At 73.1% G+C, this 56,637-nt stretch carries 50 protein-coding genes (1 of these 50 cut by a window edge); 24 read left to right on the top strand and 26 right to left on the bottom strand.

The window, feature by feature from the left end; genetic code table 11:
• The 3 genes from ACH4VO_RS01825 to ACH4VO_RS01815 form a co-directional block, all read right to left on the bottom strand.
• Positions 1-114 carry the start of a MaoC/PaaZ C-terminal domain-containing protein gene (locus ACH4VO_RS01825; protein ID WP_360983725.1) on the bottom strand. It extends 741 nt beyond the left edge of the window, so only the first 114 of its 855 coding nucleotides appear in the window; it begins with the start codon at positions 112-114; its stop codon lies beyond the left edge, outside the window.
• Positions 111-1,376: a beta-ketoacyl-[acyl-carrier-protein] synthase family protein gene (locus tag ACH4VO_RS01820; protein WP_360983722.1), complete on the bottom strand. Its 1,266-nt coding sequence runs from the start codon at positions 1,374-1,376 to the stop codon at positions 111-113. Before ACH4VO_RS01820 ends, ACH4VO_RS01825 begins: the two co-directional genes overlap by 4 nt.
• A gap of 168 nt (positions 1,377-1,544) precedes the next feature.
• Positions 1,545-2,759 (bottom strand): aminotransferase class I/II-fold pyridoxal phosphate-dependent enzyme, encoded by a 1,215-nt coding sequence (locus ACH4VO_RS01815; protein ID WP_360983719.1) that lies wholly within the window; start codon positions 2,757-2,759, stop codon positions 1,545-1,547.
• A 417-nt stretch (positions 2,760-3,176) separates the two neighbouring features.
• Between ACH4VO_RS01815 and ACH4VO_RS01810 the strand changes: the two genes are divergently transcribed.
• The gene (locus ACH4VO_RS01810) at positions 3,177-3,989 is read left to right on the top strand and encodes a bacterial transcriptional activator domain-containing protein (RefSeq protein WP_360983716.1); all 813 of its coding nucleotides are present in this window, start codon (positions 3,177-3,179) and stop codon (positions 3,987-3,989) included.
• Between the two features lie 272 nt (positions 3,990-4,261).
• Here the strand turns inward: ACH4VO_RS01810 and ACH4VO_RS01805 are convergent, their stop codons facing one another.
• The 3 genes from ACH4VO_RS01805 to ACH4VO_RS01795 are packed head-to-tail and all read right to left on the bottom strand — an operon-like array spanning position 4,262 to position 6,266.
• Complete coding sequence (locus tag ACH4VO_RS01805; RefSeq protein ID WP_360983713.1) at positions 4,262-5,014, bottom strand: SDR family NAD(P)-dependent oxidoreductase; 753 nt, start codon at positions 5,012-5,014, stop codon at positions 4,262-4,264.
• Positions 5,011-5,994 (bottom strand): ketoacyl-ACP synthase III, encoded by a 984-nt coding sequence (locus ACH4VO_RS01800; RefSeq protein WP_360983711.1) that lies wholly within the window; start codon positions 5,992-5,994, stop codon positions 5,011-5,013. Before ACH4VO_RS01800 ends, ACH4VO_RS01805 begins: the two co-directional genes overlap by 4 nt.
• A gap of 11 nt (positions 5,995-6,005) precedes the next feature.
• A complete protein-coding gene (locus ACH4VO_RS01795; RefSeq protein ID WP_360983708.1) occupies positions 6,006-6,266 on the bottom strand; it encodes a hypothetical protein in 261 nt (86 codons plus the stop codon).
• Positions 6,267-6,473: 207 nt separating this feature from the next.
• Here ACH4VO_RS01795 and ACH4VO_RS01790 point away from each other — a divergent pair, with 207 nt between their 5' ends.
• From ACH4VO_RS01790 to ACH4VO_RS01765, 6 genes are all read left to right on the top strand, one after another.
• On the top strand, positions 6,474-7,358 hold the full coding sequence (locus ACH4VO_RS01790; protein WP_360983704.1) for a class I SAM-dependent methyltransferase: 885 nt from the start codon (positions 6,474-6,476) through the stop codon (positions 7,356-7,358).
• A gap of 5 nt (positions 7,359-7,363) precedes the next feature.
• Positions 7,364-8,875 carry an NAD(P)/FAD-dependent oxidoreductase gene (locus ACH4VO_RS01785; protein WP_360983701.1) on the top strand — a complete coding sequence of 504 codons (1,512 nt, stop codon included), beginning with the start codon at positions 7,364-7,366 and terminating at the stop codon, positions 8,873-8,875.
• A 42-nt stretch (positions 8,876-8,917) separates the two neighbouring features.
• The gene (locus tag ACH4VO_RS01780; RefSeq protein WP_360983698.1) at positions 8,918-10,426 is read left to right on the top strand and encodes an FAD-binding protein; all 1,509 of its coding nucleotides are present in this window, start codon (positions 8,918-8,920) and stop codon (positions 10,424-10,426) included.
• A 71-nt stretch (positions 10,427-10,497) separates the two neighbouring features.
• Positions 10,498-11,010, top strand: coding sequence for an SRPBCC family protein (locus ACH4VO_RS01775; RefSeq protein WP_360983695.1), 513 nt, complete (start codon positions 10,498-10,500; stop codon positions 11,008-11,010).
• On the top strand, positions 11,007-11,900 hold the full coding sequence (locus tag ACH4VO_RS01770; protein WP_360983692.1) for an alpha/beta hydrolase: 894 nt from the start codon (positions 11,007-11,009) through the stop codon (positions 11,898-11,900). The genes ACH4VO_RS01775 and ACH4VO_RS01770 overlap by 4 nt, the downstream gene beginning before the upstream one ends.
• Before the next feature lie 172 nt (positions 11,901-12,072).
• Entirely contained in the window at positions 12,073-12,861 is a 789-nt protein-coding gene (locus tag ACH4VO_RS01765; RefSeq protein ID WP_360983689.1) for a 4'-phosphopantetheinyl transferase superfamily protein, read from the top strand.
• On the opposite strand, the gene ACH4VO_RS01760 is transcribed toward ACH4VO_RS01765, so the two are convergent.
• From ACH4VO_RS01760 to ACH4VO_RS01740, 5 genes are all read right to left on the bottom strand, one after another.
• Positions 12,851-13,846 (bottom strand): AraC family transcriptional regulator, encoded by a 996-nt coding sequence (locus ACH4VO_RS01760; protein WP_360983686.1) that lies wholly within the window; start codon positions 13,844-13,846, stop codon positions 12,851-12,853. The two genes, ACH4VO_RS01765 and ACH4VO_RS01760, sit on opposite strands and share 11 nt — an antisense overlap.
• 220 nt (positions 13,847-14,066) lie before the next feature.
• Positions 14,067-14,594, bottom strand: coding sequence for an anthrone oxygenase family protein (locus ACH4VO_RS01755; protein ID WP_360983684.1), 528 nt, complete (start codon positions 14,592-14,594; stop codon positions 14,067-14,069).
• A gap of 88 nt (positions 14,595-14,682) precedes the next feature.
• Positions 14,683-15,318, bottom strand: coding sequence for a hemerythrin domain-containing protein (locus tag ACH4VO_RS01750; protein WP_360983681.1), 636 nt, complete (start codon positions 15,316-15,318; stop codon positions 14,683-14,685).
• A 144-nt stretch (positions 15,319-15,462) separates the two neighbouring features.
• The gene (locus ACH4VO_RS01745) at positions 15,463-16,290 is read right to left on the bottom strand and encodes an NmrA family NAD(P)-binding protein (protein ID WP_360983678.1); all 828 of its coding nucleotides are present in this window, start codon (positions 16,288-16,290) and stop codon (positions 15,463-15,465) included.
• A 136-nt stretch (positions 16,291-16,426) separates the two neighbouring features.
• The gene (locus ACH4VO_RS01740) at positions 16,427-16,891 is read right to left on the bottom strand and encodes a DUF1772 domain-containing protein (protein ID WP_360983675.1); all 465 of its coding nucleotides are present in this window, start codon (positions 16,889-16,891) and stop codon (positions 16,427-16,429) included.
• 265 nt (positions 16,892-17,156) lie between these two features.
• Here ACH4VO_RS01740 and ACH4VO_RS01735 point away from each other — a divergent pair, with 265 nt between their 5' ends.
• Positions 17,157-18,539: a ricin-type beta-trefoil lectin domain protein gene (locus ACH4VO_RS01735; RefSeq protein WP_360983672.1), complete on the top strand. Its 1,383-nt coding sequence runs from the start codon at positions 17,157-17,159 to the stop codon at positions 18,537-18,539.
• A 106-nt stretch (positions 18,540-18,645) separates the two neighbouring features.
• Here ACH4VO_RS01735 and ACH4VO_RS01730 read toward each other — a convergent pair whose 3' ends face one another.
• Positions 18,646-19,302, bottom strand: a complete 657-nt coding sequence (locus tag ACH4VO_RS01730) for a hypothetical protein (RefSeq protein ID WP_360983668.1) — start codon at positions 19,300-19,302, stop codon at positions 18,646-18,648.
• Between the two features lie 204 nt (positions 19,303-19,506).
• Positions 19,507-21,318, bottom strand: a complete 1,812-nt coding sequence (locus ACH4VO_RS01725; protein WP_360983665.1) for a phosphatidylglycerol lysyltransferase domain-containing protein — start codon at positions 21,316-21,318, stop codon at positions 19,507-19,509.
• A gap of 75 nt (positions 21,319-21,393) precedes the next feature.
• Between ACH4VO_RS01725 and ACH4VO_RS01720 the strand changes: the two genes are divergently transcribed.
• Positions 21,394-22,269: a hypothetical protein gene (locus tag ACH4VO_RS01720; protein WP_360983662.1), complete on the top strand. Its 876-nt coding sequence runs from the start codon at positions 21,394-21,396 to the stop codon at positions 22,267-22,269.
• 90 nt (positions 22,270-22,359) lie between these two features.
• Here the strand turns inward: ACH4VO_RS01720 and ACH4VO_RS01715 are convergent, their stop codons facing one another.
• The 4 genes from ACH4VO_RS01715 to ACH4VO_RS01700 form a co-directional block, all read right to left on the bottom strand.
• Positions 22,360-23,034 (bottom strand): formylglycine-generating enzyme family protein, encoded by a 675-nt coding sequence (locus ACH4VO_RS01715; protein ID WP_360983659.1) that lies wholly within the window; start codon positions 23,032-23,034, stop codon positions 22,360-22,362.
• A 189-nt stretch (positions 23,035-23,223) separates the two neighbouring features.
• The gene (locus ACH4VO_RS01710; protein WP_360983656.1) at positions 23,224-24,183 is read right to left on the bottom strand and encodes a D-2-hydroxyacid dehydrogenase family protein; all 960 of its coding nucleotides are present in this window, start codon (positions 24,181-24,183) and stop codon (positions 23,224-23,226) included.
• A 49-nt stretch (positions 24,184-24,232) separates the two neighbouring features.
• Complete coding sequence (locus ACH4VO_RS01705) at positions 24,233-24,901, bottom strand: nuclease-related domain-containing protein (protein WP_360983653.1); 669 nt, start codon at positions 24,899-24,901, stop codon at positions 24,233-24,235.
• Positions 24,902-26,325: 1,424 nt separating this feature from the next.
• Positions 26,326-27,528 carry a Ku protein gene (locus ACH4VO_RS01700; protein ID WP_360983650.1) on the bottom strand — a complete coding sequence of 401 codons (1,203 nt, stop codon included), beginning with the start codon at positions 27,526-27,528 and terminating at the stop codon, positions 26,326-26,328.
• 59 nt (positions 27,529-27,587) lie between these two features.
• Here ACH4VO_RS01700 and ligD point away from each other — a divergent pair, with 59 nt between their 5' ends.
• The 6 genes from ligD (at position 27,588) to ACH4VO_RS01670 (ending at position 35,090) form a co-directional block, all read left to right on the top strand.
• Entirely contained in the window at positions 27,588-28,481 is an 894-nt protein-coding gene (gene ligD / locus ACH4VO_RS01695; protein ID WP_360983647.1) for a non-homologous end-joining DNA ligase, read from the top strand.
• A 172-nt stretch (positions 28,482-28,653) separates the two neighbouring features.
• The gene (locus ACH4VO_RS01690; RefSeq protein WP_360983644.1) at positions 28,654-30,756 is read left to right on the top strand and encodes a PBS lyase; all 2,103 of its coding nucleotides are present in this window, start codon (positions 28,654-28,656) and stop codon (positions 30,754-30,756) included.
• Positions 30,753-31,070, top strand: a complete 318-nt coding sequence (locus tag ACH4VO_RS01685) for a zinc-ribbon domain-containing protein (protein WP_360983641.1) — start codon at positions 30,753-30,755, stop codon at positions 31,068-31,070. Before ACH4VO_RS01690 ends, ACH4VO_RS01685 begins: the two co-directional genes overlap by 4 nt.
• Positions 31,071-31,139: 69 nt before the next feature.
• The gene (locus tag ACH4VO_RS01680; RefSeq protein WP_360983638.1) at positions 31,140-32,552 is read left to right on the top strand and encodes an FtsW/RodA/SpoVE family cell cycle protein; all 1,413 of its coding nucleotides are present in this window, start codon (positions 31,140-31,142) and stop codon (positions 32,550-32,552) included.
• Positions 32,549-34,006 carry a penicillin-binding transpeptidase domain-containing protein gene (locus ACH4VO_RS01675; protein ID WP_360983635.1) on the top strand — a complete coding sequence of 486 codons (1,458 nt, stop codon included), beginning with the start codon at positions 32,549-32,551 and terminating at the stop codon, positions 34,004-34,006. Before ACH4VO_RS01680 ends, ACH4VO_RS01675 begins: the two co-directional genes overlap by 4 nt.
• Positions 33,999-35,090 carry an amidase gene (locus tag ACH4VO_RS01670; protein WP_360983632.1) on the top strand — a complete coding sequence of 364 codons (1,092 nt, stop codon included), beginning with the start codon at positions 33,999-34,001 and terminating at the stop codon, positions 35,088-35,090. The genes ACH4VO_RS01675 and ACH4VO_RS01670 overlap by 8 nt, the downstream gene beginning before the upstream one ends.
• On the opposite strand, the gene ACH4VO_RS01665 is transcribed toward ACH4VO_RS01670, so the two are convergent.
• Positions 35,083-35,916, bottom strand: a complete 834-nt coding sequence (locus ACH4VO_RS01665; protein WP_360983629.1) for a hypothetical protein — start codon at positions 35,914-35,916, stop codon at positions 35,083-35,085. The two genes, ACH4VO_RS01670 and ACH4VO_RS01665, sit on opposite strands and share 8 nt — an antisense overlap.
• A 180-nt stretch (positions 35,917-36,096) precedes the next feature.
• Here ACH4VO_RS01665 and ACH4VO_RS01660 point away from each other — a divergent pair, with 180 nt between their 5' ends.
• Positions 36,097-36,435 (top strand): SCO0607 family lipoprotein, encoded by a 339-nt coding sequence (locus ACH4VO_RS01660; protein ID WP_360983626.1) that lies wholly within the window; start codon positions 36,097-36,099, stop codon positions 36,433-36,435.
• Between the two features lie 7 nt (positions 36,436-36,442).
• On the opposite strand, the gene ACH4VO_RS01655 is transcribed toward ACH4VO_RS01660, so the two are convergent.
• A complete protein-coding gene (locus ACH4VO_RS01655) occupies positions 36,443-37,555 on the bottom strand; it encodes a ferritin-like domain-containing protein (RefSeq protein ID WP_360983623.1) in 1,113 nt (370 codons plus the stop codon).
• A 177-nt stretch (positions 37,556-37,732) separates the two neighbouring features.
• Here ACH4VO_RS01655 and ACH4VO_RS01650 point away from each other — a divergent pair, with 177 nt between their 5' ends.
• The 6 genes from ACH4VO_RS01650 (at position 37,733) to ACH4VO_RS01625 (ending at position 44,905) form a co-directional block, all read left to right on the top strand.
• Positions 37,733-38,668: a diiron oxygenase gene (locus ACH4VO_RS01650; protein WP_360983620.1), complete on the top strand. Its 936-nt coding sequence runs from the start codon at positions 37,733-37,735 to the stop codon at positions 38,666-38,668.
• 115 nt (positions 38,669-38,783) lie between these two features.
• Complete coding sequence (locus ACH4VO_RS01645; RefSeq protein WP_360983617.1) at positions 38,784-39,524, top strand: translation initiation factor IF-2; 741 nt, start codon at positions 38,784-38,786, stop codon at positions 39,522-39,524.
• 124 nt (positions 39,525-39,648) lie between these two features.
• On the top strand, positions 39,649-40,410 hold the full coding sequence (locus ACH4VO_RS01640; RefSeq protein ID WP_360983614.1) for a TetR/AcrR family transcriptional regulator: 762 nt from the start codon (positions 39,649-39,651) through the stop codon (positions 40,408-40,410).
• 35 nt (positions 40,411-40,445) lie between these two features.
• Positions 40,446-40,721 (top strand): hypothetical protein, encoded by a 276-nt coding sequence (locus ACH4VO_RS01635; RefSeq protein WP_360983611.1) that lies wholly within the window; start codon positions 40,446-40,448, stop codon positions 40,719-40,721.
• 80 nt (positions 40,722-40,801) lie between these two features.
• Entirely contained in the window at positions 40,802-43,570 is a 2,769-nt protein-coding gene (locus ACH4VO_RS01630) for a PQQ-binding-like beta-propeller repeat protein (RefSeq protein WP_360983608.1), read from the top strand.
• Between the two features lie 150 nt (positions 43,571-43,720).
• Positions 43,721-44,905, top strand: a complete 1,185-nt coding sequence (locus ACH4VO_RS01625; RefSeq protein WP_360983605.1) for an NlpC/P60 family protein — start codon at positions 43,721-43,723, stop codon at positions 44,903-44,905.
• Positions 44,906-44,989: 84 nt separating this feature from the next.
• Here the strand turns inward: ACH4VO_RS01625 and ACH4VO_RS01620 are convergent, their stop codons facing one another.
• Genes ACH4VO_RS01620 through ACH4VO_RS01600 form a run of 5 tightly spaced genes read right to left on the bottom strand, consistent with a single transcriptional unit; the run spans position 44,990 to position 50,808 of the window.
• Positions 44,990-46,234: a styrene monooxygenase/indole monooxygenase family protein gene (locus ACH4VO_RS01620; RefSeq protein ID WP_360983602.1), complete on the bottom strand. Its 1,245-nt coding sequence runs from the start codon at positions 46,232-46,234 to the stop codon at positions 44,990-44,992.
• Between the two features lie 36 nt (positions 46,235-46,270).
• A complete protein-coding gene (locus tag ACH4VO_RS01615; RefSeq protein WP_360983599.1) occupies positions 46,271-46,924 on the bottom strand; it encodes an ATP/GTP-binding protein in 654 nt (217 codons plus the stop codon).
• Positions 46,905-47,318, bottom strand: coding sequence for a DUF742 domain-containing protein (locus ACH4VO_RS01610; protein WP_360983597.1), 414 nt, complete (start codon positions 47,316-47,318; stop codon positions 46,905-46,907). Before ACH4VO_RS01610 ends, ACH4VO_RS01615 begins: the two co-directional genes overlap by 20 nt.
• Positions 47,315-47,794: a roadblock/LC7 domain-containing protein gene (locus ACH4VO_RS01605; protein ID WP_360983594.1), complete on the bottom strand. Its 480-nt coding sequence runs from the start codon at positions 47,792-47,794 to the stop codon at positions 47,315-47,317. The genes ACH4VO_RS01610 and ACH4VO_RS01605 overlap by 4 nt, the downstream gene beginning before the upstream one ends.
• Positions 47,791-50,808, bottom strand: coding sequence for a nitrate- and nitrite sensing domain-containing protein (locus tag ACH4VO_RS01600; RefSeq protein WP_360983591.1), 3,018 nt, complete (start codon positions 50,806-50,808; stop codon positions 47,791-47,793). The genes ACH4VO_RS01605 and ACH4VO_RS01600 overlap by 4 nt, the downstream gene beginning before the upstream one ends.
• 364 nt (positions 50,809-51,172) lie before the next feature.
• Here ACH4VO_RS01600 and ACH4VO_RS01595 point away from each other — a divergent pair, with 364 nt between their 5' ends.
• A complete protein-coding gene (locus tag ACH4VO_RS01595; RefSeq protein WP_360983588.1) occupies positions 51,173-51,958 on the top strand; it encodes a hypothetical protein in 786 nt (261 codons plus the stop codon).
• A gap of 57 nt (positions 51,959-52,015) precedes the next feature.
• Here ACH4VO_RS01595 and ACH4VO_RS01590 read toward each other — a convergent pair whose 3' ends face one another.
• The gene (locus ACH4VO_RS01590; protein ID WP_398440845.1) at positions 52,016-52,498 is read right to left on the bottom strand and encodes a MarR family winged helix-turn-helix transcriptional regulator; all 483 of its coding nucleotides are present in this window, start codon (positions 52,496-52,498) and stop codon (positions 52,016-52,018) included.
• A 252-nt stretch (positions 52,499-52,750) separates the two neighbouring features.
• Between ACH4VO_RS01590 and ACH4VO_RS01585 the strand changes: the two genes are divergently transcribed.
• Positions 52,751-53,593 (top strand): lysozyme, encoded by an 843-nt coding sequence (locus tag ACH4VO_RS01585; protein WP_360983582.1) that lies wholly within the window; start codon positions 52,751-52,753, stop codon positions 53,591-53,593.
• Positions 53,594-53,748: 155 nt separating this feature from the next.
• On the opposite strand, the gene lon is transcribed toward ACH4VO_RS01585, so the two are convergent.
• Positions 53,749-56,187, bottom strand: coding sequence for an endopeptidase La (lon, locus tag ACH4VO_RS01580; RefSeq protein ID WP_360983579.1), 2,439 nt, complete (start codon positions 56,185-56,187; stop codon positions 53,749-53,751).
• Positions 56,188-56,637 lie beyond the last annotated feature (450 nt).

Below are 56,637 nucleotides of genomic sequence, written 5' to 3'. Positions count from 1 at the left end.
GGGCCGGGCGGGCTCCGCCCGGCCGAGGGCCTGGCGCGTCACGGCCCGGTAGTGGTGGGCCGCCGCGTCGGACAGCGGGACGGCCGGGTCGAGGAGGGGGCCGGGGGACGTCATGCGGGGGTCACCACCAGGCTGCTGTTGTGACCGCCGAAGCCGAAGGAGTTGGACAGCGCGGGGCCGGGTGCGACGGGCCGGGGGCTGCCGTGCACCACGTCGATCTCCATCTCGGGTTCCGTTCGTGTGTGGTTGGCGGTGGGGGGCACCGCGCCCGCGTTCATCGACAGGACGGCGACGACGAGCTCGACGGCTCCGGCCGCTCCGATGAGGTGGCCGAGGACACCCTTGCTGGCGGTCACCGGAGGCCCGTACGACCCGAACACCTGGGCCAGCGCGGCCGCTTCGGCCCGGTCGTTGTGCACGGTGGCGGTGCCGTGGGCGTTGACGTGGGCGATGTCGGCGGGGACCAGTCCCGCGTCGGCGAGGGCGCCGGACATGGCGTCGGCGGCGAAGGCGCCGGCCGGGTGCGGGGCGGACAGGTGGTACGCGTCCGAGGTGGCGGCGTACCCGGCGACGTGCCCGTGGACGCGTGCGCCCCGGGCCCGGGCGTCCTGCGCCCGCTCCAGGACCACGAACGCGGCTCCCTCCCCCATGACGAAGCCGTCCCTGCTCTCGTCGAAGGGGCGGCAGGCGGTCGCGGCGTCCGTGCGGGTGGAGGCGGCGTTGAGGTTGCCGAAGCCGGCGAGGGTGATCGGGGTGAGGGTCGCCTCGCACCCCCCCGCGATCACCAGGTCGGCACGGTGGTCCCGGAGCATCGCGGCGCCCAGGCCGATGGCGTCCGCACCGCTGGCGCAGGTGGTGCTGACGGTGAGGGCCGGACCGTGCCAGCCCAGCTGGAGGGCGATCTGCGCGGCGGCGGCGTTGGGCATCGTCATCAGGGGCATCATCGGACGGACGCCCTGGGGGCCCCGCTCGGCGAAGCTGACCGACTCGGCGTCGCTGGTGGTCCGCCCGCCGACGGCGTTGCCGACGACGATGGCGCAGCGGGCGGCGGGAGCCTCGGGGAGCCCGGCGTCGGCGTGCGCGGCGAGGGCGGCGGCGAGCCCGTACCGGGCGAAGGGGTCGAGCCGCTGGGCGGCCTTGCTCGCCAGGGCCCGCTGCCAGGGCCGGTCCGGACCGCCGTCGGTGAGGCCCCGTACCCGGCAGCCGATGCGGATGCGGTGGTGCGCGGTGTCGAAGTGGGTGAGGCCGACGGCGAGGGAGCGGCCGGCCGCGACGGCGGTCCACAGCTCCCCGGTCGTGCAGCCGGCCGGGGTGACGGCGCCCATTCCGCTGATGGCGACCGCCGTTCGGGCGGGACGTTCCGCCGGAGTACGCATGGTCTGTTCTCTCCTTCCCGTTCCGGCGGCCTGGGGCCGGCCGGGCACGCGGCCTGCTGCTCGTCACTCCGGGGCGGCCGCCGGCAGGCTGGACGCGGTGGCGAAACCCTCGCGGCTCGCGGAGGCGAGGGCTCGGGTCCCGCGCTCCGGGCCGGCGGGCGCCCGCGGTCAGGCGGCCGGCAGACCGCACTCCCCCGCCGCCTTGAGGAACGCCTCGGCCGCGAACTCCACGTCGGCGTCCGTGTGCCGGGCCGTGACCGCGATGCGCAGCCTGGCCAGGTCACGGGGAACGGCGGGGGTCACCACCGGCAGGCCGACGACGCCGAGCCGGCGGGCGGCGGTCGCCAGGTCGTAGGCGGCCTCGTCGGTGCCGGCGATGAGGGGCACGACGGCCGTCTCGCTGTCGCCCGTGCGCATCCCGCCCGCCCCCACCAGTTCCCGGAAGCGTGCTCCGTGGCGCTGGACACGGGCGACGAGTCCGGGTTCGGCGCGCAGCACCCGGAGGGCCTCCAGGGCGGCGGCGGCCGACGCGGGGGCGAGCGCGGCGGAGAAGAGGAACGGCCGGGCGGCGTAGCGGAGATGGCCGATCAGTTCGGCGGAGCCGGCGACCCAGCCGCCCATGGAGGGGATGGCCTTGGAGAGCGTGCCGAGTTTGACGTCGACCCGCACCCGGCGGTCGAAGTGCTCCTCTATCCCCATGCCGGTGCGGCCGATCACGCCCAGCGCGTGGGCCTCGTCGGTCATCAGCAGCGCCTCGTGGGAGTCGCAGACCTCGCGCAGCCGTGGAAGCGGCGCGATGTCGCCGTCCATGGAGTAGACGCTGTCGACGATCACCAGGCGGACCCCGCCGGGGGCGGCGGCCTCCAGACGACGGGAGAGGTGCTCGGTGTCGTTGTGCCGGAAGCGGACCACGGTGGCGCCGCTGAGCTTGCACCCGTCCACGATGCTGGCGTGGGCGTACTTGTCGACGAAGACGGTGTCGCCCGGGCCCACCAGGGCACCGATCGTCCCGACGTTGGCGGCGTAGCCCGAACCGAAGACGATGGCCCGTTCGCGGTCCGCGACCGTGGCGACCTCCGCCTCCAGCTCCTCGTGGAGCGGGATGGAACCCGCCAGCGCGCGCACTCCGTGGTTCCCGGTGCCGTACCGGGCGGCGGCCTCCTGGGCGGCAGCGACGACGCGCTCGTCCCCGGAGAGGCCGAGGTAGCTGTACCCCGACATCATCAGCAGGCGCCGGCCGTCGAGGTCGACGTAGGCCGAGTCGCGCTCGGCGGTGTAGGGGACGAAGCTGTTGCGGCGTTCGGCGTCCCACTCCAGCGAGGCCACGCGGCGCGCCGTTGCTTCGAGCTTGTGCGTGATTCTCGCCCACCCTGCGGATGCCATCGGCCGTCCTCTCATTCGTGGCGTCCGTCGCACCCGGGTGCGACGGTCTGGCGTGCCCCGAATTCAACGCGCGTCACGCAATCGGGGCGCAACACGGAAGCAAGATCAAGTATTCGCCGGGAGAAGTGGCATAGGACGGTTCACCTGATTCACCAATACTTAACGTCTGCAACTTTGGAGGGCAGTTGACACACCCTCCTTTTTGCAGAGAATGCTGTTTACTCTGTTGTGGAGAAGTTTTGACCAAGCTCCCTCGTTACCGCCTCACCTCTGGCACGGAATCCCCAGTTCCGCCATATGGTCCACGAGACCAGCCGCAGACCGTACGCACGAAACCGCACGCCGCACGCCAGCAAGTCGGCTTCCGTCGGGCACACCGGCAAGGGAGCCGCCTCAACCTCTCGGGGGGGATCAGCCGTGCTCATCAGGCTTGTCGGCCTTGTGTCCATCGAACACGACAGAGAGGCCCCCAGGGTTCTCTCCAGTCACCAGGCTCAGATCGCTCTCGCCCGGCTCTGCGTCGAGCGCCCCACCGGCACCTGCCGTGAGCAACTCGCCGACACGATCTGGCCGAACGGGCTGCCGAGCACCTGGGCCTCCGCCCTCCGCAGTGTGGTCAGCCGCCTGCGGGCTCTGCTGGCCGAGGGTTCCGTACCGCCCTGCGAACCGCCTCTGATCGCCCGCGGAGGGCGCTATCTGCTCCGCCTTCCGCAGGACGCCCAGGTGGATGTGGACCGCGCGGAGAGCGCGGCGGTCAGCGCGGCCGCGGCGTACCGCGCAGGTGACCACAGCGGCGCGCAACGGCTGGCCACCACAGCCGTCTCCCTGCTGCGCGGGCCTTTTCTCGCCTCCCACGAGGGTGAGTGGGTCGACTCCGTCCGGGCCCGCCTGAAAGAGGTGCGCGTCTCCGCGCTGGAGACCGCGAGCAGTTCCTCCTCCGCACTGGGCGACACGCACCACGCCCTGCGGTACGCGGAGGAGGCGGTGCGCCAGGCACCGTTCAGGGAGAGCGCCTACCGGTGCCAGATGACGGCGCACCGGCTGGCCGGCAACAGGGCGGAGGCCCTGCGCATATACCAGCAGTTACGCGTCGTGCTCACCGAGGAGCTGGGCATCGACCCGAGCCCGGAGAGCGAGGCCGCGTATCTGGGGCTGCTGGACAGCCCCCGGCTGGTCCCCGCGTCCGTCCGGATCTCCCGGGGGGCGGTGCCCTCGCAGCCGCGGAGCTGACGGTCCGGGTGCGGCCTGGGCCCTGTGCTCCGGTCCCCCGGTGTCCTCGCCGTACGGCCCGAGGACACCTCCCGAACGGCGCGAGCCGGGGCCCGGGGCCCCGGCTCGCGTGCTTTTCACGTCCTCGTCCCCGGCCCGCCGTCTGCCGTCCGGCCGCGGATCGGTACGGCCCCGGCCGGCTCCGGCTGAGCGTGCAGCCCGGGAGGGCACGACGTCCGTGAAGGACGCGCGCTCGCGTCCGTCACGGATGCCGTGCCCTCCCGGGCCCTTCCTCACATGATGGAGACACCGCTGTCGATGCTGACCACCTGACCGGTCATGCAGTCCTGGTCGAGGAAGAGCGAGACGCTGCGGGCGACTTCCTCCACCGTGACGAACCGCGGCACCGGCGCCCTGCGGGCCATGTCCTCCATGATCCGCTCCGGCAGCTTCTCCGTCATGCCGGTGATCATGAACCCCGGTGACAGCGCGTTCACCGTGACCCCGCGCCGGCCGCACTCGGCTGCCAGCGTCCGGGTCATCCCCACCACCCCCGCCTTGGAGGCGGAGTACGCCGTCTGGCCCGCGGTGGCGATCAGGCCCGAGGGCGAGACGATGTTGAGGACGCGGCCCCAGCGCTGCCGCAGCATGTGCGGGAGCGCCACCCTGCTGGTGTGGAACGCCCCGAGCAGGTTGGTGCGGATGACCTCGTGCCAGTCGTCCGGGGACTGCATCGCCATCAGGCCGTCCCGGCGGATCGCGCCGTTGTTGACGACGACGTCGATCGGTCCGAGGGACTCCTCCACGCGCCGGTACAGCTCCTGGGTCTCCTCCCACGACCCCACGTCGGCGCCGACGACGACGGAGTCGTGCGTCAGCTTCTCCCGTACGGCCTCGGCCTGGCCGGCCGCGCTGCGGTAGTGCACGGCCACCCGGCAGCCCAGCGAGTCGAGTTCGACCGCCAGGGCCTGGCCGAGTCCGCCCGAGGCGCCGGTCACCAGAGCGACCGGAGCGTCGGGACGCCGGCCCGCCCCCTGCCCGCTCACGTCGCACCTCCCCAGCGCAGCAGCACCGAGCCCCAGGTCATCCCCGCGCCGAAGCCGGCCAGCAGCACCAGCTGCCCCGGCCGGATCCGCCCGGCCTCCAGCGCCTCGGTGAGCGCCAGCGGGATGGAGGCCGAGGCGGTGTTCCCGTACCGCTCCAGGTTGGTGACCAGGGACTCCGGCCTCAGGCCGGTGTGGTGCAGCACGGAGTCGATGATGCGGATGTTCGCCTGGTGCGGGACGACGTGGTCCACCTCGGCCGGGGCGACCTTGGCGCTCTCCAGGGTCTCCCGCACCGTGCGGACCGTGTAGCGGACCGCGTTGAGGTAGATCTCGTTTCCCTTGATCTGGGCGTAGTGGAGCCCCTGGGCGACCGTCTCCGCCGTGGTGGGCATCCGGCTGCCGCCCGCGGGCACCTTCAGCGCGTCCGCGCAGGAGCCGTCCGCGCCGAGGTTCCAGGCCAGCACCGGGTCCTCCGGGCCCGGTACGAGGACCACCGCGGCCGCTCCGTCACCCACCAGGATGGACAGGTCGCGGTCGGCCGGGTTGGCGGTCAGGGTGTGCGTGTCGGAGCCGATCAGCAGGATCGGCCGGCGGTCCATGCGCAGGAAGCCCATGGCCGTGACCAGGCCGTACACGAAGCCCGCACACTCGGAGTTGACGTCCATCGCCCCGCCGCCGATGCCCAGTGCGTGGTGGACGAAGGCGGAGGTGGCGGGCGAGGGCTGTTCGGGGGTGGCCGTGGCCACGATCAGATGTGCTATGTCCGCACCGGTCAGCCCCGCCTTGTCCAGCGCCGCGCGACCCGCCTCGACGGCCAGCGAGGCGGTGGTCTGGCCGGGGTCGACCGCACGCCGCTCACGGATGCCGCAGCGGCTGACGACCCAGTGCTCGTCGACCCCGAAGCGGTCCGCCAGTTCGGCGCTGGTGACGACGCGTTCGGGCAGGGCCTTCCCCCAGCCCGCGATGTCGAATCCACTCATGTGACGCGCCCTCAGCGCTCGGCCGGCTGAGGGGTCAGGTCCAGCAGCCTGGTGTGCACGTCACGCATGGTCGTGGTGTCGTCCAGGTCCGCGAACAGGGACTCGTCGGCGGGGATGTCGGGGTGCTGGTTCTGGAAGTTGTACAGCCACTCCATCAGGTCCAGCGAGTCCACATCCGCGATGTGCTGGATCGGCGCGTCGGGGGTCACCTCGGTGGCCCCCGAGACGGCGGCGAGCTGCTGCGCGAGTTCCTCGACGGTCGGCAGTGCCATGATTGTTCCTCTCTGAACGCGACGGACGGTCCTCTGTCCGCATGGAAGCCGTTCCTCGCAATCCCGCCGCAACAAGGCGGTCACACGCTGCTGTTGCGGTCGGATTGCGCCGATCCGGTTGGCTCACTCCCCAGCACGGTTCAGACGGCCGGACAGCCGGGCGGCCCGAGGGCACCCGGCGGCCGAAGCTGCGAGGAGAGGGCGAGGATGGCGACGATTGCCTCCCACACCGCGGAGCCGGAGGTGGACGCAGTCCGCCACCACTACGAGGTGGGAAACGAGTTCTACCGCCTGCTGCTGGGGCCCAGCATGATGTACAGCGGGGGCTACTGGGAGCGTGGCGAGGGCCTGGTCGAGGCCCTGGACGTCGCGCAGGTACGAAAGCTCGACGTGTTCGCCGGCCTGGCCCACGCGGCCGGGAAGGATCGCGTACTGGACATCGGATGCGGCTGGGGCACCCTCGTCGACCGCCTGACGACCGAGCACGGCGTACGGGAAGCGGTCGGCCTGACCCTGAGCCGTACCCAGGCCGCGTACGTCGCGGGCCTCGGCAACCCGGCCGTGACCACCCGGGTCGAGAGCTGGTCGGAGCACCGCGCCCCGGGCGCGTACGACGCCGCGTTCTGCGTCAACGCCCTGGAGCACTTCGTCCCCTCCAGCCTCCCCCCGAAGGAGCGGACCAAGCGCTACCGCTTCTTCTTCCAGCAGGTGCACGAGGCGCTCGTGCCCGACGGCCGGTTCGTGCTGCACACGATGACCGCCGAGGCCCAGCCGATCGGCCGGAGGATCCTGGCGGACCTGAAGTTCCTCCAGCGTTCCGAGTTCGCCGGGATGCACATCCCGCACCTGCACGAGCTGGCGGCCGCCGCCGAGGGGCTGTTCGAGGTCGTGGAACTGGTCAACGAGCGCGAGGCGTTCGCCCAGGCCTGCCGCGCCTGGCTGGCCCGGCTCGCCGAGCGGCGCGCGGAGGCGGTCGCCCTGGAGAGCGAGGAGGTGGTGGCCCGCTTCGAGCGCTACCTGGACATCTTCGCGTACACCCTGGAGGACCGCTTCTTCAACAACTTCCGGCTCACGCTGGCCCGCAAGGGGTGACGGGCATGACTCAGGCACCTCCGGACCCCGCGCGCGACCTGCGGGTGGCGGTGATCGGCAGCGGCTTCTCGGGGCTGGGGACCGCGATCCGGCTCATGCAGCGGGGCATCGACGACTTCCTCGTCTTCGAGCGGGCCGACGAGGTCGGTGGCACCTGGCGGGACAACACCTACCCGGGCTGCGCGTGCGACGTCATGTCGCACCTGTACTCCTTCTCCTTCGCGCCGAACCCCCGCTGGAAGAGCACCTTCGGCAAGCAGCAGGAGCTCTTCGACTACCTGCGCGACTGCGCCGACCAGTTCGGCGTGCGCTCCCGCATCCGCTTCCGGCACGAGCTCACCGAGGCGCGGTGGGACGACCTGTACAAGCGGTGGCGGATCTCGACCACGGGCGGCGACTACACCGCCCGGGTGCTCGTCACGGGCACCGGGTACCTCAGCGAGCCGGCCATTCCCGACATCCCGGGTCTCGCCGACTTCCAGGGGGAGGTCTTCCACTCGGCCCGCTGGCGTCACGACCTCGACCTGACCGGCCGGCGGACGGCCGTGATCGGCACCGGCGCCTCGGCCATCCAGTTCGTCCCGGCCATCCAGCCGAAGGTCGGCCACCTCGACCTCTACCAGCGCACCCCGCCCTGGATCGGGCCGAAGAAGGACAAGGCCACCAGCGCCCTGCAGACCAGGCTGCTGACCTCCGTACCCGGATACCAGCGTTTCCGGCGGAACTTCAACATGTGGGGCCGGGAGATCCTCGCCTTCGTGATGGCGCGCCCCGCCGTCGCCGCGAAGATGCAGAAGATGGCCTCCGACCACCTCCGCAAGAGCGTGCCGGACGAACGGCTGCGCACGGCGCTCACGCCCGACTACGTGATGGCCTGCAAGCGCCTGCTCTTCTCCGACACGTACTACCCGGCGATCCAGCAGCCCAACGTGGAGCTGGTCACCGACGGCATCGCCAAGGTCACGGCCGACGCGGTGGTCACGGCCGACGGCCGGGAGCGCCCGGTGGACACGATCATCCTCGGGACGGGCTTCGAGGCCGTCCGGCGGCCGGTCGCGGAGCGGCTGTTCGGGCGGGACGGGGTCAGCCTCAAGGACACGTGGAGCGAGGGCATGAGCGCCCTGCGCGGGACCGGCGTCTCCGGCTTCCCCAACCTCTTCATGCTGCTCGGTCCCAACACCACGCTCGGCCACTCCTCGCAGGTGATCATGATCGAGGCGCAGATCGCCTACCTCCTCGACGCCCTGAAGACGATGGACGAGCGCGGGCTGGCCGGCGTGGAGGTACTGCCCCAGGCCCAGCGGGCCTACAACGAGCGGCTCGCCGAGCGGCTGGAAGGCACCGTGTGGAACGCGGGCAACTGCCGCAGCTGGTACCTCGACGAGCACGGCCGCAACCCGTCCATCTGGCCGACGTACACGTGGCGCTTCCGGCGGGCCACCAGCCGCTTCGATCCCGCCGAGCACCTGCTGACCACCAGCGAGGACCTTCGCGCCTCGGTGCCTGCCGCTTCCTGACCACCGCGTACCCGCGACCGACGAGACACGGAGTACTTCCCGATGAACCTGCACTCCCCCTCCAGAAGAGCGGTCCTCGGCACGGTGGGCGCCGCCGCCACGGTGATCGGCTGGAACGCCACCACCGGAAGCTGGGCCTCGGCCGCCGACGCCTCCAGCCGTCCCGGTGACCGCGTCGTGTCCGTACCGGCCCTCGACGGCACCCTCACCACCGACACCTCCCAGTTCGGCTCGTACGCCCACGACTTCGGCCGCCTGGTCACCGGAACGGTTCCCCGGGCGGTGCTCACCCCTGGGTCGGTCCAGGACATCGGCAAGATGATCTGCTACGCCCGTGCCAACGGGCTGAAGATCGCCGTCAACGGCCGCAGCGGCACCGGCGGGGACCTGGAGTCCCACTCCTGCTACGGCCAGGCCGCCGTCACCGGAGGCATCGCGGTGAACGCCCGGGGCATGGCGCGCATCCTGTCCACGGGCTCCGACTCCGTCACCGTCGAGGCCGGCGCGACCTGGGCGGAGATCGTCGACCACCTTCTGTCCCGGGGCCGTACGCTGCCCGCGCTGCCCGACTACCTGCCGCTCTCCGTCGGCGGCACCCTGAGCGTCGGCGGCATCGGCCTGACCATGGGCACCGAGGGCCTGATCGCCGACACCGTCACGTCGATGGTCGTGGTGACCGGCACGGGCGAGGTCGTCACCACGTCGCGGACCCGGCGTCCCGAGCTCTTCCGCACCGCCCTGGCGGGCGGCGGGCAGGTCGGCGTCATCGTGCGGGTGACACTGCGGACGGTGCCGGCCGCCGAACGCGCCACCGTATTCAGCCTGTTCTACGCCGACGTCGCCTCCTTCATGCGGGACTCGGAGACCCTGCTGGCGGACCACCGCTTCCAGATGCAGGGCGGCGAGATGGTCCGGCGCCCGGACGACTCCGGCTGGCGCTACAAGATCGAGGCGGTCGCCACCTACTCGGGCGGACGGGCCCCCGACCACGCGCGGCTCCTGTCGGGCCTGAACGACCTGCGCGCCGAAGCGCACACCGAGGACTACACGCTGCGTGAGTACCTGTTCCGCCTCGACGGCTTCGAGGCCTACCTGAAGGACGCCGGGCACTGGGACCAGCCCAAGCCGTGGCTGAGCCTGTTCCTGCCGCGCTCCTCCGCCGCGAGCTTCCTGAGGCTGGTGGAGAGCCAGTTGACCCAGGACAGCCTGGGCGGGGGCGTGCTCCTCAGCTACCCGTACCTCACCGGCAACATCACCGCCCCGATGGCCGTCCAGCCGAACGACCGGGTGGGCTACCTCTTCGACCTGCTCCGCTTCCCGAACCCGGGCACCGCCGCCGCCGGCATCGACGCCATGGTGCAGCAGAACCGGTGGCTGTACGACCGGGCGGTGGCGATGGGGGCCAAGCGCTACCTCGTGGGCGCGGTGCCGGACATGACCACCGCGGACTGGCGCCGCCACTTCGGCACCGCCTACCCGGTGCTGTGCGATGCCAAGCAGCGCTTCGACCCCGGCAACGTCCTCACCCCCGGTCAGGGCTTCTTCGGCTGACCGAGCACGGCCCCGGGGCCGCTCCCGCGGGAGCGGCCCGTCCCCGTTGAACCCGTGAGGAGGAAGAGCAGTTGAAGAACTACGACCTCGTTGACGAGGTGTTGCTCGCCGCCGGCCCGGACGCGGTCTGGGAGGCGCTGGTACGCGAGCTGTCCGGCGGAGCCGAGTGGTGGGTGCCGGACAACACGTTCGAGCCGGTGGACGGCGCCCCGGACCGGGTGGGCGCCTCGACCCGGATCACCGTCCACACCAAGGGCGTGGACAAGGGCGGCAAGAAGATCCGGTTCACCGCGCGCACGACGGCCGTGGACCCGGGCCGACGCCTCGCCCTGGAGTACGTGGAGGGGGCCTTCCGCGGCACCGCGGAGTTCACCCTCGCCCCGCTCGACGACGGCGGCAGCCGGCTCGTCATGGTCTTCCGGGCCCGGCCCCAGGGCGGGCTCGCCGTGCTGGCCGGGCTCGTGGACATCGGCGCGCAGCACACCCGCGCCACCCGCGCGGCCTTCGCCCGGCTCAGCCGTCTGCTGGCCCGGGAGGTCTCCCCGTCGGCTCCGGCCGCCCCGGCCCCCGGACGGGCCCGGTGACCGGGCCCGCTCCCGCCCCGCCTCCCGGTGAGACGTTCCTGCACACGCGGGACGGGGCCCGGCTGGCGGTCTCCGTCCTGGAGCCGCTGGAGCGGAGCACCGAGGACCGGCCCGTGGTGGTACTCACCCACGGCTGGGGCGGGAGCCGCCGGATCTGGAGTCAGGTGACCGACCGGCTGTTGCGGCGCGGCTTCCCGGTCCTCGTCCACGACCTGCGCGGGCACGGCGCCTCCACCGTGGGCTCCTCGGGAGTGACCGCCGAGGCGATGCGCACCGACCTCGAGGCGGTCGTCCGGTATGCGGGGGGCGCACCGCTCCTGGTCGGGCACTCCGGCGGCGGATTCGCGGCGCTCGCCCTCTCGGCAGCCCCCGGGCCCGGGACCCGCCCGGTGGGCCTCGTCCTGGTGGCCTCGGCCGCGTACGACCAGGACACGCCGGAGAAGGAGGCCCGGATGATGGAGGCGCCGCTGTTCTCGTGGGCCCTGCGCCGGCCCGCCCTCGGGCGGGCCCTGCTGGGGCAGATGACGGGTAAGGCGCTGTCTCCCCGGCTCCGCGAGGTCAACCGGCAGGTGTTCGCGGAGACCGCGCCGGCGGTGCGGGCGGCGTGCTTCCGCTCCTCCCGGGGAATGGACCTGCGGGCCACACTCGCCGGTGTACGGCTGCCCGCCGCCATCCTCGCGGGCGACGCGGACCGGATCGTCCGGCCCGAGCTGGGACGGGAGTTGGCGTCCGTTCTGCCGGACGCCGAGTTCACGTCGCTCCCCGGGGCCGGGCACGTCCTGCCGCTCGAGAGTCCCGACGCGGTGGCCGACGCCGTCACCCGGACCTCCGTCCGCACGGGTCAGCACGGCGTCGACGCCGAGGGCGCGAGGGAGGCGGGCACCCGGTGACCAGGGCGCGGCCCCGTCCGGACGCCACCGCGCGCACCGGACATCGGCCCGTACCGAAGCGCACCGGGCGCCTCCCGCGAGCCGGGGGGCCGGGGACCGCAGGGGCCGCCCGGCACGGGACGCCGTCCGGCGTCCGGGCCCGGAGGTCACGCGCCGAGCGGACGGGCGCACGGTGATCGAACGGCTGGTACCCGAGGGGGTCGCCCGGGCCGAGGCGTTCGACGACGTACTGCCCCGCCTCCCCGACCCCAGGGAACTCGCGCTCCTGCGGGGGCGGCCGGAACGGGTCGTCCGTCAGTTCGCCGCCGCGCGCGCCTGCGCCCACCGCTGTCTGGACGCGCTCGGCGCCCCGCCCGGCCCGCTGCTGCGCACTGCGGAGGGCGGCCCGGCCTGGCCGGCGGGGGTCGTCGGCAGCGTCACCCACTGCGCGGGGTACCGGGGGGCGGTGGCGGCGCGCGCCGAGGTGTGGGCCGCCCTGGGCCTGGACGCCGAACCGGCCCTTCCCCTGCCGCCCGGTGTCCTCGGCCTCGTGGCCTCCGGACGCGAGCGCCGGATGGTGGCCCGGCTCGCCGCGGAGCGTCCCGGCATCCCCTGGGACCGGCTGCTGTTCAGCGCGAAGGAGGCCGTCTACAAGGCCTGGCACCCGGCCACCCGCCGCTGGATCGGCACCCGCGCCGTCGAGGTCGCGTTCACGGCCGGGGGTCTGCTGACGGCTGCGGTCAGCCCGGACCGTACCCCGCCGCCCGGGGTGCGGCACCGGCGGGCGGACGGCTTCCCGGCGCCCACGGTCACCGGGGCGCCGGGAAGCGGCGGGGTCGCGGCCCGGTACTCCGGCCGCTGGTGCGCGGAGGACGGCCTGCTCCTCACCGCCGTGGCCGTACCGGCCGGCGTTCCACGCCCGGGGGCACCGGCCGGTGTCCCGGGGCCGGGGCCCTGGTGGACGACGCGCCTCAGCGTCTGAGGACCACCGTCCGCCCGTCGGAGCCCGTGGCCAGGGTCTCCTCCGCGGGCCGCCGGCCGCGCCGGTACTCCTGGGGGCTGACACCCCGTTCGCGCTTGAACGCGGCGCTCAGCGCGAACGGACCCGAATACCCCACCTGGTCCGCGATGTTGGCGACCGACAGGTCGGGGTCGCGCAGCAGGTCGGAGGCGAGCGTCAGCCGCCACCCGGTGAGGTAGGACATCGGCGGCTCACCGACGAGTTCGGTGAAGTGCCGGGCCAGCTTCGCCCGGGAGACCCCGACGGACGAGGCGAGCGACGCGACCGTCCACGGCTCGCTGGGCCGTTCGTGCATCAGCCCCAGCGCCCGGCCCACCACGGGGTCGCTCTGCGCGCGGAACCAGAGCGGCGCGCCGGTGCCCGGCTCCATGAGCCAGGAGCGCACCACGTTGATGAGCAGCAGGTCGAGCAGCCGGTCGAGGAACACCTCCTGGCCGATGTCCTCCTCCTCCATCTCGGCGGCCAGCATGCCGATCAGCGGGGTCCGCGCGGCCGAGGCGGGCTGGACCAGCAGCGCCGGCAGACTGGCCAGCAGCCTGCGCCCGACCTCGTTGGGCGCCTGGTAGGTACCGCTCAGCATCACGGTCGATCCCGTGCGGTGCGGCTCGCCCCAGGTCCGGACCCCCAGCGACATCGTCTCGGTGACGTCCTCGCCGTCCGCTGTGTTGCAGCGCTGCTCGGGGGCCACGGTGATACCGGGGGGCGTCGCGGGATCGTCGACGAGCGTGTACGGCTCGGGGCCGCGCACGACCGCGACGTCGCCCGCCGCCAGTTTCACCGGCGCGGCGCCCTCGCGGAGCACCCACGCCGAACCGTGCAGCAGGGTGACGAGCGACAGGGGCGCGCGGTCCTCGACCCGCAGCCCCCACGGAGGGTTGAACACCGACTTCAGGAGGAAGGCGCCCCGCGCCTTGGGGCTTCCCAGCAGGCCGCTCAGGGCATCCACAACCGTCACCTCGCACCGTCCCGCGATCCTGGTCCCCAGGGCCGTCCCCGCACCGGCCGCGCCCCTCCCGCCCGGCGGAGCGCGCCGCCGGGCGGCTCGGCTGCCGGAAGGAAGTGCGAAGCCGGCCGGCAGACACCCGCGGGAGTCTCCGGCCCGGCGCTCATCGCCGTACCACGGTCTGTCAACGTCTTCCGCCCCCGTGCCCCGTCGCCGCTCCCGGTCATCCCACCGGGGCGGTCGTCCGCCGCCTGGCCGCGTCGCCGAGCAGGGCGAACGCACTCAGGCAGGCAACTGTACGGACCGCGTTGGCCAGCCGCCAGGGCTTCTCGTACGCCTTCCTGGCGGAGGCCAGCGCCGCCGGCGACCCGCCGGGCGCGTCACGCAGCCGGCGGTTCAGGGGCAGGCTGACGCAGACCGTGACCAGGACGCCGAGGCCGTAGAGCGCCGCCGCCGCGCGGGCCCGCCGCGCGGCATGGCTCCGCCCGGCGCGGCCGAGCCTGCGGGCGGCGACACCGGCGGCCACGAACACCCCGAGGAAGAGCGTCCCGAAGGAGGCGTCGTCGTCCAGGGCGTCGTTGGCCCGGCTCATCACGGCGACGAACCCCGCGTCGTCCCGGCGGGCGAGGACGGGCATCACGCCGACGTCGAAGGCGAGGTACAGACCGGCCATCAGACCGGTGCCGAGGGTGGCCGCGACGAGCACCGGATCCGGCCGGTTGCCCGCCGGGAGGACGGTGTCGGGGCTCATGGTGTTCCTCCGGTCGGTTCGGTGGGGCGGGTACTCGGCATCGCCGGGCCGGGCCGCCGGCCGAGCGGCGGCCCGGCCCGGCGGGCCGTCACCTGGGTTCCAGGATTCCGGCCAGCGAGCGGCGATAGGCGCCCCCCAGCAGGGTGCGTCCCATCAGCCGCACCGGGCCGGGCATCAGGCCGGGCGGCACCGGAAGGCCGTCCAGCAGCCACGGCGGCAGGACGCGCTTGACGCGAAAGGGCGCCGCCGCGAGGACACGTCGCTCCAGGGCCGCGAAGACGTCGGCCGGTACGCGTGCGAAGACGGGGAAGGTCAGCTCCTCCTCCTCACGCAGGTGCCGGTGGAGGACGGTGTCGAAGGTGTCGACGGCCGCCCCGACCAGCTCGGCGGGCCCCTCCTCCAGTGCGCGGGTCACCCGGAGCATGGAGTCGTCGAGCGCCACATGGTCCTGCACCATCCGGTGGGACCCGACGGCGATCTCCGGCGCGTGCTCGATCAGGCCCGGCCACAGGATGTCGTCCTCCGTGCGGTGGTGCCAGTCGACGATGGCCCTGAACTGCCCCCACCACTGCGCGACCTGAGGAAGGCCGGAGGAGGTCAGAAGCGGTGCCGCGACCACCAGTCGGCGGGAGTCACGTCGCAGCGCGAGGTGCGTCTGCGCGAATCCGCGAAGGTGGCGGGGCAACGCCTCCACACCCCTGCCTCCCCACACCAGCCCGTCCATCGCGTGCCTCTCTTCTCTGGGCTGCCCCGGCGGTACCGCAGCAGGGACGCCTCGCTAGGTCTGTCTGTGGTGTACACGGGTCGGTGCGGTGGTCCGCCGGGCCGGCGCCCGGTCCGGCGGACCACCTCTGCCGGACGCCGGTGGTCAGGCGTCCCAGACGCCGGTGGCGGCGGCTTCCTTGGCGAAGTCCGAGAAGTCCTTGGGCTCCCGGCCGAGCGCTTCCCGGACGCCGTGCACGACGCTGGCGTTGCGGCCGTCGACGATCAGGGTGAAGAGGTCCGCGAACTCCTCCGGCTCACCCAGCTCCCGCAGCGCCGCCCGGTAGTCGTCGATGCTGACGGGGATGTAGGTGATGGTCCGGCCGGTCGCCGCCGACAGTTCGCGGGCCACGTCGTCGAAGCTCAGCAGCCGCGGCCCGGACAGCTCGTACGTCCTGCCGATGTGCCGGTCGTCGGTGAGGGCGGCGACCACCACGTCGGCGATGTCGTCGGCGTCCACGAACGGCTCGACGCCGTCGCCGGTGGGCAGCGCCAGTTCACCTGCGCGGACGGGGTCGAGGAAGAAGCTCTCGCTGAAGTTCTGGTTGAACCAGTTGGCCCGGACGACGGTCCAGTCGCAGCCGGACGCCTTGAGGGCGTCCTCGCTCGCGACCGCGCCCTCCTCGCCCCGGCCGGAGAGCAGCACCAGGCGGCGGACACCCCGCGCGACGGCGAAGGCGGCGAACCGCTCGACCGCCTCCTTGGCCCCGGGGAACGCGAGATCCGGGTAGTAGGTGACGTACGCGGCCGAGGCTCCGTCGAGGGCGGCCCCCCAGGTGCTCTCGTCCTCCCAGACGAAGGGCGGCTCGCCGGTGCGCGAACCGACCCGCACCGGGCGGCCGAGCCCCCGCAGGTTCTCGACGACGCGCCGTCCGGTCTTGCCGGTGCCGCCGATGACGAGGATGGGTGCTGTGTTCTCTACGTGAGTGCTCATAGATTCATTAAAGTCTCCGCAACACAGACGGTGAATAGCTCACTGACTCAGTTTCATACGCGATCGTCTCGAATCGCGGTGCGAGACGTAGGTACGGGCTTCACTCCCGCCGACGCGTCCACCCGCCCCGGGCGGCTCACCGGGCGAGGGCCGCGGCCACCAGGACGAAGGCGGCGACGGCGAACAGGGTCCGGGCCACGTGCAGGACGTTCCACCGCCCCTCGAACGCCGCCCGCGCTCCTCGCGCGTCACTCCCGCCCCGTGAGGCCTCCAGCGCGTTGTTGAGGGGGACGTTGCCGCCCGAGGTGATCAGGTGCCCCACCAGCGCGCAGACGGCCGCGGCTCCCACGAGAGCCGTGCCGGCGCCGTCCCGCGCGTCCGGTGCCACGAAGAAGGAGACGGCGGGGAAGGCCAGCGAGCCGAGGAACAGCAGAAGAAAGAGCGGACCGGGGACCGTACGGTTCACCGTCCGCATGACCAGGGTGAACGTGGGGTCGTCCACCTTCTTCAGGGCGGGCATGACGCCCGACAGGAAGGCGAGCATGTATCCGGCGTACAGCCCCGTGCACACCAGGGCGAGGATCTCGAGAGCTTCCGACATGCTGATCATCATCGCCGCTCCGGGGTGTTCTCGGCAGGGCCGGTTTCGGACGCGCGCCGACGCGGTCCGTCGCTCCCGGCCAAGGGGCCGCGCACGCGTGACCCCGCGTCCGCCGGTGACCCGTTCGGCCGTATCGGACGGCCCGGCGCACATGGGGGGAGCCCGCCCAGGGCACATACGCGTCGGACCGGGCCGGACCGGCGTCACGGAGAACCGGAGCCCGGCCGGCCCGAGGACGGACGGCGAGGGGTGTGACGGGGTGGCGATGGACACGGCTGGGTCCCGCGTGGCGCGTCGGGGGCGCCGATGGTCGCGTGCGGCTCTCATCGCCCTGAGCGGGGCCCTGTGCGGGGCGCTGGTCTTCGCGCCGGTGGCCGACACGTCACCGGCCTCCGGCGGTACGGCGTCCAGGGCGGGAGGGCCGGATTCGCCGGGACTCGCCGTCGAGGCCGGGCACACCGGCTGCCGCAGGACCCTGGTCGGAGTCGCCCACGAGGACGATGACCTTCTCTTCACCAGCCCCAGGGTCGCGCGGCTCGTGGAGCGGAGGTGTCCGGTGCAGGTGGTCTACCTGACGGCCGGCAACGAAGGACACCCGGTCGGCGCCGGCAGTTACGCCGCCCGCCGCGAGGCGGGGGCACAGCAGGCGTACGCACGGCTCGCCCGGGCCACGGGGCGCTGGACGCCCGACCCTCTGCGGGTGGGATCGGAACGGATCCCCTCCGTGCGTCTGCGCACCGGCGGCGGGGAGGTCCGCCTGACCTTCTTCCGGCTGCCGGACGGGTTCCCGCGGGGCGGCGGCGCACCCGACGGGCATCAGAGCCTTCTGCGCCTGTTCCGGGGCGAGATCACCGGCATCCGTGCCCTGGACTCCCCCCGCACGTACGACGAGGGCCGTCTGGTCGCCGCACTGGTGGCGGTCATGGAGCAGTGGCGGGCGGACGACGTACTCACGCTCGACCACGACTACGTGACGTTCGGCGGTCCGCGGGTGACGGGCGCGGACCACAGCGATCACGGCATCTCCGCGCGGTACTTCCGCAGGGCCGCCTACGCGTCTCGCATCAGGCCACCGGTCATCCCGTACGTGGGCTACGGGATCTCCCTGCTGCCGGCCAATCTCGACGCCGGGCAGCGGGCGGCCAAGGGCACCGGGCTGGTCGCCTACGCGGAGACGGCGCGCTGTACACCGCTGCGCTGCCCACCCGCGAGCGCGATCGTCCACACGTACCGGAGCTGGCTCGCCCGGGAGTACCCGCGTCGGCGTCGCGGCCCGGGGCCCGGAGAGATCGTCTCGGACATCGGAAGAGCATCTGCTCGCGGCGCGACCGAACTGTGTCTGTCCTCCGGCCGGGACGGGGCACGGGTGAGTACCCGCCCGTGCGAGGGATCCGCAGGCCGGAGATGGGAGTTCGAGGCGGACGGAACCGTCCGGCCCGCCGGCTCCACGCGGTGCCTCACCGGTGGGCCCCACGTCGGCGTCGCCGCCTGCTCCGGCGCGGCGGAACAGACGTGGCGGCGGGACCGGCACGGACGCCTGGAGGCCGGGGGCCGCTGCCTGACCCAGGACGACATGGCCCGGGTCGCGCCCCGCCTGCACATGAGCGCCTGCTCCCCGTACCGGCCGGAGATCGTCTGGCGCTGGTGAGCCCGGCCGGGCGATGACCGCGGCGAGTTCCGGCGACCGCGCCTCCCACCGACCGGAGGCACCGCCGCGTGCCGCACACCGGCCGGGGACACCGCCCGGCGCATCCCTACACGCCGCGGGGCGGAAGGACCGCGTACATCACCAGCGCCGCCACGATCGCGACCAGGTGCTCCCTGCCCGCGAGATCGGGCTTGACGGCCGCCTCGCCGACCATGAGCGCCAGCACCAGGGTTCCGGTGGCCCAGGCCCGAAAGCGCAGGCAGAGATAGACGGCGAGACCGACGACGGCACCCGACGGGCCGGTGTCGACGACCTGGGCGTCGGCGGCCGGGAGCCCGAGCACGCCGCCCGGCCCGAGCGCGATACCGAGGCGGGCGTACAGGCCACCGGCCAGTGTGCAGACGTAGGCGATGAGCAGCGTCCGCCGCCGGCCCAGCGTGGTCTCCGCGATCCCGAAGACCACCAGCACCTGGACCAGCGCCCCCCACACCGGCAGGTCGGCGGCCGGCACGAACAGCGACAGGGGGGTGCGGGCCAGTGCGAGCCACCACGGATCGGCCGCCCGTACGAAGCCGATGTCCTCGACGACGCCGGAGGCCCAGTCGTGGGCCCCCCGGCGCTGTGCCAGCTGGAAGAGGGTGATGAGGAGGAGAGCGGTGAGCGTCAGGGGAATCGCCCGCCATCCCCGGCCGGCGAGCCCGGCTCGTACGGCCGCCCGGAGCGGACCCCACTCCCGGCGCGCGAAGGCGGCTGCGTGTCTCACCCGGCGGTTCCCCGGGGGCAGGCGGGCGCGGGGCCGCGGGAACCGGGCACCTCCGGCACACGGCCCGACGGCTGGGGCCCGACATCCGGCCGGGCCGCGGCAGGAGGCAGCGGCGGAGGGATGTCCCGGCCGTCCGGCCCCGGGGGGTGTCCGGTGGTCACGGGGCCAGCCTGACACCGGGGAGGTGGACACACATCCGCGCTCTCAGTCGCGCCGACCGGCGTCCGGGCGCCCCGGAAAGGGCCGGCGCCCGGCACCCGTGCGTCTCACGTACTGCCGGTCGAGCCGTCCCGGCAGCCGCGGTGCTTGGAGGAACCCCTCGGCGCGCGCCGCGGCCACGGTGATGCGCAGCAGGTCGGCGCTCGTGTCGAAGAGCAGATACCGCGGCTCCCAGATGGGCCGGTACTTGGCGTTGGCCCGGTACAGCGACTCGATCTGCCACCAGCGGGAGAAGAAGCTCAGCAGAGAGCGCCACAGGCGCAGCACCGGACCCGCACCGAGCTTGGAGCCGCGCTCGAAGACAGAGCGGAACATCGCGAAGTTCAGGGAGATCTTACGGACACCGAACTCCTCCGCGTCTCTGATCAGCTCCAGCACCATGAATTCGAAGAGGCCGTTCTCGGAGTTGCGGTCCCGGCGCATCAGGTCGAGGGACAGTCCCGTGCGGCCCCAGGGGACGAAGCTGAGGAGCCCGCGCGGCCGCTCTCCGTCGTGACAGACCACCATCACGCAACGGCCGTCCTCCGGATCGCCGAGGCGGCCCAGCGCCATGGAGAAACCGCGTTCCGTCTCCCCGTCGCGCCAGTCGTCGGCGAGACGGACCAACTCGGCCATCTCCTGCGGCGGGATGTCCTCGTGCCGGCGCACCCGCACGCCGTAACCCGCACGTCCGACGCGGTGGTAGGCCTGTCGCACACCGCGCATGGCACGGCCTTCGAGAGTGAAGTCCCCCAGGTCGACGATCGCTTCGTCGCCCAGCTCCAGGGCGTTCAGGCCGTGCCGGGCGTAGACCGTGCCGCCTTCCTCGCTCGCACCGATCACGGCCGGGGTCCACCCGTGTTCCCGGGCCTGCAGGAGCCAGCGGCTGATCGCCCCCGGCCACGCCTCCGGGTCTCCGATCGGGTCACCGGCGGCCAGTGACACCCCGCTCACCACCCGGTAGGTGACGGCGGCCTTGCCGGAGGGGGACCAGATGACACTCTTGTCACGCCGCAGCGCGAAGTACCCGAGGGAGTCGCGTTCCCCGTGCCGCTCCAGTAACGCACGCAGGCCCCGCCCGTCCTCCTCCGTCATGGCGCCGACGGGCCGCCGGGAGCGGAACGCCGCGTACAGGACGAGCAGGACAAGCGCCGTGCCGAGGATGTTGATCAGCACATTGGTCCATGTGGGCGTGCTGATGCCCCCGAAATGGATGTCGTCGTAGGCGAGGGAGACCATACGGAGCGCGCCGTAGTGCCAGCGCTGCAGGAAGGTGGAGTGCGCGGCCTCCGGGTCCGTGTTGGATGCCGTGACCAGGGCGGCGGCAAGGAGGGAACACGCGAGGAAGCCTCCCGCCGCGACGAGGACCGCCAGTCTCGGATTGGCCGGGTCGCCCTTCGCGTGGAACTCACGCCGCCCGCCGAGCAGGACGGCGACGAAGAGCGCGGTGAGGATCACCGAGACCCAGTTCTGGGCGTGCTGCCGGTAGACGGGCACCCCCATCGCCAGTGCGGCCAGGGCCAGGACGAGGCCGGCGAGCACGAGATTGAGGATCCACGCCGCGCGCTTGCGACGCCGCATGGTGACGGCCAGAAGGAGCGCGAGAGAACCGGAGAAGAACCCCGCCGTCAGCAGATAGGGCGTGAGGAACTCGTCGTTGTTGTGCCGGCGGATCTCGTTGCCGAACGAGACCCAGACCGCGGCGAGGAAGTTGACCCAGGCGACGGCCCGCAGATACCAGACCGCCGCCAGGTAACACCGCCGGGACAGTCTCCCCCGATCACTCTCTCCCCGCGGACCCGGCCGGACACGCTCCATGGACATGAAGATAGAAGCAGAAAGAGCGGTATGCGCGTTCCGTGGCTTCATCGGTGAGTTGTCTACAGTGCCCCTGTGCTCCTCGGGATGATCTGTGCTCTCACCTCGGCGATCTGCTACGGAACGGCCTCCGCCCTCCAGGCCGTCGCCGCCCGCGCCGCGGAACCCGGCACCGGCTCCGCCCTTGACCCCGCCCTGCTGTCGCGCGCCCTGCGCCGGTGGCCCTATCTCGTCGGTCTCACGCTCGACGGAATCGGATTTCTTCTGCAGATCGTCGCGTTGCGGTCCCTGCCGCTCTACGCGGTGAGTTCCGCGCTCGCCGCCAGCCTCGCGGTCACCGCGGTGGCCTCCGTCCGGCTGCTGGGCGTCCGGCTGGGCACGGCCCGGTGGGGTGCGGTGGCGACCGTCTGCTGCGGGCTGACGGCGATCGGCTTCGCCTCCGGTCCTGCGGGCAACCAGTCCGCGCCTGCCGCCCTGGGCTGGGTGCTGCTGGCCACCATCGTGGTGGTCCTCCTCGGCGGCGTACTGCTGGGCGGCAGGCTCCCCGCGGGACCGCGCGCGCTGTTGCTGGGTCTGGGAGCCGGAGTGGGGTTCGGCACGGTCCAGATCGCCGTCCGCCTGATCGACTCGCCCGCCCTGCCCGCACTGCTGGCCGGGCCGGCGCTGTACGCACTGCTGGTCGGCGGCGCGACCGGGTTCCTCTTCCTCACCTCGGCGTTCCAGCGGGGTTCCGTCACGGCGGCGACGGCGGGCATGGTGCTCGGAGAGACGATCGGCCCCGCCCTGGTGGGCGTGGTGTGGCTCGGCGACCGGCCTCGCCCGGGCCTGGAGTGGCCGGCGCTGGCGGGCTGCGCGGCGGCGGTGGCGGGGTCCGTGGCGCTCGCCCGCTTCGGCGAGCCGTCCGGGCAGGGCGCCGGGGAGAGGACCGGCGGTGCGCGGCACGGCGGGTGAGGCGGGGGCGGGCCGCCGAAGGCCGTGCGGCACACCGGGCCGACGCCTCGACCCGGCGCCGCGGGCCGGTTCCGCCCGGCCGGGCGACTGTCAGAGCGTGCCGGACGCCGTCCGGCGCACACTGCGGGCCGGACGGAAGCCCAGGTCGTCGATGGCGAAGGTGGGGTGGCTGCGGCGGCGTACCGTGGCGCCGCAGCCGCGCTCCGACTCGGCCCAGCCGCCGCCGCGGAAGATGCGGTACGCGCCGTAGACCTCCTCGTCGTAGAGGTCCCAGCACCACTCCCAGACGTTGCCCAGCATGTCGTACAGCCCCCACGGGTTGGGGGCCTTGGCGCCTACGCCGTGGGCCCGGCCGTCCGCGTTGCCGTCGTACCAGGCGATGTCGTCGATCGCGCCGTACCGGTAGCCGGTCGTGCCCGCCCGGCACGCGTACTGCCACTCGGCCTCGGTGGGCAGGCGGTAGCCGTCCGAGCCCTGGTCCCAGGCCACCTGACCGCTCGCGGTGTCGTGGGAGTACGCCGGGGGCAGCCCGGCCGCCGCCGACATCCCGTTGCACAGTTCGACGGCATCGTGCCAGCTGATGTTCGTGAGAGGCACGGAATCTGCGGGGGCGGCGGCCGCCGGGGTCTCCGCCGCCGTGAGTGCGCCGTACAGGCCGGCCGTCACGGGATAACGGCCGAGCTGGAAGGGTGCGATGTCCGTCTGCCGGCGGGTGCCGCGGCGGTCGTCACGGAGATCGACGGTACCGGCGGGAACGGCGGTCATGGGCGGGTGCACGGGTCGGGCCTCTCTGTCGGCAGCGGTCGTCGTGCCGCCGTCCACGCACCCTACGAGGAACGGCGGACTCCGAACCCCCGTGAGGCCGTTACCGACATGCTCCGTTCACATGCGGCACCGAACACCGGACCGTGCGCGGCCTCTGCCGCAGGTCGCCGGACGGGCGGGGGCCCGGCGTCAGCCGAGCAACCGGACGGGGGCGCCGTCGAGGTACGCACGGATGTCCTGCACGGCGTGCGTGTAGTACGTGGCGTAGTTGGCCCGGGTGACATAGCCCAGGTGCGGAGTCGCCAGCAGCCGCGGTGCGGTACGCAGGGGATGGCCGGCCGGGAGCGGTTCCACGTCGAACACGTCGACGCCCGCGCCCGCGATGGCGCCCCGGGTGAGGGCGTCGAGCAGCGCGTCCTGGTCGACGATCGCCGCCCGCGACGTGTTGACGAGGTAGGCGGTGGGCCGCATCAGGGCGAGCTCCGCCGGACCGATCAGGCCCCGCGTGCGGTCGCTGAGCACAAGGTGTACGGAGACAAAGTCGCTGCTCTCCAGCACGTCTTCCATCGACGGGGCGAGGCCCACCCCGACCGCGTCGGCCCGCTCCCGGGTCAGGTGGTGGCTCCAGGCCACCACGTCCATCCCGAACGCCCGGCCCACGGCGGCGACCCTGCTGCCGATCTTCCCCAGCCCCAGGAGCCCCAGCCGCCGGCCGTGCAGGTCGGCGCCGACGGTGGACTGCCACGGCCCGTCCCCGCGCATCGACCCGGCCTCGGTCACGAGACCGCGGGCCAGGCCCAGCAGCAGCGCCCAGGTGAGTTCGACGGGCGGCGTCGCCGTGCTGGCGGTCCCGCAGACGGTGACCCCGTGCCGCTGGGCCGCCGCGTAGTCGATGACGGAGTTGCGCATGCCGGAGGCGACGAGGAGCCGCAGGCGGGGCAGCCGCCCGAAGAGCCCCGCCGGGAACGCGACCCGCTCCCGGAGCGTGACGACGATGTCGAAGTCGGCCAGGAGCGAGGCCAGTTCGTCCTCGGTGGCGCAGTGCTCCGTGAAGCTCACCACGTCGACGTCCGCGGTGACCGACGACCAGTCGGCGACGCTGGTGGCGACGGACTGGAAGTCGTCGAGCACGGCACAGCGCAGTTTCATCAAGGGTTCTCCCTGGGCGGCACGGAAGTCCACCGGCCATGCCCGGAGTTCACCCGCCCACCCAGGCCTCCCGGTTCCGCGCGACATCGTAGACCTTCTCCACCTGGGTGGGTGTGAGGACGCCGGTCAGCGGGGCCAGGGCGGAGACCTGACGGTCCCGGTAGACGCGGACACCGGCCGGGGTGGCGACGACCTCGAGTGCGGTGACACCGACGAAGACCAGCACGGTGCCGACGGGTACGGGGAACGAGCAGTGCGCCTCCAGCACCGCCTGGGCGGCCGCGGCCCCGGGGCGGCTGTCGAGCGCGTACGGCCGGGGGGCGTCGTCGTCGGTCCGCAGGGTGCCGTCCCCGATCCGGACGCGGGCCTGCGGGTGGTGTTCGGTGTACACGGCGAACACGCCGCCCGGCCCGATGAGGAGGTGGCCGAGTTCCGTGCCGTCCGGCAGGGGTACCGAGTGCAGGACCCGCCAGCCGTGCCGGGTCAGCCGTTTCAGCTCGGCGCCCGAGCGCCGCTCTCCCGCCAGCGCGGCCCGGCGGGGGTCCCCGTCCTTGTGACGGCGCAGGGCGCCGGTGGCGGCCCGCACGAGGGCTCCGGCTCCGGACGCGTCGAGCTGCGCCCGCAGCGCGGCGCCGGGCCGCCGGGACGCGAGGTCACTCGCCGGCGTGAGCGGGGGCAGCGCGGGCCGGGGGGACCGCCCCGGCGGCGGACCCGGCACGGGCGCGGACGGTCGGTACCGAACCGATTCCGGAGTGACCACAGGCGCGGATGCCCGGTCCCGGTCGGGTTCCGGGTCGGCTGCGGAAGGAGACGGCGGGTTTCCAGGGGGTTCCGGAGCGGACGCGGACACGGACGGCCGGTCCTGGGCGGATTCCAGGACGCCCACAGGCGCGGATGCCCGGTCCTGAGCGGGTTCCGGGTCGGCTGCGGGTCCCCGGACGTGGCGGGACGCCGGGGCTGGGGGCACGGTCGGGGGTGAGGTCGCGGGTGCCCGGTCCTGGCGGCGTGACGTCGGGGCCGGCGCGGGTTCAGGGGCCTGGCTCGCCACCGGAACCGGCCCGGACACCGGGTACCGGGGCAGTCCCGGGGGTGACTGGGGCAGTCCCGGAGGTGACTGGGGCAGTCCCGAGGGTGGGGCGGGTGCACGGCCTCGGCCGGACACCGGAGCCCGGACCGACGGGGGTGTCGGCGCACGGTCCTGCCGCAGGCGCGGGTCCGTCTCCGGGGCCGCAGCGGGGCGCGGCTGCGGGACCCGGCCGGTGCCCGGCTCCGCGACCGGTCCGCCCGGCCGCCCCACGACCGGTCCGCCCTGCCCGCCCTCCGGTGCCCTGGCCGCGCCGCGCTTCCGCATCCGCCGCAGGGGCGGGATCCGGGGCGCCGTCGGCGGGGCCGGCGGAGTCGGCGGTCCCTGGGGGGCCACCTCGCCGAGGGCGGGGATGCCCGGGATCTGGCGCGCGAGCGCGTCGGTGACGGCGTCACGGTAACGGGGGTGCAGGACCGTGATCGTGCCGCTCCCCAGGTCCGCCCACCCGATCGCGGTGCCGTCCGGCAGGTTCACGTAGAGCCGGTCGTGCCCGAAGAGCTGCCATGACGTGACCTTGAGATCCTGCATCGTGCCCCTCCTGTCTCACCGTTCCGACGTCCCTGCCCCCAGCGTGTACGGCGGTCCGGCCGCCGGACAGGGCGCAGAGCGGGCGCGCGGAGTCGGGGGCACGGCGTTCCGGAGCGGTCCGGGCACCGGTGTGCCCCGGACTGCTCCACAACCCGGTCGGACCGGAGGGACACCGAGCACCGGACAGATGTCCATCATGGTCCGCACGTCGGCCCTGACCTCGGTAACGGTGGTTTCGTCACCTGTACGGGCGGCTTCGGCCACAAGATCGATCCACTGTGCGACGGCGCCCTCCCCTACGCCGACACGCTCCGTGATGTCTGGGCCAAGCCCCGGGACGTCACCGGGACGTCAGAGGCGGGTGCCGGGACAAATGCCCGAGAGGCGGACGGCCGAGAGGCGGACGGCCGAGGGGCTTTGTCAGCAGAAGGCGCGGGACGGGCTCAACGGGCGGCGACGGGCCGTGCCACCCCCAGGGGCGGCGGAGCGGGGACGGGGAGGACCGGGCCGAGCCCGTGCGCGCGGCGCGCTCAGGCCGAGGTCCGCTTCCTGGAGGAGGCGGTCGCCTTCTTCGGGGAGGAGCGGTTGCCGGAGGCGGCCTTCTTCCCGGCCACCTCCTTCGCGGGAGCCTTCTTCCCGGGGCTTCTCCTCGCGGCCGTCTTCTTCCCGGGGGCCTTCTCCTCCGCGGCCGTCTTCTTAGCGGGGGCCTTCTCCTCCGCGGCCCTGGCGGCCGGCTTCCCCGCCGTGGTCTTCTCAGCCGCAGTCCTCGCGGTGGCCTTCTTCTCGGCAGGTGCCCTCCTCCGGGACGGCTGCTCGACGGCGGCCTTCTTCCCGGCCCCCTCCTTCCCGGCCTCTTCCTTTCCCGCCGCTCCCTTCCCGGCCGGGCCCTTGCCCGCCCTCCCCTTCCGCGCCCCGCGGGAGGAGATGTGGTGAACATCCGCCACCCCACCCCCGCCCTGGGTCTCCTGGGCCGCCCGTACGCTGCTCTCCAGCGCCGCCATGAGGTCGATGACCGTGCCCCCGCCCTCCCCCTCGCCCTCCTGCGGCTCCAGTGCCTCCCCTGCGGCCTTCGCCGTGACGAGTTCCTCGACCGCCTCCCGGTAGTCGTCGTGGAGCGTGTCGAGATCGGCCTCCCCCAAGGTGTTCATCAGGGCGTCGGCCAGGTCGAGTTCGGCGTCGCGCACCGTGACGCCGGAGTCCGGCGCGACGCCCTCCGGGGCACGGATCTCATCCGGCCACAGCAACCCGTGCATCGCGATCACCTCGCCGGTCACCCGCAGCATGCCGAGCCGTTCCCGGCCACGCAGCGCGTACTTCGCCACGGCCACCTTCCCGCTCCGTCTCAGGGCCTCGCGCAGGAGCGCGTACGGCTTGGCGGCCGGGACCCCGTTGGCCGAGAGGTAGTAGGCGGAGTCCAGCTGGAGCGGGTCGATCGCGGACGCGGGTACGAACCCCTCGATCTCGATCGTCTTGGCGGTGGGCAGCGGGAGCGAGGCCAGGTCCTCGTCGGTCACGGGCACCACGGTGCCGTCGGGTTCCTCGTACGCCTTGACGGTCTCCGACGCGGGCACCTGCTCCTCGTCGAGTTCGCAGACCTTGCGGTACCGGATCCGGCCCCCGTCGGCGAGATGGATCTGCCGGAAGGAGATCGAGTGGTTCTCGGTGGCGTTCATCAGCTTGACCGGGATGCTGACCAGCCCGAACGAGATGGAGCCGTTCCAGATGGACCTCACCGTGCACCCCTTAAGCAGGCAATCACCGCATAAGACGGATTTCATGTGATTCTTATCGTATGACGCCGATCACAGAGGTGGAGGGGCGGCGGCTGGCGCTCAGCAATCTCGACAAGGTGCTGTACCCGGCCACCGGAACCACCAAGGGCGAGGTACTGCACTACTACGCGGCCACGGCGGCGGACGTGATGCTCCCGCACCTGAGCGGCCGGCCGTTGTCGTTCCTGCGGTATCCGGACGGCCCGGACGGACTCCACTTCTTCACCAAGAATCCGCCACCCGGTACACCCGACTGGGTGCGGACGGCCCCCGTGCCCCGCTCCGACGACCCCGGGGCCCGGCAGGTACTCGTCCAGGACCTGCCCTCGCTGATGTGGGCGGCCAACCTGGTCGTGGAGTTCCACACCCATCAGTGGCGGCAGGAGACGCCGGCGGTCGCGGACCGGATGGTGTTCGACCTGGACCCCGGGGCGCCCGCGACGGTGGTCGAGTGCTGCGAGGTCGCGCTCTGGCTGCGGGAGCGGCTGGCGGAGGACGGGTTGACGGCGTACGGCAAGACCTCCGGTTCCAAGGGGCTGCATCTGCTCGTCCCCCTGGAACCGGTGCCCTCCGACGACGTGACGGCGTACGCGAGGGGCCTGGCCGTCGAGGCGCAGAGGGCGCTGCCCGAGCTGGTCGTGCACCGGATGACACGTGCGCTGCGCCCGGGGAAGGTGTTCGTCGATTTCAGCCAGAACGCCGCGGCCAAGACCACCGCGGCCCCCTACACCCTGCGCGCCCAGGACAGTCCTGCCGTCTCCGCGCCCGTCACCTGGGACGAGGTCGGGGCTTGCCGGACCCCTGCCGAACTGGTCTTCCTGGCAGGAGACATGGCGCGGAGGCTGGCACGGCACGGAGATCTGCTCGGCCCGCTGACCGATCCGGAGCAGGCACGGCCGCTGCCCGGCGGATGAGGCCGGACAGGAAGCGCACAACCCCTCCACATCCCTCCTGCGCGGCCCCGGGAAAGGCCACAAGTGGAGGGTGGATTTCGCCCGGCCGTGGTGCACACTCTGCGCAGGCGCTGCTTCGTGGACCGGTCTCCACCGGGTCCCGGGGTAGGGGACGGCACGGGGAGGGGATGGCGTGTTCGCGGGGATCGACGAGGTCGACTGGGCCTCGATGGAGCATGCCTACGGGCCGGCCGACGACGTACCGGCACTGCTGCGGGGACTTGCCTCGGCCGACACGGCCGAGCGCGAGAGCGCGCTCGACGGGATGTACTGCGCGGTGCACCACCAGGGCGACGTGTACGCGTGCACCCTCGCCTGCATCCCCTTCCTCTTCGAGCTGGTCGCGGACACCCGGGTGCGGGACCGGGGCTGCCTCGTCGAACTGCTCACCAGCATCGGCGGCATCGATCTGGACGAGGACGACGAGGACGACCTCGACGAGGAGGAGAGGGAGGGCGCCGCGAACTACGCGATGGCGGCGGCCGCCGTCACCGCCGGCGCGGAGGTCTTCTTCGAGCTGGTGGCCGACGACGACCCGGGGGTGCGGCTCGCCGCCCCTCTGGCCCTGGCCACGCTGCACGGCCATCCGGTCAGGGTGCTCGCGCTGCTGCGTGAGCGGCTGTCCGTGGAGACCGACGGCGAGGTGCGCCTCGCGCTCGTCGAGGCCGCAGGCCGGGTGGCCCTGCGCCACCGTCCGCTGGCGGCCCGGGTGGCGGACTGGCTGAGCAGGCTGGCCGCTGAGGCGTACGCACCGGGACTGCGGCTCGCGGCCCTCGCCCAGCTGGCCCGGTGCGCCCCGGACGCGCTGCCCGGTGACGTGGTGCGGATCGTGTCCGGACTGCTGCGGGAACTGCGGTCCGGGCCCGGCCCGTCGTCGGAGCCGCAGCAGGCCGAGGCTCAGGTGGAGCGGCCCTCCTCGACGCTCGTGGGGCAGTTGCGGGCGCTGTCGGCCGCGGAGTCCGCGGAGCGCCGGACACCGTGGGCGGCCGATCTGCTGCGGACGCTGCACGTCGGCCTGGACGACCGCGTCGAGGACCGTACGGCCCTGCTGGCGGACCAGCTGCGGAGCCCCGACCCGTGGCAGCGCATCGACGCCGTGCGGATGAGCGGCGGGCTGATCCGGGCCTGGCGGGGCCCGTACGAGGGGCTGGTGCGGCTGGTCGGCGCCCAGCTCGCGGATGCGGAACCGCGGCTGGCCGAGGCGGCCTCGCACGTGCTGGAGGAGCTGTTCTGCCTGGCCGCGCCCGCCGCCGACGCCCTGGCAGCACGGGTGGCGGCCGATCCCCGCGCCTGGGTGCGGGAGTGGGCCGGCGGGCCGCCGGGGCTGGGTTCCCCGGTGAAGGCGCTGGCCCGGCTGGGTGACGCCCGGGTGCTGCCCGCGCTGGCGGCGGCCCTGGAGCGGCCGGAGATCCCCCATGACGTGGGCTTCGCCATCGGGCATCTGGGCGCCTCGGCCGCCCCGCTGGCCGGGGTGCTGCGGCGCAGGCTCGGCGAGGTCGGGCTCGACGAGAGTGCGTACGACCGGGCGAGTCCGCTGCTGAGCGGGCTGACGGCCCTGCGCGCGGGCGAGGCGGCGCCCGAGGTGCTGCGGGTGCTGCGGGGAGCGCCGGAGTACCGGGGCGAGTGGCTGCGTACGGCGGCGCTGCGGGCCCTGGGCGCTTTCGGGCCGGCGGCCCGCTGTGCCGTTCCCGAGCTGCGGGCCCTGCTCGGCCGTCCCGGCACGGCGGCGGCCACGGAGGCCGCGGAGGCGCTCTGGGCGGTCTCCCGGGACGCCGACGCGGTGCTGCCGGCACTGCTCCAGGGTCTGCGGACGGAACGGGTCCACGACTGCCGGGCGGCGGCGAGCGCGCTGGGCGGACTCGGCGCGGCGGCGGCGGAGGCCGCTCCCGGACTGCGTGCCCTGCTGACGCACGAGGAACTGTGGCTGCGGGTCGACGCCGCGATCGCCCTGTGGCAGGTCACGGGGCGGACCTCCGAGACGGTGCCGGTACTCCTTGCCGCGTGGGAGAAGAATCGTCACGTCAGAGTTCGGGTCGCGGAATGTCTGGCGCGGATGGGGCCTGCTGGTGCAGGGTCGGAGGCGGTCCGGGTGCTGCGGGCCGAGCTGCTGTCCGTGCGCCGCCACAACGCGATGGACGGCGGCTACGGCAGTCACGACACTTATGAGGACGAGAGACTGCTGGCGATCTGCCGGCGGGCACTTCCGGGGAACGCGGGGAAAGGAATCACATCATGATCATTTTCGGTACGCGAGGTTATCTCTACCAGCTCGCGGTCCTCACCATGGTGTGCGGCTGGTGCGGCAACCCCGCCGCGCACACGCTGCGCAAGCGCGTCACCAAGTTCACGCTGTTCTTCGTCCCGCTGTTCCCGTTCTCCACGAAGTACGCGACGCAGTGCACCTTCTGCGGCGGCGAGCGGCAGATACCCAAGGAGGAGGCGGACCGGCTGCTCGCCCAGTCCCACGCCGGCCAGGACGGCAATCCGTACGGGGCCGCGCAGCAGCAGCCCGGGTACGCGCCCGGCGGCCGGAACCCGTACCAGGGCTGAGCCGCACCGGCGGGTGTCACGAGGTCGGCATAAGGGAAATAGCACCCGCCTCTTGCTACGTTGCGGAGCATGACCGCAACGACGGCGGAGGCGCGCCCGCCCGAGCTTCGCCTGCCCAAGCGGCGCGGGGTCGAGCTCTCGCTCCTGATCGGGGCCGTGCTCATCTCCGTCTACGGTTACGCGGCCGTCGGCCTCGCCAGGAACGACGCGGTGCCCCCCGATGTCGCCGGGTACGGCGCCGGTCTCGGTCTCCTGGCCCTGCTCGCCCACCTCGCCGTCCGCTTCCGCGCCCCCTTCGCCGATCCGCTGCTGCTGCCCATCGCGGTCCTGCTCAACGGACTGGGCCTGGTCCTCATCTACCGGCTCGACCTGGAGACGCCGAGCGACCGGGCGGCCACCACCCAGCTGGTCTGGTCCACGCTCGGGGTCGCGTTCTTCATCGCCGTCGTCGTGCTGCTGCGCGACCACCGCGTACTCCAGCGCTACGCCTACCTCTCGGTCGCCACCGCGCTGGTCCTGATGACCGTGCCGATCTTCTTCCCCGCCGTGAACGGGGCCAAGATCTGGATCCGGGTCGGCGGACTCTCGTTCCAGCCGGGCGAGTTCGCCAAGATCCTGCTCGCCGTCTTCTTCGCCGCCTACCTCGCCGCGAACCGCAACGCCCTCGCGTACACCGGCCGCAGGATCTGGAGGCTGCAGCTGCCCACCGGCCGGGTCCTGGGCCCCATCGTGGCGATCTGGCTGCTCAGCGTCGGCGTCCTGATCCTCGAACGGGACCTCGGCACCTCGCTGCTCTTCTTCGGGCTCTTCGTGATCCTGCTGTACGTCGCGACCGGCCGGACCGGGTGGATCGCCGTCGGGCTGCTCCTCGCCGCCGCGGGGGCCTTCGTCGTCGGCTCGTTCGAACCCCATGTGCACAGCAGGGTGCAGGACTGGCTGGACCCGTACGCGAGCATCGACGCGGGGCAGGGCCCCGGTCAGCTCGCCCAGTCGCTCTTCGCGTTCGCCGCGGGCGGCATGTTCGGTACCGGCCTGGGCCTCGGCCACTCCATCCTCATCGGTTTCGCCGCCAAGTCCGACTTCATCCTGGCGACCGCGGGTGAGGAGCTCGGTCTGGCGGGGCTCACCGCCGTCTTCCTGCTGTACGCCCTGCTGGTGGCCCGCGGCTACCGGGCGGGGCTCGCGCTGCGCGACCCCTTCGGCCGGCTGCTGTCGATCGGCCTCGCCTCGATCCTGGCGCTCCAGGTCTTCGTGATCGCGGGCGGTGTGATGGGGCTGATCCCGCTGACCGGTATGGCGATGCCGTTCCTGGCCCAGGGCGGTTCGTCCGTCGTCACCAACTGGATCATCGTGGCGCTGCTCATCCGGGTCAGCGACGTGGCCCGTACCCCCCATCCGGATCAGCCGGCGACGGGCGTCATCGCCCCCGTCGTCGAGCAGGGACCGCCGGACCTGGGACCGCACGGGAGGGCCGCACGGTGATCCGCTACATCCGGCACGCCGCCGCCTTCTGCCTGCTGCTGCTCGTCGCCCTGCTGGCCAACGCGGCCCGGGTCCAGGTCTTCGAGGCCGACGAGCTGAACGGCAACCCCGCCAACCGCCGCACCACCATCGACCGCTACGACCAGCCGCGCGGCGACATCCTGGTCGGCGAGGAGTCCGTCACCGGCTCGAAGGACACCGGCGAGCCGCTCGCGTTCGAGCGCACCTACCGGTACGGCCCGCTGTACGCGCCGGTCACCGGGTACGCCTCCCAGACGTACGGCACCTCGCTGCTGGAGAACGCCGAGGACGACATCCTCTCCGGTACCGCCCCGATCCTGGCCCCCCTCCCCCTGTGGGGTGACGTCACCCGCAGCCGGCAGCCCGGCGGCAACGTCGTCACCACCGTCGACGACGCGGTGCAGCGCGCGGCGTACGAGGGCCTGGACGGCCGGCGCGGGGCGGTCGCGGCCCTCGACCCGGCGACCGGCAGGATCCTGGCGCTGGTCTCCTCCCCATCGTACGACCCCGGCGTCCTGTCCGGTACGGGCTCCTCGGTCACCGACGCGTGGGCGCGGCTCAACCGCTCCGCCGGCCGGCCCATGCTCAACCGGGCCATCCGGCAGACCTACCCGCCGGGTTCCGCCTTCAAGATCGTCACGGCGGCGGCGGCGCTGGACGCGGGCGTCGTGAAGGACCCGGACGCGGAGACGGACACGCCGTCCCCCTACGTGCTCCCGGGGACCTCGACCACGCTCCCCGACGAGGCGCGTGGCTGTGAGCAGGCGTCGCTGGCGGAGGCGATCCGGGTCTCCTGCAACACGGTGATGGCCCACCTGGGGGTCCAGGTGGGACTGGAGGGCATGCTGGAGGCGGCGGGCCGGTTCGGCTTCAACGAGGACGGGCTGAGGATCCCCTCCCGGGTCGCCCGCAGCAACTTCGACTCGGACATGAGCGACGACCAGCTGGCGCAGTCCTCGATCGGCCAGTTCGACACGACCGCGACCCCGCTCCAGATGGCGATGGTGGCCGCGGCGGTGGCGAACGGCGGCGACCTTCGGCGCCCCCACCTGGTGGACCGGGTGACCACCGCCGGCGGTGGCACGGTGCGGCGGGGGGACGAGGACTCCTACCGGCGGGCGATGGAGCCGGGGACGGCAGCCCGGCTGCAGCGCATGATGGTCGACGTCGTGGAGAACGGAACGGGCACGAACGCGGCGATCGACGGGGTGAGGGTCGGCGGCAAGACGGGTACCGCCCAGCACGGCGTCGACAACTCCGCTAGCCCGTACGCCTGGTTCATCTCGTGGGCGCAGGCCCCGGACTCGGGCCGCCCCGCGGTGGCCGTGGCCGTGGTCGTGGAGGACGCCTCGGCGGACCGGGCCGACATCAGCGGCGGCGGCAGCGCCGCCCCGATCGCACGAGCCGTGATGGAGGCCGCGCTGGATGGCTGAGAACGACCCGGCGGCTCCCGCCGCCGAGACGGCCCTGGCCCGGATCGACCGGCTGGACCCGGAGCTGTCCGCCTTCACCGAGGTCTGGCACGAGGAGGCCCGGTCCCGCGCCCGCACCGCCACCGGTCTTCCCCTGGCCGGGCTGCCGTTCGCGGTGAAGGGCCCGGCGGGCATCCGCTCGTACGCGGCCCGCCGGCTCGTCGCGGCCGGCGGAGTCCCGGTCGGCGCGACGTCCGTGCCCGGCCCGGGAACGGACTGGCAGACCTGGGGCGAGGGCGCGCACGGCCGGACGGTCAACCCGTGGCGCGCGGACCGCACCCCGGGCGGTTCGTCGGCGGGCTCGGCCGTCGCGGTCGCGGCGGGCATGGTGGAACTGGCGACGGGCAGCGACGGGGCCGGGTCGGTCCGCATCCCCGCCGCATGGTGCGGGGTGTTCGGCCTGAAGACGACGACGGGGCTCCTGCCCTCCCCCGACCGGACGGGCCTGGCCTCCCCCGGCGTGCTGGCACGTACGGCGGCGCGTGCGGAGACGTATCTGCGTCATGTGCTGGACGGGTACGCGCCCCGGCCCGCCCGGCTCCCCGTCCCGGCGGTCTTCAGCCCGGACCTGGGCTTCGCCTCCGTCGACCCGCAGGTGGCGGAAGTGGCGCGGAGCGCGGTGGACCGGCTGGTGGCGGCGGGGGTGGTGCGCCTGGTCCCCCGGCCCGTCGGCCTGCTCGACCCGGTGGAGGCGTGGACGGCGGTGCGCCGGCGCGCGGTGACGCCCGCCACCCGGGCGCTCCGGGCCGCGAACGACCGCGTCCTGGACGCCTTCTTCGCACGCACGCCCCTGCTGCTGAGCCCGGCCACACCGAACCGGCCGCACGGCCACGAGGGCCCCGGCGAGGTCTTCTCGACGGCCCTGACGTGGGCGTTCAACCTGAGCGGGCATCCGGCGGCGAGCGTGCCCGCCGGTTTCACACCGGACGGCTGCCCGGTCGGCCTCCAACTGGTGACCGACCGGGGAACGGACGCGGAACTGCTGGGCATGGCATGCGCGGTGGAGCGGGTCCTGCCGCCGTCGCGTCCGCCCCGGTTCAGCTGATCGGCCTGCGGATCTCGGAACGGACCTGCGCGGCTTCCTCGGCGGCCTTCGCCAGGTCGAGCGATGTCGCGTCCTTGTCCATGTCCTGCGGCCGGAGCACGGCGACCGCGGCGGCGGTGTTCCCGTCGCCCCAGGCGCACATGGGCATGTTGGTGGTCAGGCCGATCTCCTTGGACTGCACGACCTGGCACTCCAGCGTGATGCCGTACCCCTCGGGCGTGTACTCCCTGGGGGGCACGACGACCGTCGCGCCCTCCCCCTGCGCCGCGCCCTCCAGGATCTTGCCGCGTACGAACGCCGGGCTGGCGAGCTGTCCGTACATGCCGGACAGCACCAGCATGCCGTTCTCCTCGGAGCCGTACTGGGCGACGGCGGCCCTGCCGTCCCGGATGGTCGGGTCGGGCATGTCCTCGATCTTCTTGCCCTCGGTGTCCGACAGGTCCTTGTTGAGGGTGAACTCCCCGTCCAGCACCGTCTTCTCCACGACGAGTTCGTGCGTGGCCGGGGGGAACACCGCGTCCGCGCCCCTGTCGACCAGCTCGTACACACCGAAGCCGAGGGCGGCGACGAGGACGAGGGACCCGGCCACGATGCCGGCGACGAGCCCGGTCCGCTTCCGGCGAGGCGGCTGCGGGGGCCACACCGGCGCACCCGGCATCCCCGGCTGCCCGTAGTACGGTCCGGGCGCGCCAGGGGCCGGCTGCGGCGGGTAGGCGTAAGCGGGCTGCTGCGGGTACGGGTTCTGGGCAGGCTGCTGCCCGTACGGATTCTGCGGGAGAGGGGGCTGCCCGTACGGGTTCTGCGGCGGCTGCGGCGGCATTGTCATGGGCTCACGCTACGTCACCCCCGAACGAGGGTTCGGCGTACGGATGGGCGACGGCCGTGGGCGGGAACCGGCTGTGCGTACGCCGGCGGGCCGGCCTGAGTACGCCTACTCATGGTCGGCGTGTCGCCTCCCGGGCAGGCTGGATCCGACCGGTCCGGCCGCACCTCGAAGGAGCCAATCATGCGCAGCAACACCGGAGTTCGCCCCCCGGCGCCCACCCACGGCACCCGCCGCACAGGGCGGGCGGCGGCAGGTCTCGCCCTGGCGGCGGTGACCGTCGCCCTGCTGTCCACCGGCTGCTCGATGGCCGAGGCGCAGTGCAGCAACGGCGAGTACCCGGTCCTGTCGGTGGGCGGCACGGGCAGCGCCTGCGTGCCCGACGACGAGGAGCCGCCCCAGGGGTACACCCGCTACCCCGAGGGCAAGGTCCCCCAGTACGTCGGCGACAAGTGGGACACGTACTGGGAGACGAGGACCGTCGACGAGAACGGCAGGATCGTGGAAGTGCCCGAGGGGTGAGGGCCGCTCACGCGGAGGGCCCACCGCCCTCCGCGATCGTCTCCGCCACCTCGGCGACCCGGGCCTCCTCCTCCCGTGCGAAGCGGTCGCGGTCCAGTTGTTCGGCTATCTCCTCGTCCTGGGCCATCAGCAGGTCCAGGTTCGAGTCGCCCAGCTCGAAGACTCCCATGTCCACGTAGGCCTTCTGGAGCCGTTCCCCCCACAGGCCGATGTCCTTGACGCAGGGGACGATCCGGCTGAACAACAGTTTCCGGAAAAGGCGCAGGTACTCCGAGTGTTCGGAGAGGTCCTGGGCCTCCTGCTTGCCGATGCCGAAGTTCTCCAGCACCTCGACGCCTTTGAGCCGGTCGCGCATCAGGTGGCAGCCCTCGATGACGAACTCCTCGCGTTCGCGCAGTTCCGCGTCGCCGAGCTGCCGGTAGTAGTCGCGCAGGGCCATGCGCCCGAAGGCGACGTGCCGGGCCTCGTCCTGCATGACGTAGGCGAGGATCTGCTTCGGCAACGGCTTGGTGGTCGTATCGCGGATCATGCCGAAGGCGGCGAGCGCCAGACCCTCGATGAGGACCTGCATGCCCAGGTAGGGCATGTCCCAGCGGGAGTCGCGCAGGGTGTCTCCGAGCAGGCCCTGGAGGCTGTCGTTGACCGGGTAGAGCATCCCCACCTTCTCGTGCAGGAACCGGCCGTAGATCTCCGCGTGCCGCGCCTCGTCCATCGTCTGGGTCGCGGAGTAGAACTTCGCGTCCAGGTCCGGGACGGATTCCACGATCCGGGCCGCGCAGACCATCGCCCCCTGCTCACCGTGGAGGAACTGGCTGAACTGCCAGGACGTGTAGTGCTTGCGGAGCTCTCCGCGGTCGCGCTCGGTCATCTTCGCCCAGTGCGGGGTGCCGTGGAGAGGGAGCACCTCGTCCGGTGTGCCCAGCGGGTCGGCGGGATCGACCTCCAGGCTCCAGTCGATGCGCTTGTCGCCGTCCCACTGCTTGTCCTTGCCCTTCCGGTAGAGGGCGAGGAGACGGTCACGGCCGTCGTCGTAGTCCCAGGTGAAGCGGGCGGCGCCGGTGGCGGGAACCTGCCATGTGGGCGCGTCGGGCGGTGTGGTGTAGAGGTCGTGTGTCGACACGGACAGCTCCTTCGCCTGGCGAGGATCGTATGTCCCGTGGTGCTGCGGTCAGTTGGCAGGTTCACACGTTGGTAGACGCGGGGTCAACAAGTCGCGCACAAGGGATTGACGCTCTTGCTGACAGGTAGTCTCATAAAGAGTGACCGCCGGTAACCCATGCGCTAGGGGCCTACAGCCATGACGACAGTGACCGACCAGGACGTCCAGGCGCTGCGTGACGCACTCGGACCGCTCAAGGACCGCGAACTGGTCGCGGCACGCCTGCTCGAAGCGTCGGCCAAGCACTCCTTCGACCCGGACACCGAGCTCGACTGGGATTCCGCCGTCGAGGAGGGCAAGTGGTTCTGGCCGCCCGAGCTCGTCTCCCTCTACGACACCCCGCTCTGGCGGAGGATGTCCGAGGAGCAGCGCATGGACCTCGCCCGGCACGAGGCCGCGTCACTCGCCTCGCTCGGCATCTGGTTCGAGATCATCCTGATGCAGCTTCTGGTCCGGCACATCTACGACAAGCCCGTGACCAGCAACCACGTCCGGTACGCCCTCACCGAGATAGCCGACGAGTGCCGGCACTCGATGATGTTCGGCCGGATGATCCAGTGGGGCGGCGCCCCCACGTATCCCGTCCCGCGGGTCTACCACAACCTGGCGCGGGTGCTGAAGACCGTCTCCACCACGCCCGGTTCCTTCGCCGCGACCCTGCTCGGCGAGGAGATCCTGGACTGGATGCAGCGGCTCACCTTCCCCGACGAGCGCGTGCAGACGCTCGTACGCGGGGTGACGCGCATCCATGTCGTCGAGGAGGCCCGACACGTCCGCTACGCCCGCGAGGAGCTGCGCCGCCAGATGGTGACCGCACCCGCCTGGGAACGCCGGCTGACCCGGCTGAGCTGCGGGGAGGCGGCGCGCGTGTTCTCTGTGTGCTTCGTCAACCCGCAGGTGTACGAGAACGTCGGCCTGGACCGCCACGAGGCCGTCGCCCAGGTGCGGGCGAGCGGCCACCGGGCCGAGGTGATGCAGACGGGCGCGCGGCGGCTGACGGACTTCTTCGACGACATCGGGGTCCTGAACGGTGTCGGACGCAGACTGTGGAAGCGCTCCGGCCTGCTGGCCTGAACCCGGCTCCGGGGTGCGGCCGTCCCATCGCCGCACCGGCTGGGTACGCTCGCCTGCGCGCGGTCCGAGCAGACGAGCGGTGATCCGCCCCGCGCCGCACCGGAAAGGTGGACCCATGCTCCGACTCCTGCGGCTCGCACCGCTGTTGCTGTTGCTGTTCACCGTCGCCTGCGGTGCGGTGCGCTCCTCCGAGGCCGAGGCGGCGGACACCGCCCGGGAGACGGCCAGGAAGGCGGGTCAGCGGCTCTACGGCCAGCGTCCGCGCACGGCGGAGGAGGTCGGGCGCTCCGTCTCCGGCGTCGAGGGGGTGGAGGTGATGCGGGTGACGGGTACCTCGACCCACGACGGGGACGGCGTCGGCATCGTCCTGCGCACGTCCGCCTCCGCGCGCGACGGATGGCTCGACTCCGACGAGATCACCGTGCGGCGCTGCTTCGCCCTGCGGGTCTCGCCCACGTCCGCCTGGGACGAGGACCCCCGTGACGTGGACTGCCCGGACGGGCTCCCGTTGGCCTTCGCCCCGCCGCCCGCACCGCCCCGGCTGCCGTACGAGGAGCTCCGCGCGAGGCTTCCCCGGGTGCCGGAGGGCGGCCGGGCGGACGAGGCCGGGGTGCGCCGCGTCCTCGCCGCCCTGGACATGGATCCGGCGATCCGTACCGAGGTGGAGGCGCACGGCGCCCGGGTGGGCGTTCTCCTGTCGGTGCGGGGCAACAAATTCGACGCGCAGGACTGCCTCCTCGCCCGCGTGGCGCCCGGCGCCACCGAGGTGTGGTCGCCGCCCCGGATCCAGCGGATGCCTGGGGAGGGCGGCTGCACCGTCGGCAACGCACTGGACCCGGCACCACCCCCGCACTGAACGGAGGCCCGGTTCCGGCGAAGGCCGTCCCCGCCCCGCAACCCGCCCGAGCCGTCCTCGGTCCGGCAGAGCACAGCACGGCACGACACGGTCGATCGCGGGCCGGCGCATTAGGCTTCCGGGCATGACCTCGGTCCCCGCAGCACCGTCGGCCCGCGCCTACCGAAGGCTCGGTGTCCAGGAGCGCCGCACCCAACTGCTCGGCGCGGCGCTCACGCTCTTCGCCCACCGGGCTCCGGACGACGTGTCGATCGACGAAGTGGCGGCCGTGGCCGGCGTCTCCCGGCCGCTGGTCTACCGCTACTTCCCGGGCGGCCGGCAGCAGTTGTACGAGGCCGCGCTCGGCTCGGCCGCGGAACAGCTGACGCTCTGCTTCGCCGAGCCGGCCGCCGGCCCGCCCACCGAGCGAGTGAGCCGGGTCCTGGACCGCTACCTCGGCTTCGTCGACGAACACGACGCGGGCTTCAGCGCGTTGCTGCGCGGCGGCAGTGTCGCCGAGACCTCGAAGACCTCCACGATCGTGGACGGGGTACGCCGGGCGGCGGCCGAGCAGATCCTGCACCACCTGGGCAGGGGAGACGGTCCCGGCGAGGAGGCCGCCGGGCCCCGGTTGCGGATGATGGTGCGTACCTGGATCGCGGCCGTGGAGGCCGCGTCGCTGATCTGGCTCGACGAGGCGAAGCAGCCGCCCGCCCCCGACCTGCGCGGCTGGCTGGTCGACCACCTGATCGCGCTGCTCGCGGCCACCGCGGCCACCGACGGTGAGACGGCCTGCGTGGTCGCGGACCTGCTGGACCAGGAGACCGCGGACGGCCCGGCCGGACGGCTGGCCGCGCTGGTGGCCCCGGTGGCGGAGCGGGCGGGCCACCTGCTGCCCCCCGGCTGACCCCCCGCCGCGCCCGGCTGGGTCAGACTGGCACCGTGAAAAGCGAGAACACGCCCTTCCGCGGCGGACCCCTGGACGGCCGGGTCCTACCGGTCCTGCTCGGGCCCACCGGGCACCCGCCCAAGTGGTACGAGGTCCCGGTGCCGGACCCGGACGGCGGCCCGGCCACCGTGCACGCCTACCGGCGCGTCCCCGCCGGATACACCAGGCGGCTCGGGCTGCAGCGCGGCTGGGTGTACGCGTACGCACCCGGCGGACGCGAGCGCCCGACGCTCAAGTGGCCCTGGACGAAGCCGGACCGGAGCGTCTGAGCGGCGACCCGCCGGGGCTCCCCGCACCCTCTAAGATCGGCGGTCAGGTGCCGAGGGCACGGTCACAAGGGGGGTGCGCCATGGAGGCGCTGCGTCAGGACGATCCACGCCGCTTCGGCCCGTACACCGTGCTGGCACGCTTCCGTGAGACCGCGGCCGCCGTGCAGTACCTGGTCAGGGGACGTGACGGGGACCTTGCCGTGGTGGCCTCGGCGCGGCCCGCCCTCGCCGCCGTCCCCGCCTTCCGGCGCCGGTTCCTGGCCGAGGCAGGCACCGCCGAACGGCTGGCCGGCGGCTGGGTCCAGTCCTCTCTCGCCTCCGCCGAGGCGGACGGCGAACTGTGGACGGCAGCGGCGTACGTGCCCGCCCTGACGCTCGCCGAGGCGATCGGCCTCGCGGGCCCGCTGCCCGAGCGTGCCGTGCGGATACTGGGCGCCGGCCTGGCCGAGACCCTGTCCCGGGTCCACGCGACCGGGGCCGTCCTCCAGGGGCTGGCTCCGGGGACGGTGCTGCTGGCCGAGGACGGACCGCGGCTGACGGCGTTCGGGCCGCTGGGGGCCGCCGCCTCGGCCGAGGCGAAGGCGGGCGGGCAGCTGTCCGTCCGGCTCGGTTATCTGACCCCGGAACAGGTGGAGGGCAAGGGAGCCGGCCCGGCCTCCGACCTCTTCGTCCTGGGCCTTCTCCTGGCGTACGCGGCGACCGGTACGACCCCGCTCGCCGACGGGCCCGCCGACGAGGCGGCCGAACGGATCGCGCACGCCTCGGCCGAACTGGACTCGGTGCCCGACGCGTTGCGTGGCCTGATCGCACGCTGCCTGTCGAAGGATCCGGCCGGCCGGCCGGGTGCCGGATCGGTCGCGGCGGAGCTCGCCCTGGAGGGCGCGGCCGGCCTGGCCGAGGGAGGATGGCTTCCCCGTACCCTGCTCGACACGGTGGCGGAACAGGCCGCGCGGGCCCGGGCGCTGGAGGCGCCGGAGGCGCGGGACCCGGCACAGACGCGGGGCGTGCGGCAGCCTCAGCCGCACGACACGCCTCCGGCACCGGACGTCCCGCGGGCCCGGGCCGTGGCACACACGCAGGGCCTCCCGGAGCCGCAGGACACGGCACCCTCCCGGGCCGTTCCGCAGCCCCAGGAGACGGCTTTCCCGCACGCCGCCCCCCGGCCCCAGGAGGGGCCGTCCGGCGTCGACGAGGCCGGCGACGCACGTGAGGCCGGTGGTGAATCCGGTGAATCCGGTGAGGACAGCCGGACCACGCGTTTCCTGGCGACCGGCCCCCGTACCTCTCGCACCGACCGGGAGACGGCCCACCTCTCCGTCCCCCGTGAGCCGGCCGGCGCCGCGCCTGCCCACACCTCCCCGCCCCGGGCCGCCGCCCCCGCACAGCCCGTACCGCCGCCGCAGGCACCCGCGCCCGCGCTGCCTGCCGCGGCGCGGCCGCACTCCTCCGCGTACCCGGCGATCCCCGCCCCGCTCCCCCGGCCCGTACCGGCCTCCGAGCCCGCCGCACCCCCCGCGCCCCCCGCGCCCGTGACGAGCAGGCGGGCGCTGCTCACGACAGCCGCGGCCGGGGCCGCCGGACTGCTCGTCGGCGGCGGAGCCGTACTCGCCCTCGGGCCGGACGACTCCACCTCCTCGGCCACCGACGGCAAGCCCACGCCGAAGCCCCGCCTGTCGGTGCCGGGACGCGCCCCGGAGCCGCGATGGATGTACACGCACCCCGCCGCCGCCCCCGCACCGCTCACCGCCGGACTCTGGCAGGACAGGCTCCTGGTGCTGACCGGTACGGCCGGGGCCACAGCCGTGGACCTGCGCACCGGCCGGAAGGCCTGGGAGCAGGCGGACGCCGCCGGCGCCCAGGCGGTCCTGCCCGGCGGGGACGGGCTGTGCTTCCTGGCGAACCCGACCGGGTTCCGCTGGCTCTCCTCCGGGGACGGGAAGGTCGCGCACCACGTCCCGTACGCCGAGCTGTTCCCCGGCGTACCGGACATGAAGGTGGCCGCCCTGACCGGGAGTTCCGGGTCCGTCGTCTGGTTCACCGGCTCCCACACGGTCACCGTGAAGGCGCCGAAGCCGAAGAAGGGCAAGAAGCCCGGCAAGGACACCCAGGCCGTCCGGGCCTACCTCTTCGCTTACGACGTGGTGGCGCGCAAGGAACTGTGGCGCACCGCGGTCCCCGCCGGCAGGGCGCCCGGCACGCCCGCCTACCGGCTGACCGCGGTCCGGGACACCGACGTCGTCGTGGCCCAGGACGCGGCGACCCTCACCCCGGCGGACGTCAAGGCGGGCAAGGGCAGGGCCTCCTTCCGCAGCTTCGACCGCGCGACCGGCAAGCTGCTCTGGAACCGGCAGTTCGGCGCCCTCACCCCGGCCGGCGCGGCACTCGGGGACGCGGAGGGGCGGCTGTACGGCGCGGTGGGCGGCGATCTCCAGGCGTTCGAGACGGCCACGGGCAAGCCGGTGTGGACGCTGAACGGCACCGAGGGGTCCGAGTTCGGCACCCCGGTCCCCGCCGGAACGCTGCTGCACACCACCAACCGCGATCAGGAGGTCGGCGCGGTCGACCGGGCGTCCGGGCGGCTGCTCTGGCGGCGGTCCACGGAGGTGCCGCCCGGTGGGGCCGCGCCCGCTCTCACCCTCAGCGGTGGCGGGAGGACCCTGCTCGCGGCGGACGTCTCGCAGGTGACCGCGTTCGCGGCGGCGGACGGGCGCCGGCTGTGGAAGTTCCAGGACATCGGGGTCCAGGATCCCGGAGGCGCCACGGTCGGCGGGCCGTACCGGGTGCTGGCCGCCGCCGGGACCGTGATCGTCCAGCGGGGCAGGGCCGTCTACGCGTTCGCCGTGGAGTGACGTCGGCGCGTCCCCCGTCCGGGGGACAGAGGCGGCCGCCACACCGGGCGGTCCTTGCCTCACCCGGCCCGGAGTGACCGGATGGATGCGACCCGATCACTTGTGGGCTGGTCCTACTTACGGCTGGTCCCCGTCACCGGAGGTGATGCCGTGGCAGGCCGACTCGTCCATACGCTCTGTACGGCGGCCCTGGCCGCGCTCGTCGCCGCCTCCCCCGCCACCGCGGACCCGGCGGCCCTCCCCCCGGCCGGCCCGCACCGGGCACCGGCCGACGCGGACCCCGCCCCCGCCGCCGGTGCCCCGCAGGGCGTCGCCGGGCTGCTGAAGCAGCTGCAGACGCTCTACCGGCAGGCCGAGGAGGCCGGTGAGCGCTACAACGCCACCGAGGAGGAGCTGAGGAAACGGGCCGCCGAGGCCAGGAAGCTGAACGCCGCGCTCTCCCGGGCCCGCACGGCCCTCGGCGCCGGCCGCCGGGACGCGGGGCGCCTGGCCCGCGAGCAGTATCAGGGCCGCACCGGCTACTCGGTGTATCTGCGGCTGCTGCTCTCCCGCGACCCGCAGCAGGCGCTGGATCAGACCCATGTGATCCAGCGGGCCCAGGCCGGCCGGACCGCCGCGATCGAACGGCTCACCGGCGCGGAGAAGCGGGCGAAGGCACTGGCGGCCCAGGCCCGGCTGGTCATGAACCGGCAGAAGGTGCTGGCGAAGAAGCAGCGCACGCAGCACGACGCCGTGAAGGCCCGGCTGAAGGACGTCGAGGCCATGCTCGCCTCCCTCTCGAAGGAGCAGCTCTCCGAGGTGTCGCGGCTGGAACAGAAGAACATCGGCGAGGCCCAGGACGAGCTGGTGGCCTCGGGAGCACTCAGCTCGGCCCGCCCGCCGTCCGAGGAGGGCGGTGAAGCCGTACGGTACGCGGTCGCTCAGATCGGCAAACCCTACGTCTGGGGCGCGGAGGGGCCTGATTCCTTCGACTGCTCCGGGCTCACCTCGCAGGCGTGGGCGGACGCGGGCCGGACCATTCCGCGCACGTCCCAGGAACAGTGGCGGCAACTGCCCAGGATTCCCGTCGGGTCGCTGCGCCCCGGCGATCTGGTGGTCTACTTCCCGACGGCGACCCATGTGGCGCTGTACATCGGCAACGGCCTCGTCGTACAGGCGCCCAGGCCCGGCACCTCGGTGAAGGTCTCCCCCGTGGCGTCCAACCCGCTGCTGGGCGCGGTCCGTCCGGATCCCGGGAGCAAGCCGCTGAGCACGTACACCGGTCCGGATCTGCCCGAGGGCGCCACCGCAGGCCCGGACACGGGGTACGCGGCCGAGTCCGCCCCGAGTGCCTGATCCCCGTCGCCCGGCGGCCCCCTCCACCGGGGGCCGGGCCGGCCGCCACGACCGCGGCGGACCGGCCGGTCCCGTGCGCGGAGGTCAGCCGGCCCGGGCGGCCGAGACCTCGGCGAGGTACGCGTTCGTCTTCTCGGGCTCGAAGAAGAAGTTGTCGAAGTCCGCCGGATCGTTGAACCCGTTGGCGAAGCGGTCCGCGACGGGCTGGAGCTGACCGGCGGCGCCGATCAGGTTCAGCACGTGCTCCGGGGGAACGCCGAGCATCGCGTTCGTCCACTTCACGACGTGCTGCGTGTTCTCCCAGTGCCGGTCGAAGGTGGCCTGCATCCACTCCGCGTCGAACTCGCGGTCGCCGCGCTCGATGATCGACCGCAGGTAGGAGTGGGCGCACTTGGACGCCGTGTTGGAGCCCTGGCCGGTGATCGGGTCGTTGGCCACGACCACGTCGCCCACCCCGAGGACCAGGCCGCCACCTGGCAGCCGGCCGATCGGCTTGCGGACGGTGGGGGCGTAACGGCCCGCCAGCGTGCCGTTGGCGTCGGTCAGCTCGACCTTGGTGGCTCGCGCGTACTCCCACGGCGTGAACTTCTCCATGAGCTCCAGCGTCTTCGCCAGGTGCTCCGCAGGGTCCTTGATGCCCTGGAAGGCGTCCAGCGGGCCGCTGGGAACGCCCTCCCAGAAGAGGATGTCCGCCCGGCCCGACGTCGTCAGGGTCGGCATGACGAAGAGCTCGCCGACGCCCGGGACCAGGTTGCAGCGGACCGCGTCGAAGTCCGGGTGCTCCGGGCGCGGGCCCATCCCGTGGACGTAGGCCACGGCCAGCGCGCGCTGCGGGGCGTCGAACGGCGAACGGGAGGCGTCCCGGCCGAACATGGAGACCAGCTCGCCCTTGCCCGCCGAGACCATCACCAGGTCGAAGGTACGGGAGAAGTAGTCCAGGTCGGAGACGGCCGCGCCGTGGATGACGAGCTGGCCGCCGCGCTGGGCGAAGGTCTCCATCCAGCCGGCCATCTTGACCCGCTGGTCGACGGACTGGGCGTACCCGTCCAGCTTGCCCACCCAGTCGACGGCGCGCGAGGAGTCCGGCGCGGCGACCGACACGCCGAGGCCCTCGATGCGCGGGGCCTGCGACTCCCAGAAGTTCAGCTGGAGCTCACGCTCGTACTCGAGAGCGGTGTGGAACATGCACTGCGTCGACATGACCCGGCCCGACCGGATCTCGTCCGCCGTGCGGTTGGACATGAGGGTGACTTCGTATCCTGCGGACTGCAGGCCGAGAGCCAGCTGGAGACCGGACTGGCCGGCTCCGACTATGAGTATCTTCCGCATCGCGGTTCTCCGTAACGTGTGCCTGGTTGCGTCGGGTTACGCGGGAGTGACGTCGAGGGCGTGCCCCACCAGGGCGAGCAGCGACTCGACGACCGTGATCCTCTTACGCGCGTCCATGATCAGGACAGGCACCTCCGGAGGCACGGACAGGGCGTCCCTGACGTCCTGCTCCGCGTAACCGGCCGTTCCCTCGAAGTGGTTGACGGCCACGATGTACGGGAGCCCGCAGCTCTCGAAGTAGTCGAGCGCCGCGAAGCAGTCGGCGAGGCGGCGGGTGTCGGCGAGCACGATCGCACCGATCGCACCACGCACGAGGTCGTCCCACATGAACCAGAACCGCTGCTGGCCCGGGGTGCCGAAGACGTACAGCACGAGGTCGTTGTCGAGCGTCAGACGGCCGAAGTCCATCGCCACGGTCGTGGTGACCTTGTCGGGCGTGGCGCTGAGGTCGTCGGTGCCCTCACTGGCCTGCGTCATCAGCGCTTCGGTCTGGAGCGGGGTTATCTCGGAGACCGAACGGACGAAGGTCGTCTTGCCCACCCCGAAGCCGCCCGCCACCACGATCTTCGTGGCGACCGGAGCGCGGCTGTGGTCGAGCTGCCAGTCCTGCACCGCTTCCTCGTCGGCCAAGTCCGGTGGCCCCGGCCGGCGCGGGGTGAAGAGCGGCGCCTCAGAGACGACGGAGTCCATTGAGCACCCTTTCGAGCAGTGCGCGGTCGGGCTGGCCGGCACCGTGACCGGTTCCGTACACGCGGATCTTTCCCTGGTCGGCCAGGTCACTCAGCAGCACCCGGACCACACCGAGAGGCATCTTCAGCAGCGCCGAGATCTCCGCGACCGTACGCATGCGACGGCAGAGCTCGACGATGGCGCGGAGCTCGGGCATGACCCGTGAGGCGAGGTTCCCGTTCGTGAGCTCGCGCCGCTCCTCGGGGGCTTCCAGCGCGGCGACGAACGTCTCGACGAGCAGGACGTGGCCGAAGCGGGTACGGCCGCCGGTGAGGGAGTACGGGCGGACCCGGGCGGGCTTGCGGTCGGACCCCCGGACGGGGAGTTTGCGTACGGGCTCGGCAGCTGACGTCACAGGGCGCTCTCCATCGATGTGCGCAGCTCGCTGCGGAGTTCGGGGGTGAGTACGTGTCCGGCACGGCCGACGAAGAGCGCCATGTGATAGGCGACGACGCTCATGTCGCAGTCGGGTGTGGCGTGCACACCGAGGAGGGAGCCGTCACTGATCGACATGACGAAGACACTGCCCTCGTCCATCGCGACCATCGTCTGCTTGACGCCGCCGCCGTCCATCAGCTTCGCGGCACCGATCGTGAGGGACCCGATGCCGGAGACGATGGTGGCGAGGTCGGCGCTGGAGCCCTTCGGGCCCTCCGGCCGCCCCTCCGCCCGGGCCGTCGCGAGGCCGGGGTCCGAGGAGAGCAGCATCAACCCGTCGGACGACACGACGGTGACCGAGTGGACCCCCGGCACCTCCTCCACGAGATTGTTCAGCAGCCAGTGCAGGTTCCGGGCCTCGGAGCTCAGCCCGAATGTGCTGGATGCGGTCACCTGTGTGCCTCCTCGACTGTGTCCCCCGTTTCATCGATGCGACCGTGCGCACGGTCGGCCGGCTCCGCACGGCCGGTCCGGTCCGTGCTCCGCGCGTCCGTGTCCCCGGTGATCTCCGCCTCGACGTCGCGCCGGCCCTCCTTCGCGCCCTGGTGGAAACCGCCGAGCTTGCGCCGCAGGGCCTCCTTGTCCACGCCGCTCCGGCGTTCGGCGACCGGGGCGGCGGCGGGAGCCACGATCTTGGGCGTGCGCTTGGGCAGCCCCTTGTCCGTGAGGCGCAGGGGTGAGGGCGCCGGGTCGGGCACCTCCTCGCCCAGCCCGGTCAGGGGCTGCCGGGGGCCGGGGAGGGCGTCGGCGACGGCCGGGTCGGCCGCGGGGCTCGTGTCGGCGGCGCGCTCGTGGCGGTCAGGCCCGACGGCGTACGGTCCCGGCGTGTCCTGCCGCTCGGTTACGTCCTGCGGGGCGGACGGCTCCGGGCGTGCGGGGGCGTCCTGCGGCGCGGCATGGTCCTGGGGTTCGGAGGCGTCCTGCTCCGCCGGGGCGTCCTGGAGCCCGGGCAGGCGGAACTGCATCGTGGTCTCGGCCGGGGTCTCGACAGGAGCGGACGCTCCGGGCGCCTGCGCCCCGGGAGCGGGCCCGTCGGGCAGCGGGGACGGAGCGGGCGCCTCGGCGCTGCTCCCCTGCCCGCCGGACTCCTCGGCGGTGTCCCCCTGCGCCCCGGACTTCTCGGCAGCCGGCCGCTGTTCCCCGGCGTCACGGATGGTCCTCTCGGCCGCCGCGATCAGCGGGTCCTCGGCGGACTCCGCCGAACGCTGCGGCAACGCGTTGGAGTTGGCCTCGGCGACCGAACCCGGCAGGTTCAGCGCGGGGGCGTCCCCCGGCAGTTGTACGGCCGGCGGGGCCGCCGTGGGCGGCGCCTCGGGCAGCAGAGCCTGCGGGAGTACGACGACGACTGTCACCCCGCTCCCCTTCTGCTCACGCAGCTGGACCTGTACGCCGTGGCGGGCGGCGAGCAGCGACGTCACCTGGAGCCCCAGTCCGGCCCCGTCCGCGGCCTGTTCACCCGCTTCGAAGGAGGCCGGGTCGGCCAGCCTGGCATTGAGCTCACTCATCCGGACCGTCGACATGCCGATGCCCTCGTCCTGGATGGAGAGCATCACCTCACCGGTCTCCAGCAGCCAGCCGGAGAGCTCGACATGCGAGTCCGGCGGCGAGAACGAGGTCGCGTTCTCCAGGAGTTCGGCGACCAGGTGGCTCAGGTCGTCGGCGGCGAAGCCCGCGATCCGGGCGTGCGGCGGCAGGGACCGGATCGTCACGCGCTCGTACCGCTCGATCTCGCTGACGGCGGCGCGCATCACGTCGACAAGCGGGATCGGACCCGCGTGCCCGTGGCCGTGCTCGGCGCCCGCGAGGACCAGCATGTTCTCGCTGTGGCGCCGCATGACGGTGGCCATGTGGTCCAGCTTGAAGAGCGTGGCGAGGCGCTCGGGGTCCTGCTCCCGGTCCTCCATGCCCTCGATGACACCGAGCTGGCGCTCGACGAGTCCCAGGGTCCGCAGCGAGAGGTTGACGAAGGTGTGGTGGACCGTGTTCTTCAGCTGCTCCAGCTGGGTGCCGAGCTCGGTCACCCGGGTCTGGAGTTCGGCGCGCTGTGAAGTGAGCGCCTCACGGCCCGCGATCAGTTCGGCGCGCTCGGACTCCAGCCCTTCCAGCCGGCCCGTGACGCCGTGGTGCAGGCCGTGCAGCTTGCCGTGGAGGGTGTTGATGGACCGCACGACCTGGGCGAACTCGTCGTTGCGCCCGGTGTAGCGGACGGGTTCGGCCGTCTCGGGTTCCGCGGCGATACGGGCCGCGCCGATGCGCAGGACGGCGAGGGGCTGGGTCAGGGTCCGCGCCACGGCGGTGGAGACGCCGATGGCGATCAGGGCGCAGCCACCGAGCAGTGCGAGGCGGAGTTCGAGAGCGGTGACGTCGTCGTCCCGCAGCGCCTCCAGGCGCTTGACCTGCGCGGTGCCGAGGGCCGATTCGACGCTCCGCATGCGGTCGATACGGGCGGAGAGCGCCGCGCCCACCTTCTTGCGGTCGGACTCCCGCTCCGTGTCGGACAGTTCGGGACGGTCCGTGAGCCGGGTGAGGTACTTCTCCGCGCTGTTGACCTCGGGCCCGGTGACCGTGGAGGCCAGCTTGTCACGGGCGGTGGGCCCGGCGGCCTGGTCGAAGTCGGCGAGGGAGGCGAGCTCACGGACCCGTGCCTGCTGGGCCGCGGCGCTCAGCTCGTCGCGGGCGCGGCCGTCCTCACCGTCGCCCTCGTCCTGCGTCTGGACCGGCAGCCCGGTGATGGGGTCGATCTGCGGCTCGGCCGGTTGCGAACCGGGTACGGAGAGCGCGGCCAGGAGCAGGCCCCGGGTCGCGGAGGCCTGCTCGACCGCGCCACCGAGGGCCAGCGGGGCACGGGTGGCCTCGGCGGCCCGCGGCGGAGTCTTGTCGGCGAGCTCGGCGGCGAGGCCGTGCAGCTTGGCGATGATCTCCGTGTAGGCCTGGTAGGCCTCCATCGCGGAGCCCTTGCCGGTGAGGGCGGTGCGGCGCACCGAGGGGAGGGTGGAGAGGTCCCGGCGAAGCGCCGCGGGGGCCGCCCCGTGGATCTCGTCCACCTGCTGGTCGACCCGGGCCGCCGGGCTCGCGGGCTCGCCGCCGTCCGTGCCGCCGTCGTCCTCGCGGCCGGCCGCGATGAAGGCGGTGACCTCGTCGCGCTCGTCCGCGAGGGAGTGCGCGAGGGAGATCGCCTGCTGGTTCAGCTCGGCGAGCGTGACGAGCCGCTGGGACTCGTTGAGGTCGGAGGAGGCGCCCAGGGCCGCCGGGGCGCCCGCCGCGATGACGGTGATCCCGACGACCGCCACGCCGGCGACGAGCCGGCTGCGCACCCGTACGGTCCGCTTGCCGTCACCCGCTGCCGGAGTCACCGCCCCGGTCTCCTCGCGCGTGCCGTCCTTGCTCCGAGGCCGCTTCTTCTGCACCGGTGCTCGCAATCTTGATTCGTCCACCCTTGAAGCAGAGGTGACGCACGGTCACGTGCAAAAGGCGCCCCCACCCCTGATACGGCTTCTGACCATTCCAGCGCTTTTGGGAGGGGGGCGCGCATCGACCGCTCCGCCACACGATTGAGTGAACATCACTCCCGAGTTGGCGAACAAGTCTCCCCACGGGGGCTCAGGGTCATGCGTGGGACGCCAGGTGGAACTTCGGCCCCGGCTTTGGGAAGATGCGCGCCCGCATATGCGCGGAGGACCTGCCTCCACCCGAGGAGCCGCCCCGACCTGCCGATACGACCCAACGCCGGCGGTGTGCAGGCCCGGTGAAGGCGTCGTGCAGACTGGCCGGATGCGCATCGATCTCGCCACCGAACCGGGCAGCCCCGAACGCCCCAACGAGGACTGGGCGGCGGCGGCGGTCCCCGCCACCGGTCAGGGCGGTGTGCTGGTCCTGCTCGACGGCGTCACGCCGCCGGGTGGCGATGTCGGCTGTGTGCACCCGGTCCCGTGGTTCACCGCGCGACTGGGCGGCTCGCTGGTCGAACTGTCCGGTTCACGACGGGATCTGACCCTGGCCGAGGTGCTCGGGGAGTCCATTCGGCGCACCGCCGATTCACACCGGTCCCTGTGTGACCTTTCTCACGTGCGCACCCCCCAGGCGACGGTGGTCCTGGCGCGCTGGGACCGGGAGCGGGTCGAGCACCTGGTGCTCTCCGACTCCGCGCTTCTCCTGGAGGCGCCCGACGGCACGGTCCTCCCGGTGCTCGACGACCGCCTCGACCGGCTCCCGCCCGGGTCCCTGGCCTCCGACGCCGTCGCGGACGCGCGAGTGAGGAATAAGGAGGGCGGCTTCTTCACGGCCGCCGCCGACCCTCTGGTGGCCTCACGGGCCGTGGCCGGTGAGACCCCGCGCGCGGAGGTCCGGGCGCTGGCCGCCCTGACCGACGGGGCGAGCCGATGGACGGAGAAGTTCCGTGAGGGCGACTGGACGGCCACCCTCGGGCTCCTGCGCGGGACGGGAGCCCAGGGGCTGATCGACCGCGTCAGGGAGCTGGAGCGGGCCGACACGGCCCGTACGTATCTGCGCCGGGGCAAGACGCACGACGACGCGACCGCGATGCTCGTCGAGCTGTAGCCGCGCCGCCCGCCCCGGAGCAGTCCGGCAGGCCGGACTCGATGCGTCCGGCCGGGCTCAGTCCTCGGCACGGGTGTTCAGGTGGTGCAGCAGGCGGGCCAGTTCGGCGACCTCGGCCCGGTCCCAGTCCGCCAGTTTGCGGGCGTACCGGCCGCGGCGGGCGTCACGGACGCTGCGGAAGCGGGCGAGCCCCTCGTCGGTGAGGTGGACCAGGGAGGCGCGGCCGTCCGCCGGGTCGTCCTGGCGGGCCACCAGCCCGAGGGCTTCCAGGGCCCGCAGCTGCCGGCTCATTGTCGCCTTGCCCACGCCGAAGTAGGCGGCGAGCTCCGTGGCGCGCTGGCGGCCGGCGGATTCGAGCCGGACGAGGAGGCCGTAGGCCGCGGCCTCGAGGTCCGGGTGCACCTCGCGGGCCATTTCCCCCGAGTTGGCCCGCGCCCTGCGCAGGAAGACCGACAACTCACGCTCCAGCGCCAGGAACTCGTGGTCCACACCATTCCCGGCCGGCGGACCCGGTTCACTTCCGCTTCCACTGCCGTGCACGTCAGCACCCCTCGTCCGCTTTCCAGCCGGTGAAAGTTTCTTTCAGCTCCGGCCATCGCCGCAGCTCCGCCAGTATTTCGCAGGCGTAGACCTCCGGCAGCGCCCGGGCCCTCTTCCGGACACGGGTCTACGTGCGTAGCTTCATGGGTGCCAAGGGTGGCATGTCCACACCATGGCGCACCCACCGCAGGGGTGTCCCGCACCCGTCCCTGCGTCACGAGTTCCCCCCACCGAGCCCTCGGAGGCACGCACATGCCCGTGCTCAGACCCGGAACCACGACGTCCCGCCGCTCGCGCTTCGCCGCGGCGGGAACGCTCGTCGCCGCCCTCACCCTCCTGGCCGCCCTGCCGGGCGCCGCATCGGCCGCCGACACCGCCGCCGTCCCCGACCGCGGTACGGCCAGGATGGGCCAGGGTGTCGTCGCGCACGACGGCCAGCGCACCGGAAGCTCCACCGGTACGACCGCTGTCCAGACCGAAGGCGTGGACGTCAGCAGCCACCAGGGCAACGTCGCCTGGTCGACCCTCTGGAACAGCGGTGTGAAGTGGGCCTACGTGAAGGCCACCGAGGGGACGTACTACAAGAACACCTACTTCACGCAGCAGTACACCGGGTCGTACAACGTCGGCATGATCCGGGGCACTTACCACTTCGCCACCCCCGACACCACGAGCGGCGCGACCCAGGCCAACTATTTCGTGGACAACGGGGGCGGCTGGTCGAGGGACGGCAGGACGCTGCCGGGCGTGCTCGACATCGAGTGGAACCCGTACGGCGCGCAGTGCTACGGCAAGACCCAGGCCGGCATGGTCTCGTGGATCCGGGACTTCGTGAACACGTACAAGGCCCGCACCGGACGGGACGCGGTGATCTACACCGCGACGAGCTGGTGGAAGGACTGCACGGGCAACAGTTCCGCCTTCGGCGCCACCAACCCGCTCTGGGTGGCCCGGTACGCCAGCACGGTCGGTGAACTCCCGGCCGGCTGGGCCTACTACACGATGTGGCAGTACACCTCGTCCGGCCCCACGGTCGGCGACCACAACCACTTCAACGGCGACGTGGACCGCGTGGTGGCGCTCGCGAACGGCTGACCCGTCCGACTCACCGGGCGGGCCCCGGCGGCATGGGGAATGCCGCCGGGGCCCGCCCGGCGAGGACAGGCGGAACGGCCCGCCCTCCCTCACGGGAGAGACGGGCCGTCCGTACCGGTCGCGCGCGTGATGCCACGCCCGTCACAGCATGGCGCCTACGCCACGGCCGGGATCCTGTCCTGCGCCCGGGCCGAGGCCGGGGCGAGAGCGATCTCCAGCACCTGCCGGACGTCGGTCACCGGGTGGACCTCCAGCTTGTCGAGGACCTCGGCCGGGACGTCGTCCAGGTCGGGCTCGTTCCGCTTGGGGATCACCACGGTGGTGATGCCGGCCCGGTGCGCGGCCAGCAGCTTCTGCTTCAGGCCGCCGATGGGCAGCACCCGTCCGGTCAGCGAGACCTCGCCGGTCATCGCCACGTCCGTGCGGACCAGCCGCCCGGAGAGCAGCGAGGCCAGCGCCGTGGTCATGGTGATACCGGCGCTCGGGCCGTCCTTGGGAACCGCGCCCGCAGGGAAGTGGATGTGCGCTCCCCGGTCCTTGAGGTCCGCGACCGGCAGCTCCAGCTCCGCGCCGTGGGACCGCAGGAAGCTCAGGGCGATCTGCGCGCTCTCCTTCATCACGTCGCCGAGCTGACCGGTCAGGGTCAGTCCGGACGCGCCGGTCTCCGGGTCGGCCAGCGACGCCTCGACGAACAGCACGTCGCCACCCGCTCCGGTGACCGCGAGGCCGGTGGCCACCCCCGGCACCGCGGTCCGGCGCTCGGCCGGCTCCTGGGCGGATTCGGGGACGTGGTGCGGCCGGCCGATCAGGCCGCGCAGATCGCCGTCGGACACCGTCAACGGCAGCTCGCGCTCGCCGAGTTCGTGCTGGGCCGCGACCTTGCGCAGGAGCCGGGCGACGGCCCGCTCGAGGTTGCGTACGCCGGCTTCCCGGGTGTACTCGCCGGCCAGCTTGCGCAGGGCGGACTCGTCGAGGCTCACCTCGTCCTTCTCCAGCCCGGCCCGCTCCAGCTGGCGCGGGAGCAGGTGGTCACGGGCGATGACGACCTTCTCGTCCTCCGTGTAACCGTCCAGCCGGACCAGCTCCATGCGGTCGAGCAGAGCCTCCGGGATGGCTTCGAGCACGTTGGCCGTGGCCAGGAACACCACGTCGCTGAGGTCGAGTTCGACCTCGAGGTAGTGGTCGCGGAAGGTGTGGTTCTGCGCCGGGTCGAGCACTTCGAGAAGGGCGGCGGCCGGGTCGCCCCGGAAGTCGGACCCGACCTTGTCGATCTCGTCGAGCAGGACCACCGGGTTCATCGAACCGGCTTCCTTGATCGCCCGCACGATGCGTCCGGGCAGGGCGCCGACGTACGTACGCCGGTGGCCCCGGATCTCCGCCTCGTCCCGGACACCGCCGAGCGCGACCCGGACGAACGTGCGTCCCATGGCGTGGGCGACGGACTCGCCGAGCGAGGTCTTGCCGACACCGGGCGGCCCGACCAGCGCCAGTACGGCACCGCCGCGCCGGCCGCCGACGACACCCAGCCCCCGGTCGGCACGCCGCTTGCGCACGGCGAGGTATTCGGTGATGCGTTCCTTCACGTCCTGCAGGCCCGCGTGTTCGGCGTCGAGGATCTCCTGGGCGCCCTTGATGTCGTAGGCGTCCTCGGTCCGCTCGGTCCACGGCAGTTCCAGGACGGTGTCGAGCCACGTGCGGATCCAGGAGCCCTCCGGGCTCTGGTCGGACGCGCGCTCCAGCTTGTCGACCTCCTTGAGCGCGGCCTCACGCACGTGCTCCGGCAGGTCGGCGGCCTCGACACGGGCCCGGTAGTCGTCGGACTCGTCGGCGCCGGAACCGGATTCGCCGTTGAGCTCGGAGAGCTCCTTGCGTACGGCCTCCAGCTGGCGCCTCAGCAGGAACTCGCGCTGCTGCTTGTCGACGCCCTCCTGGACGTCCTTGGCGATGGACTCGGCCACGTCCTGCTCGGCGAGGTGCTCGCTCAGCCACTGGATGGCGAGCTTCAGGCGGGCGACCGGGTCCGTGGTCTCCAGCAGCCGCACCTTCTGGGCCGTGGTCAGGAAGGGCGAGTACCCGGAGTTGTCGGCGAGGGCGGAGATGTCGTCGATCTGCTGGACCCGGTCCACGACCTGCCAGGCACCGCGCTTCTTCAGCCAGCTGGTGGCGAGGGCCTTGTACTCCTTGGCCAGCTCCGCCGCCGGGCCGGGCGACCCGTCGGTCACGGAGCCGTCGATCCGGGTGCCCTCCACCCACAGCGCGTTTCCGGGACCGCTGGTCCCGGCACCGATCCGCACCCGGTCGCGGGCCCGGATGAGTGCCCCGGGGTCCCCGTCCGAGAGCCGTCCGACCTGTTCGACGGTGCCCAGGACACCGGTCCCGGTGTAGTTGCCGTCGATGCGCGGCACGAGCAGCACCTCGGGCTTGCCGCCGCCGGACCGCGCGACGGCCTGGGCCGCCTCGACGGCGGCGCGCACCTCCGCGTCGGACAGGTCGAGCGGTACGACCATCCCGGGCAGGACGACCTCGTCGTCGAGCGGCAGCACGGGCAGGTCGATCGGCGTGGACGCCTCGGACGCACGGGACTCTGCAGTCATGATCTCCCCTTCAGCAGGCAAGTTGAGCTATGCCGACTCAATGCTTGTGAGCCGCCGAATGTTCCCCACCCGGTGTTCGCTCTCAGCGATCACCCCGCGCCCCGCCCCGACCTGCGGGAATCGCAGAACGCGGAGGTCCGGCGCCGGACGCCCCGGCCTCGGGCGCGAAGCCGGCCGGCCGAGTGCCCGGACACTGCGCCCGCACGTCCCCGCAACCCCGCCCCACCCGGACGTGCGGCACGGCGAGCGACGCAGGGCGCGTACCTCTACGGCAGCACCACGAGGGACGCCGTCATTCCCCTCACCCGGCCGCCCCGGAGCTTCCGGCCGCGTTCCGCTCACCGGCCGAGGCCCTCGCGGACCGGGCCGCCGCCCACGCCCGGCGAACCGGCGGAGGTGCTCGACACTCGCGCATCCCGCCCCCGTCCACCGACCGGCTGCCCGGGCGCC

Source organism: Streptomyces sp. NPDC020780, from assembly GCF_044334475.1.
GTDB lineage: Bacteria > Actinomycetota > Actinomycetes > Streptomycetales > Streptomycetaceae > Streptomyces.
This window is presented reverse-complemented; position numbering and strand designations above follow the sequence as displayed.

What these genes read in the sequence shown, in the direction of transcription:
- ACH4VO_RS01745 (WP_360983678.1), bottom strand. Translation starts at nt 16,290, where the DNA reads ATGAGCACTCACGTAGAGAACACAGCACCCATCCTCGTCATCGGCGGC.
- ACH4VO_RS01615 (WP_360983599.1), bottom strand. Translation starts at nt 46,924, where the DNA reads ATGGACTCCGTCGTCTCTGAGGCGCCGCTCTTCACCCCGCGCCGGCCG.
- ligD (WP_360983647.1), top strand. Translation starts at nt 27,588, where the DNA reads ATGACGCCGATCACAGAGGTGGAGGGGCGGCGGCTGGCGCTCAGCAAT.
- ACH4VO_RS01620 (WP_360983602.1), bottom strand. Translation starts at nt 46,234, where the DNA reads ATGCGGAAGATACTCATAGTCGGAGCCGGCCAGTCCGGTCTCCAGCTG.
- ACH4VO_RS01790 (WP_360983704.1), top strand. Translation starts at nt 6,474, where the DNA reads ATGGCGACGATTGCCTCCCACACCGCGGAGCCGGAGGTGGACGCAGTC.
- ACH4VO_RS01715 (WP_360983659.1), bottom strand. Translation starts at nt 23,034, where the DNA reads ATGACCGCCGTTCCCGCCGGTACCGTCGATCTCCGTGACGACCGCCGC.
- ACH4VO_RS01800 (WP_360983711.1), bottom strand. Translation starts at nt 5,994, where the DNA reads ATGAGTGGATTCGACATCGCGGGCTGGGGGAAGGCCCTGCCCGAACGC.
- ACH4VO_RS01795 (WP_360983708.1), bottom strand. Translation starts at nt 6,266, where the DNA reads ATGGCACTGCCGACCGTCGAGGAACTCGCGCAGCAGCTCGCCGCCGTC.
- ACH4VO_RS01670 (WP_360983632.1), top strand. Translation starts at nt 33,999, where the DNA reads ATGGCTGAGAACGACCCGGCGGCTCCCGCCGCCGAGACGGCCCTGGCC.
- ACH4VO_RS01595 (WP_360983588.1), top strand. Translation starts at nt 51,173, where the DNA reads ATGCGCATCGATCTCGCCACCGAACCGGGCAGCCCCGAACGCCCCAAC.
- ACH4VO_RS01645 (WP_360983617.1), top strand. Translation starts at nt 38,784, where the DNA reads ATGCTCCGACTCCTGCGGCTCGCACCGCTGTTGCTGTTGCTGTTCACC.
- ACH4VO_RS01630 (WP_360983608.1), top strand. Translation starts at nt 40,802, where the DNA reads ATGGAGGCGCTGCGTCAGGACGATCCACGCCGCTTCGGCCCGTACACC.
- ACH4VO_RS01735 (WP_360983672.1), top strand. Translation starts at nt 17,157, where the DNA reads ATGGACACGGCTGGGTCCCGCGTGGCGCGTCGGGGGCGCCGATGGTCG.
- ACH4VO_RS01755 (WP_360983684.1), bottom strand. Translation starts at nt 14,594, where the DNA reads ATGAGCCCCGACACCGTCCTCCCGGCGGGCAACCGGCCGGATCCGGTG.
- ACH4VO_RS01585 (WP_360983582.1), top strand. Translation starts at nt 52,751, where the DNA reads ATGCCCGTGCTCAGACCCGGAACCACGACGTCCCGCCGCTCGCGCTTC.
- lon (WP_360983579.1), bottom strand. Translation starts at nt 56,187, where the DNA reads ATGACTGCAGAGTCCCGTGCGTCCGAGGCGTCCACGCCGATCGACCTG.
- ACH4VO_RS01725 (WP_360983665.1), bottom strand. Translation starts at nt 21,318, where the DNA reads ATGGAGCGTGTCCGGCCGGGTCCGCGGGGAGAGAGTGATCGGGGGAGA.
- ACH4VO_RS01710 (WP_360983656.1), bottom strand. Translation starts at nt 24,183, where the DNA reads ATGAAACTGCGCTGTGCCGTGCTCGACGACTTCCAGTCCGTCGCCACC.
- ACH4VO_RS01740 (WP_360983675.1), bottom strand. Translation starts at nt 16,891, where the DNA reads ATGTCGGAAGCTCTCGAGATCCTCGCCCTGGTGTGCACGGGGCTGTAC.
- ACH4VO_RS01660 (WP_360983626.1), top strand. Translation starts at nt 36,097, where the DNA reads ATGCGCAGCAACACCGGAGTTCGCCCCCCGGCGCCCACCCACGGCACC.
- ACH4VO_RS01785 (WP_360983701.1), top strand. Translation starts at nt 7,364, where the DNA reads ATGACTCAGGCACCTCCGGACCCCGCGCGCGACCTGCGGGTGGCGGTG.
- ACH4VO_RS01820 (WP_360983722.1), bottom strand. Translation starts at nt 1,376, where the DNA reads ATGCGTACTCCGGCGGAACGTCCCGCCCGAACGGCGGTCGCCATCAGC.
- ACH4VO_RS01650 (WP_360983620.1), top strand. Translation starts at nt 37,733, where the DNA reads ATGACGACAGTGACCGACCAGGACGTCCAGGCGCTGCGTGACGCACTC.
- ACH4VO_RS01685 (WP_360983641.1), top strand. Translation starts at nt 30,753, where the DNA reads ATGATCATTTTCGGTACGCGAGGTTATCTCTACCAGCTCGCGGTCCTC.
- ACH4VO_RS01815 (WP_360983719.1), bottom strand. Translation starts at nt 2,759, where the DNA reads ATGGCATCCGCAGGGTGGGCGAGAATCACGCACAAGCTCGAAGCAACG.
- ACH4VO_RS01780 (WP_360983698.1), top strand. Translation starts at nt 8,918, where the DNA reads ATGAACCTGCACTCCCCCTCCAGAAGAGCGGTCCTCGGCACGGTGGGC.
- ACH4VO_RS01665 (WP_360983629.1), bottom strand. Translation starts at nt 35,916, where the DNA reads ATGACAATGCCGCCGCAGCCGCCGCAGAACCCGTACGGGCAGCCCCCT.
- ACH4VO_RS01680 (WP_360983638.1), top strand. Translation starts at nt 31,140, where the DNA reads ATGACCGCAACGACGGCGGAGGCGCGCCCGCCCGAGCTTCGCCTGCCC.
- ACH4VO_RS01640 (WP_360983614.1), top strand. Translation starts at nt 39,649, where the DNA reads ATGACCTCGGTCCCCGCAGCACCGTCGGCCCGCGCCTACCGAAGGCTC.
- ACH4VO_RS01750 (WP_360983681.1), bottom strand. Translation starts at nt 15,318, where the DNA reads ATGGACGGGCTGGTGTGGGGAGGCAGGGGTGTGGAGGCGTTGCCCCGC.